Origin of the sequence: Flavobacterium weaverense, assembly GCF_003688495.1 — a bacterium.
In the GTDB taxonomy this organism is placed as follows: domain Bacteria; phylum Bacteroidota; class Bacteroidia; order Flavobacteriales; family Flavobacteriaceae; genus Flavobacterium; species Flavobacterium weaverense.
This window is the reverse complement of sequence record NZ_REFH01000011.1, coordinates 57,672-115,342: the sequence shown is the minus strand read 5'-3', so window position 1 is coordinate 115,342 and position 57,671 is coordinate 57,672. Positions and strand designations below refer to the sequence as shown.

Annotated in this window: 53 protein-coding genes, 1 tRNA gene and 1 pseudogene (2 of these 55 cut by a window edge); 29 read left to right on the top strand and 26 right to left on the bottom strand. The window is 33.4% G+C overall.

Annotated elements, in window-relative coordinates; all coding sequences use genetic code 11:
* The 3 genes from BC961_RS12690 to BC961_RS12680 form a co-directional block, all read left to right on the top strand.
* Window position 1: a 1-nt sliver of an MBL fold metallo-hydrolase gene (locus tag BC961_RS12690; protein ID WP_245980936.1), read on the top strand. It extends 1,046 nt beyond the left edge of the window; just 1 of its 1,047 coding nucleotides falls inside the window; the start codon falls outside the window, past its left edge; its stop codon straddles the left edge of the window (only 1 of its three bases is visible, at window position 1).
* A 759-nt stretch (window positions 2–760) separates the two neighbouring features.
* Window positions 761–2,407, top strand: coding sequence for a serine hydrolase domain-containing protein (locus tag BC961_RS12685; RefSeq protein ID WP_121926229.1), 1,647 nt, complete (start codon window positions 761–763; stop codon window positions 2,405–2,407).
* 518 nt (window positions 2,408–2,925) lie between these two features.
* A complete protein-coding gene (locus BC961_RS12680; RefSeq protein ID WP_121926228.1) occupies window positions 2,926–3,549 on the top strand; it encodes a CatB-related O-acetyltransferase in 624 nt (207 codons plus the stop codon).
* 207 nt (window positions 3,550–3,756) lie between these two features.
* Here the strand turns inward: BC961_RS12680 and BC961_RS12675 are convergent.
* Both BC961_RS12675 and BC961_RS12670 read right to left on the bottom strand, forming a co-directional pair.
* Window positions 3,757–4,263 (bottom strand): annotated as a pseudogene (locus BC961_RS12675) (IS91 family transposase); the annotation flags it as partial.
* Between the two features lie 68 nt (window positions 4,264–4,331).
* The gene (locus BC961_RS12670) at window positions 4,332–4,949 is read right to left on the bottom strand and encodes a TetR/AcrR family transcriptional regulator (RefSeq protein ID WP_121926333.1); all 618 of its coding nucleotides are present in this window, start codon (window positions 4,947–4,949) and stop codon (window positions 4,332–4,334) included.
* 145 nt (window positions 4,950–5,094) lie between these two features.
* Here BC961_RS12670 and BC961_RS12665 point away from each other — a divergent pair, with 145 nt between their 5' ends.
* The 7 genes from BC961_RS12665 (at window position 5,095) to BC961_RS12630 (ending at window position 11,342) form a co-directional block, all read left to right on the top strand.
* Window positions 5,095–5,763 carry a hypothetical protein gene (locus BC961_RS12665; protein ID WP_121926227.1) on the top strand — a complete coding sequence of 223 codons (669 nt, stop codon included), beginning with the start codon at window positions 5,095–5,097 and terminating at the stop codon, window positions 5,761–5,763.
* Between the two features lie 306 nt (window positions 5,764–6,069).
* Window positions 6,070–6,561 carry a hypothetical protein gene (locus tag BC961_RS12655; RefSeq protein ID WP_147440544.1) on the top strand — a complete coding sequence of 164 codons (492 nt, stop codon included), beginning with the start codon at window positions 6,070–6,072 and terminating at the stop codon, window positions 6,559–6,561.
* A gap of 87 nt (window positions 6,562–6,648) precedes the next feature.
* Window positions 6,649–7,365 (top strand): SDR family NAD(P)-dependent oxidoreductase, encoded by a 717-nt coding sequence (locus BC961_RS12650; RefSeq protein ID WP_121926224.1) that lies wholly within the window; start codon window positions 6,649–6,651, stop codon window positions 7,363–7,365.
* Window positions 7,366–8,534: 1,169 nt separating this feature from the next.
* The gene (locus tag BC961_RS12645) at window positions 8,535–8,993 is read left to right on the top strand and encodes a hypothetical protein (protein ID WP_121926223.1); all 459 of its coding nucleotides are present in this window, start codon (window positions 8,535–8,537) and stop codon (window positions 8,991–8,993) included.
* Between the two features lie 418 nt (window positions 8,994–9,411).
* Window positions 9,412–9,834, top strand: coding sequence for a VOC family protein (locus BC961_RS12640; RefSeq protein WP_121926332.1), 423 nt, complete (start codon window positions 9,412–9,414; stop codon window positions 9,832–9,834).
* Between the two features lie 34 nt (window positions 9,835–9,868).
* Window positions 9,869–10,261, top strand: a complete 393-nt coding sequence (locus tag BC961_RS12635) for a VOC family protein (protein WP_121926222.1) — start codon at window positions 9,869–9,871, stop codon at window positions 10,259–10,261.
* A gap of 394 nt (window positions 10,262–10,655) precedes the next feature.
* Complete coding sequence (locus tag BC961_RS12630; RefSeq protein ID WP_245980935.1) at window positions 10,656–11,342, top strand: alpha/beta hydrolase; 687 nt, start codon at window positions 10,656–10,658, stop codon at window positions 11,340–11,342.
* Between the two features lie 499 nt (window positions 11,343–11,841).
* Here the strand turns inward: BC961_RS12630 and BC961_RS12625 are convergent, their stop codons facing one another.
* Together BC961_RS12625 and BC961_RS12620 are read right to left on the bottom strand one after the other, a co-directional pair.
* Window positions 11,842–12,018 carry a histone H1 gene (locus tag BC961_RS12625; RefSeq protein ID WP_121926221.1) on the bottom strand — a complete coding sequence of 59 codons (177 nt, stop codon included), beginning with the start codon at window positions 12,016–12,018 and terminating at the stop codon, window positions 11,842–11,844.
* An 88-nt stretch (window positions 12,019–12,106) separates the two neighbouring features.
* Window positions 12,107–13,786, bottom strand: a complete 1,680-nt coding sequence (locus BC961_RS12620) for an AraC family transcriptional regulator (protein ID WP_121926220.1) — start codon at window positions 13,784–13,786, stop codon at window positions 12,107–12,109.
* A gap of 331 nt (window positions 13,787–14,117) precedes the next feature.
* On the opposite strand from BC961_RS12620, the gene BC961_RS12615 reads away from it, so the two are divergent.
* The 19 genes from BC961_RS12615 (at window position 14,118) to BC961_RS12525 (ending at window position 29,747) form a co-directional block, all read left to right on the top strand.
* Window positions 14,118–14,813 carry a hypothetical protein gene (locus tag BC961_RS12615; protein ID WP_121926219.1) on the top strand — a complete coding sequence of 232 codons (696 nt, stop codon included), beginning with the start codon at window positions 14,118–14,120 and terminating at the stop codon, window positions 14,811–14,813.
* A 304-nt stretch (window positions 14,814–15,117) separates the two neighbouring features.
* Window positions 15,118–16,002: a helix-turn-helix domain-containing protein gene (locus BC961_RS12610; RefSeq protein WP_121926218.1), complete on the top strand. Its 885-nt coding sequence runs from the start codon at window positions 15,118–15,120 to the stop codon at window positions 16,000–16,002.
* Between the two features lie 50 nt (window positions 16,003–16,052).
* Window positions 16,053–17,255 carry a hypothetical protein gene (locus BC961_RS12605; protein WP_121926217.1) on the top strand — a complete coding sequence of 401 codons (1,203 nt, stop codon included), beginning with the start codon at window positions 16,053–16,055 and terminating at the stop codon, window positions 17,253–17,255.
* A gap of 182 nt (window positions 17,256–17,437) precedes the next feature.
* Window positions 17,438–17,911 carry a hypothetical protein gene (locus tag BC961_RS12600; RefSeq protein WP_121926216.1) on the top strand — a complete coding sequence of 158 codons (474 nt, stop codon included), beginning with the start codon at window positions 17,438–17,440 and terminating at the stop codon, window positions 17,909–17,911.
* A 134-nt stretch (window positions 17,912–18,045) separates the two neighbouring features.
* The gene (locus BC961_RS12595; RefSeq protein WP_121926215.1) at window positions 18,046–18,384 is read left to right on the top strand and encodes a DUF4134 domain-containing protein; all 339 of its coding nucleotides are present in this window, start codon (window positions 18,046–18,048) and stop codon (window positions 18,382–18,384) included.
* A 12-nt stretch (window positions 18,385–18,396) separates the two neighbouring features.
* Window positions 18,397–18,714, top strand: a complete 318-nt coding sequence (locus BC961_RS12590) for a DUF4133 domain-containing protein (RefSeq protein ID WP_121926214.1) — start codon at window positions 18,397–18,399, stop codon at window positions 18,712–18,714.
* A gap of 39 nt (window positions 18,715–18,753) precedes the next feature.
* Window positions 18,754–21,228 carry a TraG family conjugative transposon ATPase gene (locus BC961_RS12585; RefSeq protein ID WP_121926331.1) on the top strand — a complete coding sequence of 825 codons (2,475 nt, stop codon included), beginning with the start codon at window positions 18,754–18,756 and terminating at the stop codon, window positions 21,226–21,228.
* 56 nt (window positions 21,229–21,284) lie between these two features.
* Window positions 21,285–21,974 (top strand): conjugal transfer protein TraI, encoded by a 690-nt coding sequence (locus BC961_RS12580; RefSeq protein ID WP_121926213.1) that lies wholly within the window; start codon window positions 21,285–21,287, stop codon window positions 21,972–21,974.
* A gap of 12 nt (window positions 21,975–21,986) precedes the next feature.
* Window positions 21,987–22,616, top strand: coding sequence for a hypothetical protein (locus BC961_RS12575; protein WP_121926212.1), 630 nt, complete (start codon window positions 21,987–21,989; stop codon window positions 22,614–22,616).
* A complete protein-coding gene (locus tag BC961_RS12570) occupies window positions 22,613–23,248 on the top strand; it encodes a TerB family tellurite resistance protein (RefSeq protein WP_121926211.1) in 636 nt (211 codons plus the stop codon). The genes BC961_RS12575 and BC961_RS12570 overlap by 4 nt, the downstream gene beginning before the upstream one ends.
* Window positions 23,249–23,260: 12 nt before the next feature.
* Window positions 23,261–24,457: a conjugative transposon protein TraJ gene (traJ, locus tag BC961_RS12565; protein ID WP_121926210.1), complete on the top strand. Its 1,197-nt coding sequence runs from the start codon at window positions 23,261–23,263 to the stop codon at window positions 24,455–24,457.
* A gap of 18 nt (window positions 24,458–24,475) precedes the next feature.
* Window positions 24,476–25,096 carry a conjugative transposon protein TraK gene (gene traK / locus BC961_RS12560; RefSeq protein ID WP_121926209.1) on the top strand — a complete coding sequence of 207 codons (621 nt, stop codon included), beginning with the start codon at window positions 24,476–24,478 and terminating at the stop codon, window positions 25,094–25,096.
* 13 nt (window positions 25,097–25,109) lie between these two features.
* Window positions 25,110–25,604 carry a hypothetical protein gene (locus tag BC961_RS12555; RefSeq protein ID WP_121926208.1) on the top strand — a complete coding sequence of 165 codons (495 nt, stop codon included), beginning with the start codon at window positions 25,110–25,112 and terminating at the stop codon, window positions 25,602–25,604.
* A 4-nt stretch (window positions 25,605–25,608) separates the two neighbouring features.
* Entirely contained in the window at window positions 25,609–26,919 is a 1,311-nt protein-coding gene (gene traM / locus BC961_RS12550) for a conjugative transposon protein TraM (RefSeq protein ID WP_121926207.1), read from the top strand.
* An 18-nt stretch (window positions 26,920–26,937) separates the two neighbouring features.
* Window positions 26,938–27,783 (top strand): conjugative transposon protein TraN, encoded by an 846-nt coding sequence (gene traN, locus BC961_RS12545; protein ID WP_121926206.1) that lies wholly within the window; start codon window positions 26,938–26,940, stop codon window positions 27,781–27,783.
* 26 nt (window positions 27,784–27,809) lie between these two features.
* Window positions 27,810–28,613 carry a hypothetical protein gene (locus BC961_RS12540; protein ID WP_121926205.1) on the top strand — a complete coding sequence of 268 codons (804 nt, stop codon included), beginning with the start codon at window positions 27,810–27,812 and terminating at the stop codon, window positions 28,611–28,613.
* 6 nt (window positions 28,614–28,619) lie between these two features.
* The gene (locus BC961_RS14860; RefSeq protein ID WP_121926204.1) at window positions 28,620–28,916 is read left to right on the top strand and encodes a hypothetical protein; all 297 of its coding nucleotides are present in this window, start codon (window positions 28,620–28,622) and stop codon (window positions 28,914–28,916) included.
* Window positions 28,917–28,944: 28 nt separating this feature from the next.
* Window positions 28,945–29,382, top strand: a complete 438-nt coding sequence (locus BC961_RS12530; protein WP_121926203.1) for a hypothetical protein — start codon at window positions 28,945–28,947, stop codon at window positions 29,380–29,382.
* Between the two features lie 74 nt (window positions 29,383–29,456).
* Window positions 29,457–29,747, top strand: coding sequence for a helix-turn-helix domain-containing protein (locus BC961_RS12525; protein ID WP_121926202.1), 291 nt, complete (start codon window positions 29,457–29,459; stop codon window positions 29,745–29,747).
* Between the two features lie 141 nt (window positions 29,748–29,888).
* Here BC961_RS12525 and BC961_RS12520 read toward each other — a convergent pair whose 3' ends face one another.
* The 22 genes from BC961_RS12520 to BC961_RS12415 all read right to left on the bottom strand — a co-directional run.
* The gene (locus BC961_RS12520) at window positions 29,889–31,103 is read right to left on the bottom strand and encodes a site-specific integrase (protein ID WP_121926201.1); all 1,215 of its coding nucleotides are present in this window, start codon (window positions 31,101–31,103) and stop codon (window positions 29,889–29,891) included.
* A gap of 250 nt (window positions 31,104–31,353) precedes the next feature.
* Window positions 31,354–31,441 (bottom strand) — tRNA-Ser (locus BC961_RS12515).
* A 166-nt stretch (window positions 31,442–31,607) separates the two neighbouring features.
* A complete protein-coding gene (gene ribB / locus BC961_RS12510; protein ID WP_170151317.1) occupies window positions 31,608–32,741 on the bottom strand; it encodes a 3,4-dihydroxy-2-butanone-4-phosphate synthase in 1,134 nt (377 codons plus the stop codon).
* An 8-nt stretch (window positions 32,742–32,749) separates the two neighbouring features.
* Window positions 32,750–34,183, bottom strand: coding sequence for an LptF/LptG family permease (locus tag BC961_RS12505; RefSeq protein ID WP_121926199.1), 1,434 nt, complete (start codon window positions 34,181–34,183; stop codon window positions 32,750–32,752).
* 8 nt (window positions 34,184–34,191) lie between these two features.
* The gene (locus BC961_RS12500; protein WP_121926198.1) at window positions 34,192–34,902 is read right to left on the bottom strand and encodes a LolA family protein; all 711 of its coding nucleotides are present in this window, start codon (window positions 34,900–34,902) and stop codon (window positions 34,192–34,194) included.
* Window positions 34,886–37,333 carry a DNA translocase FtsK gene (locus BC961_RS12495; protein ID WP_121926197.1) on the bottom strand — a complete coding sequence of 816 codons (2,448 nt, stop codon included), beginning with the start codon at window positions 37,331–37,333 and terminating at the stop codon, window positions 34,886–34,888. Before BC961_RS12495 ends, BC961_RS12500 begins: the two co-directional genes overlap by 17 nt.
* 17 nt (window positions 37,334–37,350) lie before the next feature.
* Entirely contained in the window at window positions 37,351–37,725 is a 375-nt protein-coding gene (locus tag BC961_RS12490) for a diacylglycerol kinase family protein (protein ID WP_121926196.1), read from the bottom strand.
* A 10-nt stretch (window positions 37,726–37,735) separates the two neighbouring features.
* Window positions 37,736–38,233: a thiol peroxidase gene (gene tpx, locus BC961_RS12485; RefSeq protein WP_121926330.1), complete on the bottom strand. Its 498-nt coding sequence runs from the start codon at window positions 38,231–38,233 to the stop codon at window positions 37,736–37,738.
* 189 nt (window positions 38,234–38,422) lie between these two features.
* A complete protein-coding gene (locus tag BC961_RS12480; protein ID WP_121926195.1) occupies window positions 38,423–38,680 on the bottom strand; it encodes a DUF6952 family protein in 258 nt (85 codons plus the stop codon).
* A gap of 44 nt (window positions 38,681–38,724) precedes the next feature.
* On the bottom strand, window positions 38,725–39,033 hold the full coding sequence (locus BC961_RS12475) for a thioredoxin family protein (protein WP_121926194.1): 309 nt from the start codon (window positions 39,031–39,033) through the stop codon (window positions 38,725–38,727).
* 82 nt (window positions 39,034–39,115) lie between these two features.
* Window positions 39,116–39,754, bottom strand: a complete 639-nt coding sequence (locus tag BC961_RS12470) for a peroxiredoxin (RefSeq protein WP_121926193.1) — start codon at window positions 39,752–39,754, stop codon at window positions 39,116–39,118.
* Window positions 39,755–39,994: 240 nt separating this feature from the next.
* Window positions 39,995–42,181: a catalase/peroxidase HPI gene (gene katG, locus BC961_RS12465; RefSeq protein ID WP_121926192.1), complete on the bottom strand. Its 2,187-nt coding sequence runs from the start codon at window positions 42,179–42,181 to the stop codon at window positions 39,995–39,997.
* A 175-nt stretch (window positions 42,182–42,356) separates the two neighbouring features.
* The gene (gene nhaC, locus BC961_RS12460) at window positions 42,357–43,814 is read right to left on the bottom strand and encodes a Na+/H+ antiporter NhaC (RefSeq protein ID WP_121926191.1); all 1,458 of its coding nucleotides are present in this window, start codon (window positions 43,812–43,814) and stop codon (window positions 42,357–42,359) included.
* 216 nt (window positions 43,815–44,030) lie between these two features.
* Window positions 44,031–45,641, bottom strand: a complete 1,611-nt coding sequence (locus BC961_RS12455; RefSeq protein ID WP_121926190.1) for a glycoside hydrolase family 3 protein — start codon at window positions 45,639–45,641, stop codon at window positions 44,031–44,033.
* A gap of 93 nt (window positions 45,642–45,734) precedes the next feature.
* A complete protein-coding gene (locus BC961_RS12450) occupies window positions 45,735–47,033 on the bottom strand; it encodes an MFS transporter (RefSeq protein ID WP_121926189.1) in 1,299 nt (432 codons plus the stop codon).
* Between the two features lie 24 nt (window positions 47,034–47,057).
* Window positions 47,058–48,590, bottom strand: coding sequence for a glycoside hydrolase family 10 protein (locus BC961_RS12445; RefSeq protein WP_121926188.1), 1,533 nt, complete (start codon window positions 48,588–48,590; stop codon window positions 47,058–47,060).
* Window positions 48,591–48,741: 151 nt separating this feature from the next.
* Window positions 48,742–50,013, bottom strand: coding sequence for an acyltransferase family protein (locus BC961_RS12440; RefSeq protein ID WP_121926187.1), 1,272 nt, complete (start codon window positions 50,011–50,013; stop codon window positions 48,742–48,744).
* A gap of 23 nt (window positions 50,014–50,036) precedes the next feature.
* Window positions 50,037–51,245, bottom strand: coding sequence for an anhydro-N-acetylmuramic acid kinase (locus BC961_RS12435; RefSeq protein ID WP_121926186.1), 1,209 nt, complete (start codon window positions 51,243–51,245; stop codon window positions 50,037–50,039).
* 139 nt (window positions 51,246–51,384) lie between these two features.
* The gene (locus BC961_RS12430; protein ID WP_121926185.1) at window positions 51,385–54,402 is read right to left on the bottom strand and encodes a glycoside hydrolase family 3 N-terminal domain-containing protein; all 3,018 of its coding nucleotides are present in this window, start codon (window positions 54,400–54,402) and stop codon (window positions 51,385–51,387) included.
* 86 nt (window positions 54,403–54,488) lie between these two features.
* On the bottom strand, window positions 54,489–55,997 hold the full coding sequence (locus tag BC961_RS12425) for a sodium:solute symporter (protein ID WP_121926184.1): 1,509 nt from the start codon (window positions 55,995–55,997) through the stop codon (window positions 54,489–54,491).
* A 53-nt stretch (window positions 55,998–56,050) separates the two neighbouring features.
* Window positions 56,051–56,878, bottom strand: coding sequence for an N-acetylmuramic acid 6-phosphate etherase (gene murQ, locus BC961_RS12420; protein ID WP_121926183.1), 828 nt, complete (start codon window positions 56,876–56,878; stop codon window positions 56,051–56,053).
* Between the two features lie 64 nt (window positions 56,879–56,942).
* Window positions 56,943–57,671 carry the 3' portion of an exo-beta-N-acetylmuramidase NamZ family protein gene (locus BC961_RS12415; protein ID WP_121926329.1) on the bottom strand. Its footprint extends 477 nt past the window's final position, so the window shows 729 of its 1,206 coding nt (coding positions 478–1,206); the start codon falls outside the window, past its right edge — the gene reads right to left on this strand; its stop codon occupies window positions 56,943–56,945.

The following is a 57,671-nucleotide window of genomic DNA, read 5'->3' as shown; positions in this document are numbered from 1 at the left end:
AACACTGCCGGCCAATTATAGCTAAGGGTCCTCTGTAAAGCAATAAAATTATTAATAACTTTTTTAAGGGGGTGATAGATGGGTAATTTTCGATTATAGAATATAGTTGCAATTAATTGCTGGAAATGTTGCAAACAAATTTTGTCCAATTAATTCGAGAACTTTACGAATTGAAACAAAGAGTTTATATAAGTTTTTCAATCCTGATTCATTGTCTTTTTTCAAAATTTGAAACACTATCGTAATTAGTAATTATCGTGCTCAACAGAATAGCGGTCCTAAATTTCTAACACATTCTTCGTTGAAGTTCCTAGAATTTATTAGAACTTCTTAGACAATTTAGATAACCATGTAAATATTTTTTAAGAAACAGTTTAGTATCAAATCTAAGACGCATATCGGATTTGATCGTTTGAACCGAAATACCTAGGAGGTCTAAAGACAACGAGTCTACATAAGCCTCTATAAACCGAATAGGGTTTTCTGAGGAAATAGTGACTTATAATCTAAAAGATTCAGGACGAAAAGACCAATTAACCGTAAGGGATTCCTGTGACGTGCTTAATAATTGAACATACAAATTTTCTTGGTTAAAATAAAATATTTTATATATTTTTGAAAGAACGCAATTCATGTTTTTTCAATAACTGCCATTTTAAAAAAAGGAGAGAATTCAAGAAAGTTGGTAACAAATTGTAATTAATTTATACTTATTAGAATCAAATAAAAATCATCAATCATCAATCATCAATCAAAATCAATGAAATTAAAAGTCACAACCATCGCTTTAAGTCTTTTGACTTACTTAAGTGCATCTGCGCAAAAAAACGAATTTGTAAAACAGGATAGTATTTTTCATCCAATACATAATTCAAACATTGGCAAAGTTACATTTATGTCACAAACAATTGCAATCGAAAATTTTACGCAAACAGACTTTTTACAAACATTTGAACTCAAGGAAAAAACTGATTTGAACATTCGAGTTTTTTTAAGTAAATCTTTGACAAATAACCTTCATTTATTATCACCAAATTCAACTGCTGAGGAATTAACAAAAAATGGAAATTATCAATTTACATTTTATGTCGATAGCAAAAAAATTTATGTTGAAAATTTAAATATTGGAGCCGGAAGTACAGAAAGCAAAAATCAAAGAACACTTTTTAGAGTTCCGTTAATCAGTTCAACTAATGAAGATTCTTGGGGAAAATTTCTTTGGTATAGATTTTTTGGAAATGGCGGACAAGATGCACTTACAGAAGGAGAACATATTCTTCAAATTGAAATCAGACCATATTTAAAGTTAACTGAAGTTATAACAGGAAATGTTATTGCTGAAGGAAAATTGAAGATAATCGTACCTGAAATAAAAATTAACGAACAACTTGTTAAAGTTCAAAATATTAAACCAACGAAAGATTGGCAGATTTCATCTGATAAAATTGATTATGCTAAACTAGAGGAATTGAATAGAAAGATTGTAAAACAAACGTTTAAAAATGTTACAAGTATAGTTGCGATAAAGGACGGAAAAATTTTAATTGAAGAATATTTCAATGGCGCAAATAGAAAAACGCTTCACGACACACGTTCTGTTGGGAAATCATTTGCTTCAACTCTTTTAGGAATTGCAATAAATGACAAATACATAAAAAGTGAAACCCAAACTTTAAAAGATTTTTATAATTTGAAATCTTTTAAAAATTATTCTATATCAAAAGATAGTATAACGTTAAAAAGTTTACTTACAATGAGTTCGACTTTTGAAGGTTCCGATATGAATTCTGAATCAATTGGTCACGAAGAAAATATGTATCCTACTAAAAATTGGGTTGATTTTACATTAAATCTTCCAGTTGATGAAACAAAGCAACTATATAAACAATGGGATTATTTTACAGCAGGTTGTATAGTTTTGGGTGATATAATTGATAAATCTGTACCAAATGGTTTAGAAAAATATGCTGACAAGAATTTATTTCGTCCATTAAATATAAAAAAATACAAATGGCAATTTACACCGCAAAAAGTAGCAAATACGGCAGGAAGTTTACAATTGTGTTCATTAGATTATGCCAAATACGGACAATTATACAAAAACCAAGGAGCTTGGCACGGAAAACAAATTTTATCACAAGAATGGATAACAAAAAGTTTGTCACATCAAATGACAATATCGGAAGATGAATTTTATGGATATCTATTTTGGAATAAGACCTACAAAATAAATGGTTTAGATTATGAAGTTTACTACTCTAGCGGTAATGGTGGAAATAGAATTTTTATTTTCAAAAACCAGCCTATCGTAATTGTAATTACTTCGACAGCATACAATACGCCATACGGAGAAAAACAAATTGAAAAAATTATGCAGGAATATTTAATAGAATCAGTAACGAAATAGAAAAAGTGGGAGTTAATAGGTAAGTATTCGATGGGCTTTAAAAGCTAACAATGAACCCACCAGTTGAAACTCCGCAAATGTTGGGGATATTGGAACCGATTGCATATCTTCGATATTATGGAGTTAAATTTAAGGTTATTGCTGAATATCAAGAGGATTTAAAGTCATCTTTTTCTTTGCAGCATAATCTAAGTAGGTTCTATCGTAATTTCACCCTCTCGAATCTTCGATATTGGTCATAAAATACCTTACTCATAATGTTAATATTTATAGGGAATTCAACTTATAAACCGATTAGGATTTTCTGATGAAATAGTGTCTTCTAATCTCGAAGCTTCTGGAGAAAAACACGTCTCATTGCTCGGTATTACTGTGATGCGTTGTTAACGCATACAACTTTTCTTCCTTTTAGTGAAATAATTTGACTATTTTTGAAAGAATAAAGCGGAAGTTTTTTCACAGACTAACGTTGTGCGACCCTTTCGGAAATCGTACTGAAAAATGAAAAATTTAACTACATGAAAACACCAAATAAAGACATAAAATTTCCTCTTGAAAATTACGAAAGACTTTGTTTTTTAAAAAATATAATTATAAATCCAAATATAATTGTTGGCGATTTTACTTATTATGATGACTTTAAAAATGTAGCTAATTTTGAAAAAAATGTTAAATATCATTTTGATTTCATCGGTGATAAATTAATAATTGGGAAGTTTTGTATGATTGCTTCTGATGTAAAATTCATAATGAATGGAGCTAATCATTTATCAAAATCAATTAGTTCATTTCCTTTTGCAATATTTGGTGAAGATTGGAAAGATGCAATGAATGGAAAAGCATATCCGAATAAAGGAAATACTGAAATTGGAAATGATGTTTGGATAGGATTTAATGCGACAATAATGCCAGGAATAAAAATTGGAGATGGCGCAATAATTGCAAGTAATTCTACTATAACTAAAGATGTTGAACCATACTCAATTGTTGGTGGAAATCCAGCAAAAGAAATAAAAAAAAGATTTAGTAAAGAACAAATTGAGAAACTTTTGAAAATCGGTTGGTGGAATTGGGATATTGAAAAGATTACTCAAAACATACAGAATTTGACAAATGAAAATATTGATGCTTTAGAAATCTAGTAAATAAAATAGCGATCGCAGAAGAGCTCGTTGGGCTTGAAAAGTCAACAATGAACCCGCTATTGAATCCGCCACGGCGGACAAGCTGGAACAGCTCTACATCCATCCCTTATGGGGTTTACGATACATGAGTAAGAATAATTTCAAGAGGCTAAAACGCCTCTTTTTTTTGCAGTATAAACATAATGGTTTTTATAGTGACTTCCTTCACTCCAAGCTTCGAGATTGGGCATAAAATCCGTTACCCATAAAGTTAATTTTTGGGGTCCCGATAGCTATCGGGAGAACTTTGGCTATGCCAAGATACCATCCCGACGCTTCGGGAGGCGGACCACGCTGGTCAAAAACCGCTATTCGGTGTAAATTACCCGTTTTGCAACAAGGACATTTGGGTAAAAAAGCTTTTTTTTCTACTTTCTCTAGCAGTTTTACCTTCAGTTTTTCTTGTAAAATCTTTAATTTATCCCGCTTCCAAGTACTACTTAAAAAGCCATAATGGCGGATTTTGACAAAACGTTTGGGCAAAATATGCAACGCAAATCGTCGGATAAATTCTGCGTGAGTAAGTGTCATTTGTTTTTTGAACCCGTTTTGCCTGTAATCTTTATAGCTAAAAGTCACGTTTTGATCGTCAATACTTTGGATTCGGTTGTTGCTGATGGCTATTTTATGGGTATATCTTCCTAAATATTCTACTACTGATTTAGGGCAACCAAGAACATAAAACAATATTAGACAAGCGAATATGTATGACCTCATTATTTACATTTATAGTGAATAACTTATAATATTTCCAGTACTAAACGAATTGCATTTTTAATTCTTTTCATTCCTTCTGGCTCATTAATATCAATGCCACAAAAAAGAGTATCAGTTGATTTAGCATGTAATACCATGTAATAAATGCCAGCAACTAATAGTGCAGTTACGGCTCTTATATCTTTATTTTTATATTGCTCATCAGCTAATTCAAAAATTTTTGAACCAAGACGTTCTCTGTCTTCGCAAACTTCATACATAATTTTTGATTTTTCACTTATTTCCCATAAAATGAGCTTTTGCATTTCAGTACTATTATAAAAATAATGCAATTGGTTTTGTAATAAACTTTCAATTATTTCTTTAGAATTAAGGCTCTTTTTCTCTTCAATTATTTTGCTAAAATCTCCAGAAGCTTCCGTCCAATAATCCTTATTTCTAACATAAGTTTCTATCAAATCATCTAATGAATCAAAATACATAGTAATAAGACGACGGCTTAATCCTGCAGTTTTAGAAATATTTGTAGCAGTTAACCCAGCATAACCTTTAGTTTTTAATACTTCACCAACCGCATTTATGAGTTTTTGCTTTGATCGCTCTTTATCGTTTGTTTCACCCTGGTAAACTTTTTTAGCCATAACACTTAGTTGTACATTAATAAAAAAAATAAAAACCATTTTATATGCCAAAAATAGCTTCTTTTAGTCAAATTACGAATTTTTCTTATAATTTTCCCAATAGTGGGAATTTTTAGTATATTTGAAAATTAAAATATAAAAGTATATGAAAAAAATTATAGTATTAGTTCTGTCAGCTTTGTTTTTTGTTTCCTGTGTAAACGATTATTCCTTTCCGAAAACTGAAAATATAACCAAAGGCACAAAATGGAATCTTCGAATTGGAAGTAGTCCTATGGAAGTGTATAAGCAACTCCAAGATTTAGGAATTGAGAAAAATTTTGATGCTGTTAATGTAAACTACAGACTGCCATACAGCAAACCAGAAGATATAAAAAGCGATCTGAGTTTGTATAGATCGATTACTATAGATGCGCCATCAGAACGTATTGAACGTGTTCTAATTCAATTTGACCAAAACAAGGTAGAAGCGATAGAAAAAGGTGGAGGACTTTTAGATCCTATTACAAAATGGCCAGAGAATATGTCCGACCAAAACACAATTAATTTAAATGACCCTATTGATGGTATCCAACAGAAATTAGTAGCTATTTATCAAAACCCAACTTATGAAAATTATAAAATTACTTTATCTAATAAATGGCTTCAAAAAGCTTTTGATCCTGATATGAGTAATTTTAAGGAATGGTCTTTTACTTTTTCTACTGATGTAAGTTCTTCAAAAGGCGGAAGATCAGATGTTACTCTATATTTCAAGAACGGTAAATTAATTAAAATTAGAAATACTTATGAAGAATTTGAGATTGTATATTAAATTATAAAGAAAAAATGTAGTTCAACAAGAAGTGGTCAGTTTTAGTCTATTCACAAAGATTCTTGCATACCTTCTAGATGGTTTGTATTGGCTAACTATGATGACTTATCACGTAACTAACTGTACAAAATAAGGTTGATTACATAATTGATTAATAAAACCTTAAATTATAAAATTAAGTAAAATGAAATATAACAACCTACTTATCGGATTATTCATATCAATTGGATTAATCTCGTGCCATAACGATGAAAGTTCAATTTATGATGAACAGATATTAAAATCTTATGAATTAATTTCAATACAATGGAAATTGAACGCAACCGACGGACAAAGTATAGTAGAAAAAAAATTCCCGAATTTTATTTTCAAAATGATACTGATACAACTATGGAAATAATTATTGAGCCACTTAAGCATAAACAAGGCAGTTCAATATTCAAATTTAATGACTCGATATCATTTACAAAACTTAATCACAAGAAGGTTAGCGTTTCTATTACAAAAGAACTGAGTCTATTATCTGAAAATTACAGTTATCTAGAAGGAGGAGTTGAAGTACCTTTAACACAAGAAGAATCGTTTTTTCCATTTTCTGATTATGCTAAACTTTCCCTTATGCTTAATCCAAGAAATACATTAACTACAAATTACACCCTTTTTCTCAGAAAAAATAAAGCCAGTTTTTTGGCAACGTTCAGAGAAAAATCATCAGGGCATATTATAGAATTAACGGGTAATTGGACAGGCTTATTTTTCGATAATTTAACAGGAGAATCTGTGATAAATGAAATTTAGATATGTAAAATAGGTAAAAACAATAATAGAATAGAACATAAATTGAAAAAACAAAATCCTAACAATAAAACAATTGATAAGTTATAAATGAAAAAAGCAATAATTATAGGTGCAACATCAGGAATTGGAAGAGGACTTGCGAAAATTTTAGTTAATAATAATTATAAAGTTGGTATTACAGGAAGAAGAACTGAATTACTTAACGAATTGAAAGCAGAACATCCAAACTCATACTGTACTCAAAATTTGGATATTACAAATACGACGATAATAGTTGAAAAATTAGAAAAATTATTAACTGAACTTGGTGGTCTTGACTTATTAATTATTAGTTCAGGAACAGGAGATTTAAATGAAAAACTTGACTTTGAAATCGAAAACCGAACAATTGAAACTAACGTAATTGGATTTACTTGTGTTGCAAATTGGGCTTTTAATTATTTTGAAAACCAAAAATCAGGACATTTAGTTGCAATAAGCTCCGTCGGTGGACTTCGTGGAAGTAGTATTGCGCCAGCATATAATTCAACAAAAGCCTATCAAATAAATTATTTGGAAGGATTAAGACAAAAGGCATCGAAACTAAAAACTAAAATTTCTATAACTGATGTAAGACCAGGTTTTGTTGATACAAATATGGCAAAAGGAGAAGGACAATTTTGGGTTTCTACAGTTGAAAAAGCTACCCAACAAATTTTTGATGCAATAAAGAATAAAAAGAAAATTGTGTACGTCACAAAACGTTGGAGATTAATTGCAATAATTTTAAAACGAATACCGATGCAAATTTATGACAGAATGTAAAAGTTAAAAAAGTAACTAAAACTACAACAACGAAAAAATAAAGAATCAACTAAATAAATAGCCGTCTCGCAACAGGTGAGTTTGAAAAGCCAACAATAAAGCCGAGGTTGAATCCGCGACGACGGACAAGCTGGAAACCATTACATGGCGTCATCACTATGGAGTTATCGTAAAGTATATTTAAGAATGTCAAGAGGGGAAAACGCCTCTTTTTTTTGCTGTTTAATTAGAGAGGTTTTTTTCGTGATTCCCTTAAATAATTGAACAAAATAAATGATACTTAAAAGCATATACAAAAACGAACTTGATTATGTGGTATAATCGTATCTTCTAAACTCCAGATGTCATTTGCTCCTGCATGATCAGGTGTTTTTTTTAGTCGTTTGTAATTGGTTCGAGAGTATTAATTCCGGTTGAAGTAGGAGGCAATTAAAGACTGTTTACTCTATTTTAGAATCAATTTTATCTTTTCCAGTAATATAGGGAATCTATCTTCTATAACTAATGGCGGTATCTGCATTGCTAAAATTTCATTGGCTTGCGGATAGCTAAGAAATACCATGAGGCAACAACTATTTAAAGTCTAATTTGTTAACTTTTTTTCTTTGTACTATCTATTACTCCAGCATATTTTGAACGATTCAGTAGTTGGCTAACTTCAGCTTTGGCTCATATTTAAATTTACCGCTATAGTATTACGATACCAGGAGATATCTCCCAAAGCTATTATTTTGAGAAGTACAACTATATCTTGTGGTTTTAAAGTATATTTTAGTTGTGTCATATTGATGGGTAAAACGCATTTTGTCCTATGGAATATTAGATGATATTAATTTAGTAAACCAATGATTAACTGTACATATCGCTAATCGCAATATGCGATATGTAAAAATATAGTTGTTTACTAAAAAGATTACAATAATTTAGTTATGCGGAACTTCTTTACTGCAGGTGGATAAATTACATTAATAATCTATTTTTCAAAATTCCTACAACAAAATTCCTAAGTATAAATAACATTTCAAAATAAAGTTATGGCACAAATAAATCCTTACATTCATTTTAACGGAAATGCAGAAGAAGCAATTACATTAATATAATCCTTCCTGCTTAAATTCAGAATAAATGTTTAAATTTAAATTTTAAAAAAGTTTTAAACGAGAAAAATCATGAATAAAATCGCTAAATATAGAGAACAACTATTGTGCTTTTTAGAAAATGAGGAAGAACCTGATATCATATGGGATTGGGTTGAAAAACAACCCGTTCTTGATCAGCCAGATATTTTTAGAGAACTTAAAACTATTTTTAAAGAAAAAAATACACAAACAGACACTAAATATAACTACGAAATAAATGACAACTTCGACTGTTTTATCGAAGAATTTGAAGATTCTATTCTTGATGAAAAACTTGCCGAAAACCTATATATTACTGAAATACAAAGAGTTTTTAGTGACACTGAAAAAGTAAAGGAGTTCTTAACTTTCACTAGAAAAGCCTTAATTAATAGTATACTTACAAACGATGGTAATAATGAAATCACGTGGGTTTTAGTCCATCAAACAATAAAGGCAGAAAAAGAATCGGGCGTTTACGACCCAGACAATTGGAGTGCTATTATGTGATGGTAAATCACAAAAAAATGTTCTAATATTCCGGCAAGCCACGATATAATTATCACAAACTAAAGCTGGATAATCGACAAACTCTCCGAAGTGTATTTGTTCCTTCGACCGCGCGGATATATGGCTACGATAGGTCGCATTCTTTCCATGCCCAAAGAGATGTCTCGTGAAAAGTTGTATTGTAATCCCGAAACTTAGGGACGGAAAGACCATCTAACTTCTCGTTATTCCTGTGATATGATGCAGTATTATTCAGAAAAATTTGCTTCCTTTTATTTTATATCAAGTATTATATTTGAAGAAGAAAACGCAAGTTTGTTCAAAGGCTCACGTTTGCTGCCATTGTATCCTACCGCACAACAGACAACGAACGAACAAGGAAAACCTAATTTATATTTGCAACATATATAATATGACAATGGAAAAACAAATTTACTCTTGCCTTTGGTTTGACGCAAATTCGAAAGCAGCGGCAGACTATTATTGTACAGTTTTTCAGAACTCAAAAATAATTTCAGAAAATCCAATGGTGGTTATTTTTGAATTGAACAATACAAAATTTATGGCTCTAAATGGTGGACCACAATACAAATTTTCTGCGGCAACTTCACATGTAATCGAGTGCGAAACACAGGAAGAAATCGACCATTATTGGACGGAATTAGGCAAAGACGGAAAACATAGTCAATGTGGTTGGCTTGATGATAAGTTTGGTGTTACGTGGCAAATTATTCCTTCAATTTTAGGACAACTAATGGCTGACCAAGAAAAAGCACCAAGAGTAATTCAGGCATTTATGAAAATGACAAAATTTGATATTGAAACTCTAAAGAACGCTTGATAAAAATAAATTAAAAATCTAAAAAATAATTATTATGGCACAAATCAATCCGTACATTAACTTCAACGGAAATACCGAAGAAGCATTTACATTTTACAAATCAGTATTTGGCGGAGAGTTTGCGAGGATTACTCGATTTGGCGATATGCCGAATTCTAATATTCCAGAATCCGAAAATAATAAAATAATGCATATTGCTTTGCCTATTGGTAAAAATGTTTTAATGGGTAATGATGTTCCGGAATTTATGGGGCGAGTTAATGAAAATGAAAACAGGTCTAAGATAGCTATAAGTGCTGAAAGTAAAGAAGAAGCGGATCATTTATACAACGGACTTTCAGTAGGCGGACAAATTGAGATGCCAATTGCGGATAGCCTTTGGGGTTCCTATTTCGCAATGTTTAGAGACAAATACGGAATAGAATGAACAGTTGATTTTGATCCAAAATATAACGGAAAAATAGAGAAATAAAACCAACGAACAGCTTTCAACCAAAGATTTGTTGGGTGTGAAAATAATACAATGAGCCCGCGCTTGAACAGCCGTTACCATCTTTAAGGAAGAACGCCTTAGAAATTGCAAAAACTATAAAATTGTCTAAAAATATTTAAATATACGAGTACTCAGGATCAAGAGGTAAGAATGTCTCTTTTTTTTCGCAGTAAAATTAGTGTGGTAGTTATTGTGTTTTCCTTTAAATATATTTTAGTAAAATTAATAAAATTACTGCTGTAATGCATTTTTCTGAACTATAGAAATACATTTGAATACGCATTTGTATAGTAATGTACCGCGATTAACAAAAATTAAAACAGAAAATATGAAATTTATTTATTGTAATTTATTAATGTCAATTCTCTTTGTAAGTTGTGCAATTTCTTCACAAAAGAAAGACTGGATTCCATCTCATGATGAGTTTACAATAGAATCCAAACAAGTTGGAGAAAAAAGAAATATTAATGTTTGGACGCCGCCCGAATATAAAACAAGCGCTAATCCTTTACCTGTAATGTACATGGCTGACGGTGGAATAATAGATGAGGATTTTCCACATATTGCAAATACACTTGCTGAACTTATAAAATCTAAAAGTATTCCGCCAATGATTTTAGTAGGAATAGAAAATACGCAGCGTAGAAGAGATTTAACAGGTTTTACTGAAGTTGAAAAAGATAAAGAAATTGCACCAATTGTTGGTGGTTCAGAAAAGTTTAGGGCATTTATTCAGGAAGAACTTTTTCCTGAAATAAATAAACGATATAGAACAACAAATGAAAAAAGTATTATTGGCGAATCATTGTCAGGACTTTTTGTTTTCGAAACTTTCCTATTGACACCAGATATGTTTGACAATTACATTGCATTTGATCCTTCATTATGGTGGAATGATCATTCTTTAGTAAAGACAGCTAAACAACACTTAGTAAACTTTCCTAAAACTGAAAAAAGAATTTGGTTCGCAGCTTCAAGTGCAGAAGATATTTCAACTTTTACGAAAGAATTGTAAGAAATATTAGTTAATGAAAATATAGCTACATTAAGGTGGAATTATGTGCCTGAACCGAAAGAAGGCCATAATACGATTTTTAGGGCTGCAAAAGTAAAAGCAATAAAATGGACATTTGGAAAAAAATAAAACTAATACCAACAGCTAAGCGTTCCTATGTAAAGCAATGGAAATATAGTTGAGCCCAGGCTCTACAAAAGTAATGCATGTGCAATTTCTCTAATTAATGGATTTAATAAAGACATTTATGGAATAGGTGAGTAGTAATTTCACGAAGTTTATTCTTGAATTTGTCCTGTTCAATTTCCGAATTAAACACAACATCATTTGTTTTTACATTTTAATATCTAATTTTAGTATGGGATGAAAACGTGGGTAACGCACAAATTGCATGCTAAAATAGAATAACTGTATTATGGACATAATCTAAAAGCAAAAAAATAAACATAAAAAAACCTCGCTTAAGTTATTTTAAACAAGGCTTGTTCTACAAATGATATTACTTTTTAGATTGCTCCACAGAGATTTTTCTAAACTCCTTTAATTGTTTCTCAAGCTCCAATGTTGCTTTACGAGCTCTAGGTCCTGCTGCTTTAACCCCTTTTTCTACGAGAGATTGAGATTCTGTTTTAAAGGTTTCAAACTCAGCATTAATTTTTTGGATAAGATCTTTCATGATAGGTTTCTATTAAGTTAAGAAGTAAAAATAGTGATTTAGTCTTTAGCTCAGCTACATAACGGGTAAAATTGGAGTAGTTTCTTCTTTATAGTACCGCATTTGCCTCTTCTTTTGTAAGTTCTTCAATAAAATAGGGAGTAGGCATGCCAGTTCTGGCTTTAAATGCTGTCGCAAATCGTTGAGTAGAACTAAATCCAATTTCTTCTGCCAATGCCGCATTTTTGTATTTATGTAGCCCTTTAGAATTTTTGAACGCCTCGATCAGGTAATCTATTTTAAGATCATTAATGTACGTTATGAATTTTTTATGGCGGAAGTGAAATATAACTAGAGAAAGGTATTTTGTATTGGAATTAAAAGTAGCTGCTAACTTTACTAAAGTGATGTCCTTTTCTAGGAAATTCTTTGCCTTTTCCCATTCATCTAGTTGGTTTACTAATTCACTAACTGCCGAATCATTCATATCTTCGATGCCAGAGAGTAATGTTTTAGTGTATTCTTTTTTGGGTTGCGGATCTATACTCATCAATGCGTCGTAATTTTTTTTGTACAGCTTTTTGATTTTAAAATTGCGATAGCTCACGAAAACTAACATCAAGAATATGAATGTGCCAACGAGCACGAAAATTAAGTTTTTAGATTTTTGCCCATTTTCCAGTTGCTTTAGTTTTTGGTTTTCAGACAAAATGGTTTTGTTATCATACTCCTTATTAATCTTAGAGACAAGATAATTATTGGTTTCGCGTAATGCAGCTTCTGCTTTAAGTAATTGGTCTATGTAATACAAATGCAATTTGTCCTCTTTCTTTGTTTTATAGTAGTTGATTAATAGCACATAGGCCTCTAGCAAATCCTTTCGCATAAATTGAGTGCTATTTAAAATCTGGTCCACTTTAATAAAATAGGGGATAGCGGCAGATTCTTTTTTAAGTTCCAAATAACTTTTACCAATGTAAAAGCTTCCTACGGACTCATTAGCAAAATCATTGTTATTTTGTATCTCGGGGATAGTACTCTTTAGATTATCAATAGCCTTCTGATAATTTTTTAGAAAATATTGATTCACACCTTCGGAATGCTTAAAATAAGTTGCCATTTGAGGAAGAGCACGTTTGTTGCTTTCTTTGATTCCTTCTTCGTTAGTCTGAGTACACATGCCGTAATTTCCTATTTTATTATAAGAAAGTCCTAAAGAGTGAAGGGAATTGAGATAAGGTCTGTCGTGATTCTTTTTATAATTTCTTACACATTCTCTCAGTAAAACGATGGCTTCGTCATAAAACCCCATGGTGTTTTTTAGCTGTGCAATGTTGTATTTCACTTTATGAATGAGATATTGATCATTTGTTTTACTGATATGCTCGTTAGCAATCAAATAATCATCAAGCGCTTCTTTGTGTTTTTTGTCTGCAAAAGAAACGATTCCTTTAGTTAAAAAAGCACTTCCTATAATTGCGTTGTCTTTAGACTTTTTTGCCGCAAATACCATGCTGTCAGCGTAAACAGAACGCAATGATGCTGGGGACTGGTGCATTATGTTTTGATAGCCATTTTTTAGTTCCTCCCAGTTGCGTTCCCTTTTTGCTTTTTTGATGTAAGTATAAAGGTAAACAGCAGCTTTACTACTGTCATTTCTAAAATGATCAATTCGGTTTTCCAAATAACGGAAATCTCTTTTTTGAATGGAATCCGGAATTATTAAAGAGGTGTTCTGCGATTTCATCCACATGGGACCAATTAAAACTAAAATGAAAAATTTCTTCATAAGTGCATCAATTAAATTTGGGGATAGCGGCGAATTATTCCTTTTGTTTTAATTAGTAGGTACTAGAATATTCTCACCATAGTATATTTCAAAAATAATATAATCTACTGATAAATAGAGTTTTATTATAAGAAAAGTAGTGTGGATTTCGTGAAAATCCATACTTAATTCGTGAATATCCACTACCAAAGTGTTGTACGGTATTTTTTGAGCACATAGATTTGTAAGGAATTCAAAAGCAAAAAGTTTAGCATCGTGCTAAATAAAGGTTCTGCTTACCCGGGTAAATGAACGGAGAAATTATTCTCAGTCACATTTATAATTAGTAATTATGAAAAATTTATTTTTAGGTTTGTTTGTTATTTTGGTAATGATTTCCTGTTCTTCAGAAGAGTATGGAATGACTGCTGTAGAAAGTAATGGTATTTCTGCTCAAGCAAGCAGAGTGAAACAATTGGGACCCGCCAATGATGCTAATCCTTATGATGAAGTTGGGAAAAGATATGGTAAATGGCTTGCAGACTACTATCAGATTCATGGAAATTTTAAAACTATTCAAGATTTGACTGCTCAGGTAAATTATGTGGGAGCAAAGTTGAAGGTACACGATGTAATTGGTAAAAGTAACATTTTGGTATCTGAAGACGGTATTACTGTCAGCGTAAGTAATCCTGAAAACACGGTTACTTCAACACTTGCAACGAGCACATTAAGCGAGACGGCAAAAAGTAGTTTAGTCAGTTTCTTTGTCTCTCTCATTCAAAATAAAGAAGCAGAGTACAGCTTATTGTATGATTTCATTGTCGCATATGAAGCGGATATATTAGACTCTACCAATCTAACAGTTCAAGAGCTGGAAACGATTTTAGGGATTACCTCAGTAACCAGATATGCACTTGATGCCGAAGGAGGCCATAAGGATCGAGATTGGGAAATTTCTGTGGGAAACAAAAAAGTACCGTCAAAATTTAATCCTTTTCAGGCGTCCCTAATTTCAGTAATCGTTCATCTGCGTTTTTACCTATAATAGGAGAATCTCATTATATTAATAAATGATCTTTTACTGATGAAACTTCGCATTTACTTTTTTTTAGTGTTGGTCATTTTTAACCTCATTAGTCTCTATTTCATTATAGATTTATTAAGCTATGATGAAATAGTTGGCTATTGGATTGATGGTCGAAGGAAAAATGCCAGTACTCAATTCATAGGTTATTTATTGTTTGTTGGAACCCTGTCTAATCTGTATTTTTTCTTCTTGATTGTTATCGCAAAATTAGACAGTAAAGATTAGTCCAACTTTATTTTTCTAGCGGTCTTAATTATTTTAAATGAGTGAACTTATGTTAACGACTTTATTAAATATTGATTTAGATGAACTTCCCGTTAAAGGTTTGGATGTTCATATTCTAAAAGACTGTATACTCAAGAAACAGTCGCATGAGGCCTTCTTTATAAGGAATACAGTCGTACTACTTATAAAATCAGGCAGTCTAAGAGTTTCTTTTCAAGATGTCTTATTGGAGCTGTTCGCTCATGATTTAGTCGTGCTTTCAAAGGGAGCGACTTTAGCAATATTAGGTACAGATCCTCAGTTAAAACTTTTCTACCTTTCATTCAGTACAACCTTTGCGATAGAAAATTGTAATAAGCAAGCCCTTCTTGATGCTTTCTATTTTCTTAGTAGTAAAAATATTGGAAAGGTCAGTTTAGATCTTAAAAGTTCTTTAATCGTATCGCTAATCTATAAGTTAATGTATCAAGTAAATAGTGATACAGCAATTCAGCATGTAGCAACCGAATTACAGCGTATTAGTTTTAACCTCTTTTTGTATGAACTTCGCTGTATTTATGGGCAATTTGTGAGTGATTATCACCTGAATTTTACAAGAAACGAAAATTTGACTATTCAGTTTTTAAATATTCTAGCGATTCATTTTAATGAGCAGCACAGCGTACAATTTTACGCGGGTGTTTTACATGTAACAGCTGGGTATCTGAACAAGGTGGTCAAGCAGACTACAGGTAAACCGGTAAAGAAAATTATTGAAGAAACCCTTGTCATGGAAGCAAAAAACAGGCTTGATGACGACCAAATTACTATAAATCGTTTATCAGAAGAGTTGGGATTTAACAGTCCTTCTTCGTTTAGCACCTTTTTCAAAAAGCATGTTGGAATAGCACCGTCAGCATACCGTAGTAGTTTAAGCAAGTAGATTTATCGCTCCCTTAATTAATTGTTTTTCACAACCAATAAAACAATTCTATGATACAAACAAAATACCCCTTAGAATGGTTCGATTGTTTAATAGTGCAGGAACTTAACCCCAGGAGTGGCGTACTACAATCTATCTCAATTGCTGAAAGTAAGGAACTGGTTACTCATATTCAAAAGGAATCTCGTAGGATTCAAATACAAATCAAAGAAGAAGTTTTTTCTGTTCGAAAAAAGAGACAGTTTCGGCTTTTGGTTCGAAAATACCACTCGAGTTTTATTTATCTTTTAGATTGTACTATCGAAAACCAACAACATGAGCATTTTCAAGAACCCCATCTTCGTCATATTGGAGTAACAATTACATCCGTTTTAGAAGATTTAATATCGTTTGTCGAAAATCGATTTTATAAATATCTTAGTCTGGATGTACGTGTTCCGATCACCTATCAAATAGTCTCGAAAAGAGAAATACTGGCCAAGTTGGACAGGTTTAAACGCAACATTGTAATGTCTTCTGATACGGAACAACCTTTGCAACTAGTTATGACAAAACTGTATCAAAAAGTACTATCAGAGCACAGCAATAAGAGCACCTATAGGGAATTAGTCTATAGAAAGGAATTATTGAATGCCTTAGCTAACGATACGCTAGAACTTGTACAAAGCAGTACGTATTCGGTAGCAGATGAAATACTCATATGTTTTAATTTTAATTGTCAGGAATACAGTTCTTATATTAAGAATAGGATTATGCTCCAGCTCGATCACTATACTACAGTTGGAGAAAAGTTGGCCGCTATATTACTTATTTACAAAGAATTTGGGCAGCTCTATTGCAAGCCCAAAAGAATGTTTGACCCTCAAGAGCCTCATTTGAAAGAGGTTTTATATACTTGGTTTCAACATGAAATTCGCTACCTGGAACAGCAAATAAAAACCAAAGAAGAAGCTATTATCGTTACAGCTCCTCAAAGTGACATAACAGTAATCGATTCCAATCTTAAAATGGAATGTGATTTATCGTGTGATCAGATTGCTCTTATTTTGAGGGCTGCGGATGAATCTCGTGTCGTAAAAGCCCGTTCGATGAGTCAGGTATTTAAAAGTATTGTTCCTTATTTATCTACTCCGTTTAAAAAAGAGTTGTCCTATCAATCTGTAAGGAGCAAGTCTTATAATGCTGAAGACCGTGACAAGGCAGTTGCCATTAAGACGCTGGAGAAGATGATTACTAAAATTAACGGCTACTAAATCTTATTATATAAAATAGATTATATAGCACTTTTAATCAGGGGTACTAAAGGGTACAACTTAAAGTTGTACTTGTGAGCAAAGTTAACTAATTGTTCTTTTGACTTATGAAATCAAACATCAATTTTTTTTGTGTTTGAGGAAAAGAAAAAAAAGGAAGTTGAACACTTAATTAAGAAGCTATGTTTACAAACATTTCATGGGACAATTACATCTTTGTGATTGTACTGCTATTAGCCAGTTGGTATCTATTTATTGGATTTAGATATTATTTATTTGACATCACAGAAATTGTGACAGGAAAGCGAAAACTTTGGAATCACAGAATTAAGGATTTAGAAATTCATTATGACGTAGTTCACCCGCAAACTTTTACTGGTGCTTCTAAACATCCATCATTTGGAGAAACAGAAGAAACTATTCTTGATATAGATGCTTTTGCCGAAAAGCTAAAAAATATGGTAAAGGATGCCAATCAAAGAGAAGTCATCAAATCAGAATTTATTGGACATCTCAGTTCATTACTTACCGAATACTCAAGTATTAAAAACTCTCCTTTTAGATCCTCAGTTAGTGAACTGATTATTTCAGAATGTGAAAAATTAGATACTATAAGTTTAAGCCTCGAAGAGTTTGAAGACTTGTGGAACGAATAAAACAATATTACAAAGTAGAGGAATTGCCCCTGTCCATTTCAGTGCGGTATGGCTTGATGTGACAGGAATGAGAAATTGAGACAGTGGCATGCTCTACATAATTTAAAACGAATGGAACTTTAAAACAAGGAATTATGAAGAAGAACAACTGGAACATTGAAAGAATGAGCCGACAAAAAAAGGTGATCTGCGTTAGTATAATCGTATTGCTGGTATTTAGTTACCAAGGATATGGACAGGATGGCCTCGCTGGGATCAATGAAGCGAATCAGAAAGTGAGAAGTTATTTTAATGCAGGTACACAATTGATGTACGCTGTTGGTGCATTACTAGGACTGATAGGAGCTGTTAAAGTCTACCAGAAATGGAATGCGGGTGATCCTGATACAGGAAAAGTAGCAGCAGCATGGTTTGGCAGCTGTGTGTTTCTAGTTGTTGTAACCACCGTAATTAAATCCTTTTTTGGAGTTTAATGATTTGTAAATATGGGAAATAGCATCTATCATATCAATAAAGGAATTAATAAGAGTATCGAATTTAAAGGATTAAAAGCGCAGTACATCTGGTATTTTGGAGGAGGAATAGTTGTGCTAATGATTCTTTTTTCGATGATGTATTTTATCGGTTTACCCTCTTTTATGTCGTTGGGGATTATTGGCATAGCAGGAACGGTGATGGCTGTAAAGATTTATAAGTTGAGTCACAAATACGGAGAGCACGGAATGATGAAAGAGCTAGCAAAAAGACAATTACCTACAGTAGTTAAGACTCAAAGTAGAAGGATGTACAAAATGGCAAAGTAGAGGAGAACGGAATCAAGAATCAGTTAAATATAAATGAAGATGGAAAAGAGGATGGAAGCTATTTTACCGATAATGGATATAGAACATGACTGTATTCTATCAAAGCAAGGAGATATTACTGTGGTATTTAAAGTAGAGCTGCCAGAGATATTTACATTATCGGATCAGGAATACGAGGCTTTTCACCAAGCTTGGGTGAAAGCAATAAAGCTATTACCAAAGTTTAGCGTTTTCCACAAACAAGACTGGTTCATCGACAGTAAGCATCAACCGCATTTTGCCAATGACGACCATAGTTTTCTTAGCCGCTGCAGTGAGCGATTCTTTAATGAGCGTCCATTTCTAGATCATTCTTGCCACATTTTTTTGACTAAAAAGCCAGTAGGAAGAAAAACCTCTAGCTCGCTATTTTCTAATTTAATTAGGTCTTCAATTGTCCCTGAGGAAACCTTAAAAGAACAAGTGCGTCAAGATTTTGTCGATAGCACTGGACAATTCAGACGAATATTGGAAGACAGCGGATTTGTAAAGTTACAGCGTCTTAGCGATGATGAGCTACGAAGTCACAGCAGAAAGATTGGCATTATAGAACGCTATTGTTCCTTGTCTGAGAAACCGGAATCCTTTGTGTTCAATGACATTGCTTTCAAGGATAGTTTACAGGTGGGAGACAAACATTGCCAGATTTATACTCTAGGAGATGCAGCCGATTTGCCTGCGTTATGTGGTTCTAGAATTAACTATGATAGGTATTCAACCGATAGGACCAAATTTAGCATTGGTTTTGCTTCTACTCTAGGACAGTTACTTTCGTGTAATCACATTTTTAATCAGTACATTTTTATAGAAGACTTCCAAAAAACCTTGAAGAAGTTGGAAAGCAAAAGACTGCGACTACAATCTCTGTCAGCGTATAGTAGGGAAAATCTAATTGCTCGCGATGCTACAAATGATTTCCTTAATGAAGCCATTAGTCAGCAACGGCTCCCTGTCAAAGCGCATTTTAATGTCTTGGTTTGGACGGATCAAAAAGAAGAATTGAAAGACATTAAAAACAAGGTTTCTTCTGCGCTTGTGCAAATGGATGCAGCAGCAAAACAAGAAACAGTGGGGGCAGCCCAGATTTATTGGGCAGGGATTCCTGGAAACGCCGCTGATTTTCCGATGAATGATAGCTTTGATACGTTTGTAGAGCAAGCAAGCTGCTTTCTAAATATGGAAACGGGTTATCGTTCGTCGCTAAGCCCAATTGGGATCAGACTAGGAGATCGTTTGACTGGAAAGCCAGTACATGTGGATATCAGTGATGAGCCAATAAAGATGGGGATATGCACCAATCGAAATAAGTTTATACTAGGACCTTCTGGAAGCGGAAAATCTTTCTTCACCAATCATATGGTTAGAAGCTATTACGAACAAGGAACCCATGTTGTACTTGTCGATGTAGGTCATAGTTACAAAGGGTTGTGTGATATGGTCAATGGATACTATTTCACCTATGATGAAAAGAATCCAATCAAGTTCAACCCTTTTTACATCAGTGAAGGCGATACTTTAGATACGGAGAAAAAAGAAAGTATAAAGACCTTGCTTTTGGCACTATGGAAAAAAGACGATGAGACTTTCAATCGGATTGAATATGTTGCCTTATCGAATGCTTTGCAATTGTATTATGAGAAACTGGCTGTAAATACCCAACTGTTTCCCAGCTTTAATACATTTTATGATTTTCTAAAAGAGGATTTTGTAAAAATATTGGAAGGGGATAAGGTAAAAGAAAAGGATTTTGATGTAAATAATTTTCTCTACGTACTGCGTCCGTATTATCAAGGTGGAGAATTTGACTACTTGCTCAATGCTACTCAAAATTTAGACTTGTTGCAAGAGCGATTTATAGTCTTCGAATTAGACAATATTAAGGATCATCCGATACTTTTTCCAGTGGTTACTATTATCATAATGGAGTTGTTTATTAGTAAAATGCGCAAGCTAAAAGGAATTCGTAAAATGATACTAATAGAAGAAGCGTGGAAGGCTATTGCTAAGGAAGGTATGGCAGAATACATTAAGTATTTATTTAAGACCGTTCGAAAGTTTTTTGGTGAAGCAATCGTGGTTACTCAAGAAGTGGAAGATATCATTTCGTCACCTGTAGTGAAGCAGGCCATTATCAATAATAGCGACTGCAAGATATTACTGGATCAGAGTAAGTATCAAAATAAATTTGAGCAAATTCAAGAACTATTAGGACTCACAGAAAAAGAAAAAGCATTGGTATTATCAGTGAATAAATCCAATGATCCAGACAAGAAATATAAGGAAGTATTTATCTCACTGGGAGGAATGCTATCTAAAGTTTACCGAACAGAAGTTTCCCTAGAAGAATATCTCGCTTATACCACTGAGGAAACGGAAAAACTAAAAGTCCAAGCCTATTCGAAAATGTTTGGAGGTGATATTCAAAAAGGAATCGCCGCATTAGCTGCTGATTTGCGAGCCCAAGCAAAATCATGAAAAAGAGACAATAACGCTCTAAATAGTGGATAAAGGAAACCTAATTTAAATGCATTATGAAAACAAAGAGAAAAATATGCTTGTGTTTGCTCTGTCTGCTGCTGGTCAGTAGTCCTGCAAGGCCAGCAACAACTGCGGCTTTGCCTATAGTTGGAGTGATAACTGCCGCAATTAAAAAAGTGATTTTGGCGATAGACTTGCGAATACAGCGGTTGCAAAATGAAACTATCTGGCTGCAAAATGCGCACAAGAAACTGGAGAATACGCTTTCTAAACTAAAACTAGGAGAGATTTCTCAGTGGACACAGAAGCAAAAGGACTTGTATAAGAATTACTACGAGGAGCTGATGAAAGTCAAATCAATAATTAGTTATTACCAGCGCATTAGGGATATTACTCAGAAACAAGTAAGGCTAGTAGATGAATATGACAGAGCTTGGAACCTCATTAAACAAGATCCACATTTTAATGTGGCAGAACTGGAGTATATGCATAAAGTGTATTCGGGTATAATAAACGAGAGTTTAAAAAACATCGACCAGATATTTCTAATTCTGGATTCTTTTACGATCCAAATGAGTGATGCCAAGAGATTGGAAATCATCAATACCGCCGCTGATCAAATTGATGCTAACTATGATGACCTTAGACTATTCAATAGTCAAAATAGGCAACTCATCTTACAAAGAGCAAAAACGAAGCATGATGCAGAGAAGATTAAGAAGCTTTACGGAATTCCTCACTAAAATAATAAGGCAATGAAAAAATTATTTTTATATCTATTATTTATAGGCTTGCTCACCAATAATTTACAGGGGCAAGCTAAGCAAAGAAAAGTGTTGCTGCAGCAAATTGCTGCTTTAAGGATCTATACGGATTATGCACAAAAGGGGTATTCTGTAGTCAAAAATGGACTAACGACAATAGGAGATTTCAAGCGAGGGGAATTTAATCTTCACAGCAATTATTTCAGCTCTTTAAAAACAGTTAATCCGAAAATAAAAAACTATTTCAAGGTGGCCGATATTATTGCACTACAGCTAAAAATCATTCATAGTTCCCGTTTCATTATTAAGCAAGTGCAAGGGGACGATTTATTTCACGGAGATGAAATAGCGTATATCAAAAGAGTAGTAGATCGTTTGATTAAAAATTGTGAAGCTAATATGGAGGAGCTCCTGACTATAGTAATGGATGGACAAGTTGAAATGAAAGAAGAGGAGCGAATCAAGCGCATTGACGCATTATATCTTAATATGTTAGAAAATTACAGTTTTGGTGAAAGCTTTAATAAGCAAACAAAATTATTGGCTTTGTCAAGAGCCAAAGAGAAGAAAGATCTGAAAACAAGTCGTAACATGCATGGCATTAATTCTAATTTCCAATGAAAAAGATAATAATTATAGGGCTTTTTTTCATGGGTTTCTTTTTCCCGTCTCGGATTTCAGCCCAATCACAGGAAATGCAGCAACTCCTGCTAAATATAGAAAAATTGGCTCAATTCAAGCAGATACTAAAGGATATGAAAAAAGGGTATCAAATCGTTAGTGGTGGGTACAATACGATCAAAGATTTGTCTCAAGGCAATTTTAGCCTCCATGAAACATTCCTTGATGCATTGATGCAAGTAAGTCCAACGGTACGTAAATATAAGAGAGTAGGTGAGATTGTGAAATACCAATTGCTTTTAGTAAAAGAATATAAAACCGCATTTGAAGGGTTCAGAAATGGTGGCAATTTTAGTCCCGATGAAATCGACTATTGCGCAAGAGTGTATGATAATTTGCTGCAACAGAGCCTCCGAAATTTAAACGAATTGGTCATGGTTATTACTGCTAATACATTAAGAATGACCGATGAGGAAAGACTTGCAGCGATTGACAAGATTTATGCTGATATGCAGGAGAAAGTTTTATTTCTGCGAAGTTTTAATAATAATACAACTGTACTAGCGATCCAACGTGCAAAAGAGCATAATGATGTGCGTGTAATGCGTAACATTTACAAGGGAAATAACTAAACAAAGAATGAGATGGCAAAGAGAAGTAAGGGAGTATTATTTACAGCCCTAGGAATACTATTGCCCTTTGCGATTCAGGCGCAAAGTGTAGCGGACGACATGAACAGTTTGCATGGTGTACTGGATCAACTCTACGAAGAGATGATGCCTTTGTGTAATAATTTATTGGGAGTAGGACAAGGAATTGCTGGTTTTGCAGCTATTTGGTATATAGGCTCAAGAGTATGGCGACATATTGCCAGTGCAGAACCAATAGATTTTTATCCGCTGCTAAGGCCTTTTGTTATCGGTTTCTGTATTATGATTTTTCCTTCGGTCTTGGATTTGATTAACGGAGTAATGAATCCTACTGTTACAGCAACAGCGGCGATGGTTGAAGGATCCAACAAGGCTATTGGTTTGTTGTTACAAAAGAAAGAAGAAGCTATTAAAAGTAGTAACTCTTGGCAGATGTATGTTGGTGAATCAGGAAGTGGTGATCAGGACAGGTGGTATAAATACACACACGATAATGCTAACCCTGATAGTCAAGGAATGCTTGAAGGGATCGGAAATGATGTCAAATTTGCTATGGCAAAGGCATCGTTTAATTTTCGCAATTCGGTCAAGGAATGGATGAGTGAAGTACTAAGAGTGTTATTTGAAGCAGCTTCATTATGTATCGATACCCTGCGAACATTTCAGCTGGTGGTTCTTTCCGTATTAGGCCCATTAGTATTTGGAATCGCTGTATTTGATGGTTTTCAACATACTTTGACCGTTTGGCTGGCGAGATACATCAATATTTACCTGTGGCTTCCTGTAGCTAATATTTTTGGTAGTATCATCGGAAAAATACAGGAGAAGATGTTGCAACTGGACATCGCTCAGGTAAACGATTATGGAGATACTTTCTTTAGTAGAACCGATATGGCGTATCTAGTATTCATGATTATAGGGATTGTAGGTTATTTTACAGTTCCTTCAGTAGCAAATTACATAGTTCATGCAGGTGGTGGCGGAGCATTGAGCCAAAAGGTAACCACTATCTTTAGTAATAGTACAAATTCTGCAGTAAGTAGCGTGGGTACTGGTGCCAGTATGATGGCAGATGCGATGGGAAATGCAGCAAGTCGTATGTCTCAAAGCATGTCGGGCTCTAGTAGTTCCACTCCGTACTTCAATGACAAGAATAGTCATATGGGTGATAAATTAAAAGGCAATTCTTAATTTCTAAATTCAAATATCATGTTTAGTAAAATGAAAAATATTGACACGGCTTTTCGATATGTTCGAGGCTTTACAATGCTAGTTATAATTGGATGCGTGATTCTCTGTTGCTTTGCTCTTTACAAAAGTTTCAGTCTGGTTTCGCAAATGCAGGATAAGGTTTATATACTGGCTAATGGGAAAGCATTGGAAGCATTTTCATCGAATACGAAGGACAATATTCCAGTTGAAGCAAAGGATCATGTAAAAACCTTTCACAGCCTGTTTTTCAGTCTTGATCCTGATGATAAAGTAATACAAATCAATGTTACCAAGGCTCTTTATTTAGCAGATGATAGCGCAAAAAGAGTGTATGATGATTTAAAGGAAAACGGTTATTATTCTGGGATTATATCCGGTAATGTCAGCCAAACTATAGCTGTGGATAGTATAACAATTAACATCAATGAATATCCCTATCAGTTCCGTTGTTATGCAACTCAAAATATCATAAGACCCACAAGTATTGCTTATCGAAGTCTAGTAACAGAAGGCAATCTTCGCAATGTTTCGCGAAGCGACAACAATCCACATGGATTTTTAATAGAGCGGTGGAACACTATTGAAAATAGAGATTTAAGTTCAAAAAACAGAAAATGATAAAAAACTGATTATGAAATTCATATTTAAAAGAAACAGCAGAAATAATCCTGAAAATGTCAAGCACAAAGAACGCTTTCTACTAGAACGATTCAACGAAGCCATTTTTTTGCTGCAGCATAAATGTGCTAAGTGGTTGGAAAATAGGACGGCAAATTTATCTGCAAAAAGCTGGATTGTAATTCTGTTCTGTTTTGTTGTATTTACAGTGGGCGGGAACGTTTATTTAATTGTAGATGGCCTAAATGGAAACTCAAACAAGATAGAACGCAGTCTGATCAGCAGGCCGATTAATGCAGTTGCATTCGATACTAAAAACACAATACTTAATACATCTTTAAGCAAAACCCAAATGGAACGAATGGCTCGTTTCCAGATGTACATGGATAGTTTGGGACGCAGTCCTACTGGAAAGCTAATACAGGACAGTATACTAAGATCCCGCCCTGGATTACTAGACAGCCTTGTTATCGTAGAGAATTATTATCGCTCACAATTTAAAAATTAATAGTATGGAACGAAAAACAGAATCACTAAAAATGCAAAGACAGCGCAAGATGCTTATGGTATTGCCGCTCTTGGTCCTTCCCTTTATTACAGCTGTATTTTGGATTCTAGGAGGAGGTAAAATGGATGCCGCTACTTTAGAATCAGTCGAAAAAACAGGTTTTAATACAAAGCTTCCAGATGCAAACGGAAGAGAAGCACTTTTCTTAGATAAGATGAAATATTACGAGCAAGCAGCAATCGATTCAGCAAAGCTGGATGAACTTATCAAAAATGATCCAAATTATCTGAGTCAATCTTTTCAGGACAATGGAATGGAAACCGAAACGGATACCGATTTTCAAGAAAGTAATTATTCCAATGGAAACGGCGGATTAAATACATCGGTTTATCGAGATTCAAATGAAGAAAAAATTCATAAAAAACTGGAAGCATTACAGAAGGCTTTAAATGGTCCAACGATAGTTATGGAACAGAATCATGGTTCGAATCAATATGCAAAACCCACTACTTCAGAAATACATTCTGATGATATTAATAGGTTAGAACACATGATAAGTACTATGGATGGGCAGAAAGGAGATCAGGATCCCGAATTGAAGCAACTCAGTGGAATGCTAGAAAACATACTTGATATTCAGCATCCTGAAAGAGTACAAGAGAGACTGCGAAAAGTTTCGAAAGAAAATCGTGGACAAGTGTTCACGATCAGCAGTAAAACGACGGAAGGGATAGTTTCATTAGTACAAAACAGTCTCATAAATACTTTGGTCACTAATGGACAATCCAAGGGTAATGGCTTTTATTCTTTTGATGAAAATGCTAGTAGTGTCGATATGCAAAATACGATATCGGCTGTGATTCATGAAACCCAAGTAATCGTTACTGGTTCGACAGTAAAACTGAGGCTAACCAATGCGATTTATATTAATGGAGTCGCAATACCAAAAGATCATTTTCTATTTGGAATAGCTTCTTTACAAGGAGAGCGATTGAGTATCAAAATAAATAGCATTAGATATAATAACTCCTTGTTTCCAGTAGCACTTTCAGTCTACGATATGGATGGATTGGATGGGATTTATATTCCAGGCACTATTAATAGAGATGTTGCAAAAACAACTGCAGATCGTTCGATGCAGAGCATTGGAATGGGAACTCTTGACGATTCCTGGGGAGCGCAGGCTGCGGGAGCTGGAATAGAGGCTGCCAAAAGCCTGCTAAGCAAGAAAGTTAAGTTGGTTAAAGTGGTTGTAAAAGCTGGCTATCAAGTATTGCTTCTCGATGACAACCAAAAACAAAATGATTCCAATTAAAATCAAAAAATTATAAACATGAAAAAAATTAATGTATTACTAGTGGCTTTTTTATGGATGTTTTCCAATGGAGCCTTTGCACAACAAACGGAAGGGAATTATTTTGAAGAAGTCGCATCGGACTCGCTTTTTATCGGGTATTCGAAAACTACGACTATCGTATTTCCTTATACTATTAAAACCGTAGACCGAGGGAGCCAAGATGTATTAGTGCAGAAAGCGAAAGGACTAGAGAACGTATTGCATATTAAAGCGGCACAGCAGGGATTTATTCCGACCAACCTTACGGTGATTACTTCAGATGCCAAGTTGTATTCCTTTGTGGTAAACTACGATGACGAATCACCGCAATTAAATCTCAGTCTACATACAACTAAGTCAGAAAGTCCAGAAATGTACTTTTCAGCGGAAGGTGCGAACGAAGAGGAGGTAGAAAAATATTCCAAAGTCGCTTTTTACAATGGAAATAAGATTTCAGGTGCAAGGGAAAAAAAGAATGAGATTAAATTCCAACTAAATGGAATCTTTATACGAGATGATGTCCTGTATTACAAGACAAGAGTTCTCAACGGTTCTAAAATAAATTATGATATCGATCAGCTCCGATTTTTTATACGAGACAGCAAAAAGGTAAAACGTACCGCTTCCCAAGAATTAGAAATCGTACCAATGATGAGTTATAATAAACCAATTGTAATAAAAGGAGAGTCTGAGAACACGGCGGTTTTTGCGCTTCCCAAGTTTACGATTCCAGATAAGAAACATTTAGTAATTCAACTAATAGAGAAGAATGGTGGTCGGCACCTTGAACTTAGGTTGAAGAATAAAAAGCTTTTACAGCTTACTGTTCTACCGAAATTATAAATAGTAATCATTTAAATATAAGTATCATGAACGAGAAAAATTTTGAATACTTGCGTAACCAGGTTAAGTACACTGGTTTTGGGGAAGGATTGGACAATGAATTAAAGGAGAAAATGCAGCAGCAAACCTCTAATTTCACATTGAATCATGAAGTGCTGTACGGAGTTGATCGTGCCAAAGCAACACTAAGTTTTAAAAAATCAGATCAGAGTGAGATGTATTTTTTTAATTCTTACAACGTGGATTTGCAGAAAGACAATTCTAAAGAATCGCTGGAGCAAACTTTCTATATTAATAAAGGAAGTAATATTACGATGAAGGAAGCTTACAATCTAATGGAAGGTCGTGCAGTAAATAAAGAACTGACTAACAAAGAGGGGCAGCTTTATAATTCTTGGGTTCAAATGGACTTTAAGGAGACAGACAGTAATGGAAATTTCAAACTAAATCAATACCATCAGAATTATGGTTATGATCTTGAGGCTAGCTTGAGCAAACTACCTATAAAAGAATTAGAAACTCCAAAATACAAAGAAGATTTAATGGATTCTCTCAAGAAAGGGAACTTACAATCGGCTACATTTTTGAAGGATGGTAAAGAAGTTAAGCAATTTATTGAAGTTAATCCGCAATTTAAGACCATCAATGTATATGATACGAATATGAAGCGCATTGACAATAGAGAAGCTAAAGTAGAAAAACAGTCGGAAGGTGAAAAGGCTTCCGTTAAACAGACCAATAAAAAACAAGGGTCAAGTGCCGATAACGAAGAGCCTGATATACCAAAGGAAGTGAAAAAAAGAGTGAAAAAGCAATCTAATTCAATTTGATGAATAATGGAAAGTCTAAAACCCCTATCTGATTTCTTTTCTGCTATTGAAAAGGATTACCGTATCAGTATCACGCATATCGGTGTTTATGCCGCATTGTTGAAGTACAGTGGGGATCGGGGGTTTACTAGTCCGATCCAGGTTTTTAGCTATGAAATTATGCACATAGCAAAAATTTCTGCATCAAGCACTTATCATAAATGTGTAAAGGAATTAAACGAGTATGGCTATATTAAGTACGAACCCTCTTTTAAGAGAAATCAAGGAAGTAGGATTTATTTTTCTTGTTCGGCACCAGGTTAGTCGCTAAGAATTTCAAAATAAAAGTGCGATGAAAAAAGTAACAGTTGGCGAACTTTCTGTTTCGGTAGGAGTATTATTTACCAAGATTGAACAATTCGAATCCTTACTCGGACAAAGGTATTCTAATACTTCAAATAGAGAAAGCGCTATAGGAAAAGGAAGTAGGTTTAAATGTGCTTCTCAATTTAATAAAAATGAAATAGCTCAACTATTTTATATACTTATGGACGAAGGAATCTTATTTTTTGACGATATAAACGAAAAAGAGAACAGAAGTAAGATGCAAAAGTTTATTGAAGATAATTTTACTTATTCTGGTGATTTTGGTAATCAAGTAAGTATCGGTACAATAAGCAAGCAGTTTTCAGAAGCCAAGGGTTTTACCTACGGAGATAGTCATCTTAAATTTCTGGATAAAATTATTAGGGTCTTGCAGAAACGAAGAGAAAAAATTAGCGTTAAATGATATTTCACCTAAAAGATTTCTGACTATTCGGTTGTGCTTCATTCTCTATTTAAATCATTAAAAATTCATAGATCATGTCAAAAGAAGGAAAAGCTAATATATTCGCATATCTGACAGCAATTAAAAATTTGCTTGAGCCTTTGCAATCCCGACTTGAAAAAATCGATTCTAAGATTAGCGGTCAAGATGTAAAACCACGATTGCAGTATTATAGAAATGAGGATTTAAAGAAAATATTCGGACTATCTAATAATACCATTATAAAATACCGCCAAACAGGTGTACTCCCATATACAAAGCTTGGTGATATATTTTTGTATGAGGCAAGTAAAATAGAAAAATTACTGAATAAGAATGGACATTGAAAATAGAAATAAAATTAAGAATTGGAGATTCTTGCGGTACGAATAGTTAGAACGAAAAAAGGATTCCTGCGGGAATCCTTTTTTGTTGAGTATACTTGGTTTGTTTAAAAGATATCTTCCATTAGGTATGGTGATAAAAGATTACATATATTTTTCCTTCAGTTTCGCCATGTCTTCCATTACGTTGACATCTAGAACCTTAGCGTAATGTTGTGTTTGTTTAATATTTGTATGCCCCATCATTGAAGAAACATTTTCTATTCTGACACCATTACCTAAAGTTACAGTGGTTGCAAAGGTATGTCTTGCGACATACCAGGTCAGGTTTTTATCAATTCCGCATAAATCTGCAATTTCTTTAAGGTAGGCATTCATTTTTTGATTTGATATCTTAGGAATTAATCCTATTTGTAAATCTTTATATTTATTGATAATTTTAAGAGTGGGAGGGAGTACAGGTACATTTGCCCTGATTGCTGTTTTTGTTCTGTTAGTCATAATCCAAAGCGCGTCATTATTATCTTGGAATATATTATTTGAAGTAAGATTGCATGCATCTACAGGTGCATATCCAGTGTAGCAACTAAAAAGGAAAGTGTCTTTTACTCGCTCTAGACGCTCAGCAGGAAACTTTTTATTTTCAATGCGGTTTAACTCTTGCTGAGTTAGGAATACTGCATCCTTAATATTTAGTTTACCATCGTAAAGAGCAAATGGATTTTTATCTATCAAGCCCATCCTAATGCAATAATAACAGGCTGTTTTATACATTCTCATATATTTTACTACCGAGTTGTTTTTAATGCCAACACGCCCTTTATAAACACTTTCGTATTTAAGGAAAGATTCGAGATTATAAATGAAAGCGCTGGAAATTTCATTTGATGAAATATCTTGAATTCCATATTGCTTTTTCATAAAGATGGTCAGTAGTTCTTTGGAGCGTTCATATTTTTGGAAAGATGCTTTAGATCTTTCGTCTGTATTGACCTTTTTTTGAAAATAGTTATTATGCGTTTCTATCAGGTGTAAAATACTTGTCCCTTCAGTTTTTGTTTTCCCTGTAAACTCATTTTTAAGTTGAGTCAAAGAGATTTCTGGATCAACTTTAGTCAACTCATTAAATTTTTTTTCGAGGTTCAACTCAAATATGTCCAAGGCATGTTTGAGTACTTTTTCTTTTTCAAGTTTAAGCACATTTCGAAGGTTGTTAGTAAATTGCCATCTCTCTTTAGAGATACGTTTACTGGTGGTCATATCAATAGATTGCTGATTGTGGGAGATTCGTGCAAAGACAGGAGATTCTCCTTTTGTATTTGCTTTTCCGGCTTTTAGGAAAAAAATTACTTTTAACATAATTTAGGTTTTTAAATTAATAATCAAATTGATTTAAAAACTTTGAAAGTATCTAGCATTCACGGGGAATTCCTAGGGAATACTTGAATTTTAGTGTCCCTATTTTTAATGAAAAATAAGAGGGTCACTAATAGGGACACTAGCCTTTGACAGTATATGTGTCTTTTGAGTCTTGACAGGAAACAAAAAAGCCTTTAAATACTAGTATTTAAAGGCTTTTGACTTTTAAAGTTTCTTTTGAAACTTCATGTGGCGGAGAAAGAGGGATTCGAACCCCCGGACCTGTTACAGTCAACAGTTTTCAAGACTGCCGCATTCGACCGCTCTGCCATTTCTCCAGTCTATCGCTTTCATTATCTGATTGCGAGTGCAAATATAAGCACCTTTTTCGATTTACAAAAACAATTTGAATAAAAATTTCAACTGTTTTCAGAACTATTTTTTAATTGTTTCATTTCCTTCATTTTAGCTTTATAAATATCTTTAGAATAAAACTAAAATATTCTAATAAGCGACGTATTCTGTGATTTCAAGACCGTACCCAATCATTCCAACACGCTTTTCTTGTTCCGTATTTGAAACTAATCTGATTTTAGAAATATCAATATCGTGTAGAATTTGCGCTCCAATACCAAAATCTTTATTATCGATTTTAATTTTTGGTGCTTTCATGTGTCCAGTGCTCTGTAATTCTTTTAATTCAGTAATTCTATTTAACAAATTAACCGCCTGCATATCTTGATTAATAAAGATAACTGCGCCTTTTCCGTGCTCATTTATTATTTTGAACATATCATCTAGCTGTTGGTCGCCATTGTTAGTCAAAGTTCCCAAAATATCGTTATTTACTTGCGAAGAGTTTATTCTTGTTAGAATTGATTCTCCAGAGTTCCAAGTACCTTTTGTCAAAGCAATATGAATCTGCTTATTTGTGGTTTGCTGGTATGCTCTCAATCTAAAATCTCCAAAGCGAGTTTGTATTTCGAAATCCTCTTTTTTAACGATCAAACTGTCATGTTGCATTCTATAAGCAACAAGATCTTCTATAGAAACTAGTTTTAAGTTGAACTTTTTAGCTACATCAACTAATTGTGGTAACCGAGCCATAGTACCATCTTCATTCATAATTTCAACAATCACTCCTGCTGATTTAAACCCCGCTAAACGAGCGAAGTCAATAGCTGCCTCTGTATGACCAGTTCGTCTTAAAACACCACCTTGTTTTGCTATTAATGGGAAAATATGTCCAGGTCTCGCTAAATCGTGAGGTTTAGTTTCAGAATTTACTAACGCAAGAACTGTTTTAGCTCTATCAGCAGCTGAAATTCCTGTAGTAACACCATTTCCTCTCAAATCGATAGATACTGTGAATGCAGTTTCCATTGGATCAGTATTATTTGTAACCATTACATGTAATCCAAGCTCTTTACAGCGACTTTCTGTTAAAGGAGCACATATTAATCCACGTCCATGAGTTGCCATAAAATTAATCATTTCTGGAGTCACCTTTTCGGCTGCAGCCAAAAAATCGCCTTCGTTCTCACGATCTTCATCATCAACAACAATTATTATTTTTCCTTGGCGGATATCTTCAATCGCTTCTTCAATTGTGTTAAGCTGTATTTTATTTAAGTCCATTATAGGTATTAGTTTTGTGTTGGAAATATTTTTTTAATTAATTTTTGGAAAGGAGCAAGGATGACATCGATATTAATTAATCCGATATCATTTGTGGCTCTGTACGTCAATAGAACTGCGAGAGGTGTCAAGATGAATGACGATAACCAAGCTCCCATAAAAGGAGTCATTCCGTTTTCTTGCGCTAATCGTTTTCCAAAAGTATTTATAAAGTGAAAAGTAATGAATATCAAAATTGCAAAAACGATAGGTAGTCCTAAACCACCTTTTCTAATAATGGCTCCTAATGGGGCACCAATAAAAAACATTAGAAAGCACGCAAAAACAATTACAAATTTATCGTAAAGTGCAAGTAAGTGATTGTTGATATTTTTACGTTTATTGAAAAACTCACTATTTGAAGCGTCAATGGAATAAATAGAATTTGCAATGTTACTGCTTGCCATTTTTAAAATATCTACTTGTTCCGCTTTACTAAAGACTGATAATATATCATTTGAAATTGGTTTGTTTTTCTTCGTGGCTGTTAATTTATTATTCAGTGGAAACACAATTTTACTGTTGCTATTTTCAGAGAAGGCAATTATATCAGTTTTGATGTTTTTATTTAATGAATCTAAAGTATAGTTCAATTCATTAACATTAAGCATTGTATTTGTATTGGCTACAGCTTCTTGATCGACATCAACTTTGTTAAGTTCTGATAAGTCAATATTAATAATCTGCTTTTTAAAAGAGCTTTTTGCAAACGGCATTTTATTGCGATCCTCATATTTTTTAGGAACAATATCTTCGTAATAATAACCATCATTAAGAACTAATTGTAAAATGCTTGATTTTTCGCTACTGAGTAATTCTCCGTTTTTAGCTTTGATAACGGTTTTACTTCCGTCACCTGTTTGAGATTTTTTATGGATTGTAATTCCAGTAAGGGTATTTCCTTCTGGTCCACTTTTCTTATTGACTTTAATATTGTAAAATCCAACATCATTAAACTGACCTTCGGCTATTGCTAAAGCCGGCTTGAGTTGCGCAATATTTTTTCGAAAATTAATAAACTTATACTCAGCAAATGGGATGACATTATTTGCAAAGAAAAAGGCCACGATACTTAAAAGAACGATAAATACAGTCAAGCTTCTCATAGCTCGTTGTAGCGAAATACCAGAAGATTTCATCGCAGCAAACTCATAGTTTTCTGCTAGATTACCAAAAGTCATAATCGAAGCTAATAGAATGGAGAGTGGAAGTACTAAGGGCACAATTCTAGGCATTGAAAAAGCCAGGAATTTTATGATCATTACTAGATCTAAATCTTTCCCAGCTAATTCAGCTATAAATAACCAAACTGTTTGAAGTATAAATATAAAAAATAGGATTACAAATACTGTTGTAAATGTAGTCAAGAAGGTTTTTAATAAGTATTTGTCAAGAATTTTCACCTAGTGCATTAATCTAATTTGTTTATGTAGTAATTTGGATATTTACTTCCCGCAAATGTAAATTGATTTTTTGACAAAGGTTGGTTGGTTTTGAAAGAATTAACCGTTAATGTAGTTTTTGTACCTTTTTTTCCTACTTCAATCAAATTGTAAATATGTTTTGTTTGTACATCAATACCTAGTAAAACTTCTTTTCTTTGATCTTTTGGATTTGTGGAAACTAATTTGATATACTGAATCTTTCTCCCTTTCACATTTTGAATTATATCCATATTATATCTGTAACCGCTATTGAAAAAAGTCAACATTTTAGATGGTGTAATTGCGCTATCGTCCTTTTCGTTAAAGGTTGAAACAGTCACTTCTTCGTCTTCTGGAACAATAGTATATGTCTTTTTACCATCAAAAATTTTAGTTACGCCCATGAAATTCAAAACATATTGATTTCCTTTCATGGTTACATTTCCTTTACTATCCTGATTGATATTTTCCTTAGAATTATTTAGAGAGTATTTAAAATCGATTGTAATATTATCGTAACTCTTTACCTTAGACGTGACTTGGTCAAGAAGATCTTTTGCTTTTTTATCTTGTGCTTGTATCGAAAAACCAAAAAGAAATAAAGCCGCTATAAAAAGAAATTTTTTACCCACGCTTTTTACTTGATTTTTTTTAGAATCTTGAATCATTGCTTTCATTGTATTATTTATTTTGTTCATTGTTGAAAAATTGATCAAGAGAACTCATATCTAGAATGTTTACACTACGTGCTTTACTTCCTTCAAAAGGGCCAACAATTCCAGCAGCTTCGAGTTGGTCGATTAATCTACCTGCTCTGTTGTAACCTAATTTCAGTTTTCTTTGTAGTAATGAAGCAGAACCTTGCTGTGCATTTACAATAATTTCCGCCGCTTCTCTAAATAAAGTGTCTCTGTCCGCAATATCCATATCAAGATTAATGCCACTTTCCTCACCTACAAATTCTGGAAGTAAGTATGCGGTTGCATATGCTTTTTGTGAACCAATAAATTCTGTTATCTTTTCAACTTCCGGCGTATCAATGAAGGCACATTGTACGCGTACCACATCATTTCCATTTGTGTAAAGCATGTCACCACGACCTATTAACTGATCTGCACCTTGAGTATCAAGAATTGTTCGAGAATCTATTTTAGAGGTAACTCGAAAAGCTATTCTAGCTGGGAAGTTGGCTTTTATCAAACCAGTGATTACATTCACAGATGGTCTTTGCGTCGCAATAATCAAGTGAATTCCGATTGCTCTGGCTAATTGTGCTAACCTTGCAATAGGAACTTCAACTTCTTTACCTGCGGTCATAATCAAATCGGCGAACTCATCAACAACCAGTACGATGTATGGAAGAAAACGGTGTCCATTTTCAGGATTTAGTTTTCTAGCCTTAAATTTATCATTATACTCTTTTATATTTCGAACCATTGCATCTTTTAGTAAAGAATAACGGTTGTCCATTTCAACACAAAGAGAGTTTAATGTATTCACTACTTTGGCGTTATCTGTAATGATAGCATCGTCCATGTCTGGCAGTTTCGCTAAGTAATGTCTTTCAATTTTATTAAAAAGTGTTAATTCTACTTTTTTAGGATCTACTAAAACAAATTTTACTTCAGCAGGATGTTTTTTGTATAGCAGAGATGTTAAAACAGCATTTAAACCGACAGATTTTCCTTGTCCAGTTGCTCCAGCCATTAATAAGTGGGGCATTTTAGCTAAATCCACAACAAATGTTTCATTTGAAATTGTTTTTCCAAGCGCTATTGGTAGTTCCATTTCCGCTTCTTGAAATTTGGCTGAGCCAATAACACTTTTCATAGAAACCATCGTTGGATTCTTATTAGGAACCTCGATTCCAATAGTTCCTTTACCAGGAATAGGAGCGATGATACGAATTCCTAAAGCAGATAGCGACAATGCAATATCATCTTCTAGGCTTTTAATTTTCGAAATTCGGATTCCGGCTTCTGGTACAATTTCGTATAAAGTAACTGATGGTCCAACAGTTGCTTTGATTTGAGCAATTTCAATTTTATAATTACGAAGCGTATCTACAATTCTATTTTTGTTCTCTTCTAACTCTTCTTGGTTGATTGTAATTCCGCCAGTAGAATATTCTTTTAACAAGTCGATTGTTGGAAATTTATAATTGGATAAATCTAAAGTAGGATCAAATAAGCCAAAATCAGCTACTAATCTTGATGCTAGATTTTCTTCAATAATATCTTCTTCAGGAGCTGTTTCAATTACAAATGATTCATCTGCAGAAGGGATCACTTCATTGAATGGAGGAGGAGTTATTTCCATTGCAATTGGTTTTACAACCGGATCTCTATTGATATCTGATGGATGGCCTATTGTAGGTTTTAATGCTTCCTTATTGATTTCAAATTGCGAACCTTTCTTTTTCAAGTGAATGGTATCAACTTCTTCATCAGGAACTGCAAACTCTTCTAGATTATAAGCTTCTTTATTAGTATTTAAAGGATTTGGAATAGACATGGCTTTTAAATCTTTCTTAGTATCGCTAAAAAAAGATTGAATACTCTCAGGAGATAATTTCATTTTGAAAATAATGTAAATTATCAGTCCAAATAATAAAACTAATAATGTTCCAGTTTTTCCAAGATAATCCTGCAGGAATAAATTTAATTCAAAACCTATTATTCCACCTAATTCAGGTGCAGATGTTGCAAAAAATCCAAATAAAACAGACAAAATAATAATGACAAACAAGTCCCAAAACCAGATGTTTTTTAACTTTCTTACAGTAATTCCTAAAACCATGTAAATACCAGTAAGAAAAAATAGCCTTACAAAGATAAATGCGGCAAGTCCAAAACCTCTATAAATAAGTAAGTCTGCTAAATACGCACCAAATTTTCCTAACCAGTTTTCAACGACTTCAGAACGATCTCCTAATTGCTGTACAGCGCTTTGATCTTGCTGGCCGTAAATGAAAAAAGAAATAAAGGCAAATAATAATGCAATCGAGAATAATACCAGTAGCGAACCAAAGACAACCTTATGCTGTTTCGTTAACTGTACCGGAATTTTAGTCTCTTTCTTTGTGTCGGTTTTTTTATTTTGGGGAGCTGTTTTTGTTGTTTTTGCCATTCTTGCTTGTAAAATACCTATAAAAATAAAGGTACATATATAATTAAACCAATTGCGATTGCAGTCATTGCTGCAAAAAATACCGCTCCAGCTGCAATATCCTTTATAAATCCAATTCTTTCATGATAACCAGGATGGATAAAGTCTGCTATTTTTTCAACAGCAGTATTTAATCCCTCAACACTTAAAACTAAACCGATAGCAAAAGTTTGACAAAGCCACTCTATTTTGGAAATTCCAAAATAAAAGCCAGCAATTGTCATTATTAATCCTAACGAGAACTGAACCATAATACTATGTTCAGTTGTAATCAGTTTTTTAGCTCCTTGAAATGCATATGTCATGCTTTTCATTCGGCCAGTTATGAATGTATTGTCTTTTTGAAATTCCATCATAGATAGATTATAGTACTGCTAATGCAGCGTCGTAATTAGGTTCGTCAGCAATTTCAGGAACTTGTTCTGTATAAACAATTGTTCCCGTAGGGTCAATAACAATGATAGCACGAGAATGCAAACCTGCTAATGGTCCATCTGTCATTTCTAAACCATTATTTTTACCGAAATCACCGTTTTGAAAATCAGATAAATTGATCACGTTTTCAAGTCCTTCAGCACCACAAAAACGTTTTTGAGCGAATGGTAAATCTCTTGAAATACAAAGTACTTTTGTGTTTTCTAAAGTAGCAGCATTTTCATTAAATTTTCTAACTGATGCAGCACATGTTCCAGTATCAACACTAGGAAATATATTTAAAACTAAATTTTTACCAGCATAATCACTAAGTGATATAACGGAAAGATCAGTGTTAATTAATTTAAAATCAGTCATTTTTGTACCTATAGCTGGTAATTGTCCTGAAGTGTGAATTGGATTTCCTCCTAATGTTATTGAAGCCATGATGTTTGTTTTTTTGTGAGGCTCAAAAGTATGAAAATTATTTAAGATTTTGTGCGTAATTGATCTTATAAAGTTTGTCTTTTTACCATAGAGGTTAAACATTTTAAGGTGAGAAAACTGCATTTTTTAAATAAAAAAAACGCACTCGGTAACGAGTGCGTTTTTCATTTGTAATCTATTTTTAGAAATTTATTTGTCGATTGAACCTAAAACACGTTTCATAAAAGTATTTAATGCTTCTTTTTTGTCTGTTCCAGATTTTACTAGTTTATTCACTTCTAGCGCACCGTACATGTTAGAAATTAATTCACCTATGACATCTAGCTCTTCGTCTTTCAAAGAAGAAATTTCAGTCATTGCTTCAAGAACTTCGATTGTTTCAATAATGTAATCTTCGTCGTTCTCCTCTATAAATTGCGTTAAATGCTTTATTACGGGTAATTTCATAGGTGTATTTTTTTACTATTTTAAATTCAAAAAGTTCAGACCACTTAAATAATCTCTTTCACTAAATCAATCAGTACTTCTTGTTTATTTGTTTGCGTTTCATTTACTAGTTTTCCATTTACAAAAGTGGCAAAAGTAGGCAGATTGCTTACGTTAGCTAATTTTCTAGATTCAGGAAAGTTTTCAGCGTCAACAAGTGCAAAAGTAATAGCTTCATTTTCAGTCGCTAATTTTTTAAACTTCGGTTTCATAATTCTACAGTTTCCGCACCATGATGCTGAAAATTGAACAACTACCTTCTCATTTTTTGAGATTAAATCTTGTAAAGTATCTTCGGTTAATTCGATTAACATATATTTCTTTTTAAATTTAATTTAGATTTCAAAATAGCAATGGCAATATCAAAATTGATAACTGCCATTGAAATATTTATTATTAGTTTAAGCTTAAGTATTCAGCTGTACTTTTTCTATCAGCACTCATTGCTTCCTTTCCTGCTTCCCAGTTAGCAGGGCAAACCTCTCCTTTTTCTTGGATGTGTGTATAAGCATCAACCATACGTAAGTACTCGTTTACGTTACGGCCCAATGGCATATCGTTTACGCTTTCGTGGAATATTTTTCCAGTCTCATCAATTAGATAAGTAGCTCTAAAAGTTACATTAGAACCTTCGATAATTACTGAATCAGTTTCTTCAGAATACTCTGTTGAATCAATATCAAGAATTCCTAAAATGTTAGATAAGTTTCTATTAGTGTCAGCAAGAATTGGGTACGTTACACCTTCAATTCCACCATTATTTTTTGCTGTATTTAACCAAGCAAAGTGAACTTCGTTAGTATCGCAAGATGCTCCAATTACTATTGTATTTCTTTTTTCAAATTCAGGTAATGCAGCTTGAAAAGCGTGTAATTCAGTTGGGCAAACAAAAGTAAAATCTTTTGGGTACCAAAACAAAAGTACTTTTTTGTTGTTTTTTGTAGCTTCTTCGAAGATATTGATTTTCATATTATCTCCCATTTCTGAAATGGCATCAACTGCAATACTTGGGAATTTTTTTCCTACTAAAGACATATTATTTTATTTAAAATTATTATTGTTTTTCTTATTGCAAAAGTACTAAAAAATGATAATCTAATCGATTAATTTTATGGTATTTTCCTATCAAATTATAAGTAAAAGTTATGACAAATAATTGTCAATGCTGTAACACTACATTGACCTTATGTTGCTAATTTGTAAGAAGTTGAAGCATAAAAAAATCCACCTATTATTGGTGGATTTTATAAAATTGAATTAATAATAGTTTCACTTTTAATTTAAATCAAAGCGATCCATATGCATAACTTTCGACCACGCTTTCACGAAATCTTTGATGAATTTTTCTTTATTATCATCTTGCGCATAAACTTCTGCGTAAGCTCTTAGGATTGAATTGGAACCAAATACTAAATCCACACGAGTTGCAGTAAATTTTGTTACACCAGATTTTCTATCAACTATATTGTATAAGTTTTCAGAAACTGGTTTCCAACTGAAATTCATATCCGTTAAATTTACAAAGTAGTCGTTTGTTAAAACTCCTTCATTAGTTGTAAATACTCCTTCTTTTGATCCAGCATAGTTCGTTCCTAGAACTCGCATACCACCAATTAAAACTGTCATTTCTGGAGCAGTTAATCCTAGCAATTGTGCTCTATCTAGTAGTAACTCTTCTGGTTTTACAGTATATTCTTTTTTTGTAAAGTTTCTAAAACCATCTGCTGTTGGTTCTAGATCATCAAAAGATTCTGAATCTGTCATTTCTTGTGTTGCATCGCCTCTTCCAGCATGAAACGGAACTTTAACATTAGATCCTGCTTCTTGAATTGCTTTTTCGATAGCAGCGTTTCCACCAATAACAATTAAATCAGCAATAGAAACTTTCTTACTTAATCCACTTTGAATTTTAGTAAGTGTCATTAATACTTTTTCAAGACGAGCTGGTTCATTTGCCATCCAATCTTTTTGGGGAGCTAATTGAATTCTTGCTCCATTAGCGCCACCTCTATAATCTGAACCTCTAAAAGTTCTTGCGCTATCCCATGCTGTATTAATCAATTCTGTACGAGTCAGTCCGCTATTTAGAATAGTTGTTTTGATTTCCTCAATTTCACCATCACTTAATATATAATCAACTGTTGGAATTGGGTCTTGCCAAATCAATACTTCTTCTGGAACATCAGCACCTAAATAACGATTTTTAGGACCTAAATCTCTGTGTGTTAATTTGAACCAAGCGCGAGCAAATACATCTTCAAAGTAAGTTGGGTCTTTGTAGAAACGCTCTGAAATTTCTCTATAAATAGGATCCATTTTCATTGCCATATCTGCATCAGTCATGATTGGATTATTTCTTCTCGTAGGATCAAAGGCGTCAACTGGCTTGTCCTCTTCTTTGATGTTTATAGGTTCCCACTGCCAAGCTCCAGCTGGGCTTTTTTTCAATTCCCAATCGTATGTAAATAAAAGATAGAAATATTCGTTATCCCATCGTGTTGGATTTGTGGTCCAAGAACCCTCTAAACCACTTGTTACAGTGTCGGCTCCATTACCATTGTTTGTTGGATTAATCCAACCAAATCCTTGGGTCTCAATTTCACTTGCTTCTGGCTCTTTACTCAATATTGTTGCATCACCATTTCCATGTGCTTTTCCTACTGTGTGTCCACCTGCAGTTAAAGCAACTGTTTCTTCATCATTCATTGCCATTCTTTTGAATGTAATACGAACGTCGCGAGCCGTTTTTAAAGGATCAGGAATTCCGTCAACGCCTTCTGGATTAACGTATACTAGACCCATCATAACAGCAGCTAACGGATTTTCTAAATCACGCTCTCCAGAATATCTACTTCCTTCGCTACCTGATTTAGCTAACCATTCTTTCTCAGCTCCCCAATAAACGTCAGTTTCAGGATGCCAAATGTCTTTACGTCCTCCAGCAAAACCGAAAGTTTTGAATCCCATTGATTCGTAAGCCATATTTCCTGCTAATACCATTAAATCAGCCCATGAAATTTTATTACCGTATTTTTTCTTCAACGGCCATAAGAGTCTACGTGCTTTGTCTAAATTTCCGTTATCAGGCCAGCTGTTTAAAGGTGCAAATCTTTGGTTACCCGTATTACTTCCTCCACGACCATCTGAGATTCTGTAGGTACCGGCAGAGTGCCACGCTAAACGAATCATTAAACCACCATAGTGTCCCCAATCTGCAGGCCACCAATCTTGACTTTCAGTCATCAGATTTTTTAAATCAGTTTTTAATGCTTCTAAATCTAATTTGTTAAACTCTGCTGCATAATCAAAATCGCTATCCATTGGACTTGTTTTAGAATCATGCTGGCTAAGAATATTTAGATTTAAAGATTTTGGCCACCAATGTTGATTGGTGCTTACTGTTCTCGAAGTATCTTCTTTATGGTTGAAAGGACATTTACCAAGTTCATTTGAATGTTCCATATATTGAATATTTAGTTTATAAATTTCTATTGCAAATTTACAATAAAGATACGTTATAATTATTGATTTTGATTATAAGATTTTATGAACTTATAGTTTTTTGCTATAACGAAAAAAAAGTACCAAGTCTTTTAAAAGAAATGGTACTCATCAAAAGAAATAAATTTTATTCGACCTAAATTTTAGCTTCAGTAACTAGCTGTCTAATTTTAATATTAAAAGCTGCGAATAGTAGCGTCATGAATGGACTAATAATATTAAAGAATGCGTATGGAAGATATTCAAATGTAGAAACTCCTAAAGTACCCGCATGATAAGCTCCACAAGTATTCCATGGTATTAAAACAGATGATACTGTACCTGCATCCTCTAAAGTTCTACTTAAGTTTTCGGGTGCAAGTCCTTTATCTTTATATGCTTTTGCAAACATTTTACCTGGAACTACAATAGCTAAATATTGATCAGAAGCAGTTATGTTTAGCGCTAAACAGCTTCCTACCGTAGCAGCAAATAAACCAAAAGTCGTATGAGCAAGTTTAAGTAAAGCTTGACTTATTCTAGAAAGCGCACCTATAGCGTCCATTATTCCACCAAAAACCATTGCACAAAGAATTAGCCAAATCGTCCCAAGCATTTTTTGCATTCCACCAGAAGTGAAAAGTGATGCTAGTGTTTTGTTTTCAGTTGCAATAGTAATATCCCCAGTAATTGCATCCATAACACCTTTATATGCAGATTGTACGCTCATAGTTTGGACACCTGCAATTTGATTTATAATATGCGGTTGGAAGATTACTGCAAAAACGCCGGCTAATAATGTACCTATTAATAATGCAATCAATGGTTCTGTTTTTTTGATAATTAAACCAATAACAATTATCGGTACTGCAAAAAGCCACGGAGAGATTGTAAAAGAGGCCTCAATATCTGTAAGCAGTTTGGCTATATTTACGTCTCCATGAATATCGACTGATAAACCAAGAACTATAAAAAGAATAAGAGTGATGATATAAGTAGGTATTGTGGTCAAAGCCATGTACCTAATATGCGTAAACAAATCGGTTCCAGCCATAGCAGGAGCAAGGTTAGTAGTATCAGACATTGGTGATAATTTATCACCAAAATAAGCTCCAGAAATAACTGCCCCAGCAACCATTCCTAAATCGAATCCTAAAGCACCTCCAACACCTATTAGAGCAATACCAACAGTTGCACTGGTGGTCCAAGAACTTCCCGTAGCAATTGATATTATAGAACATATTATTAATGTAGCTGGTAAAAAGATTGCTGGACTTAATATTTGCAATCCATAATAAATCATAGAAGGAATAATACCGCTAACTAACCAAGTGCCTGCTAATGCACCAACCATTAATAAAATTAAAATGGCGCCAACAGTAGATTTGATATTCTCTGCTACCTCTTCCATCATTTTACTAAAGGTGACTTTATTAAAAAAGCCAACAATAGCAGCAACCGCAGCACCTAATAATAGAACAAATTGATTACTACCACTTAACGCTTCGTCACCATAAACGTAAACATTGAAACCTAGCATTACTATAAGTGCGGCAACAGGAATTAAAGCTTCTCCAATTGATAATTCTTTATTTCTGTTAATTTTTGTATCCATTCTTTGTCTTTTGAGATTGCAATATAGATAAAAAAGTTACTATCAGCCTAAACAGATTTTAACAAAATTTTCATTTCTCTATTTTTATCGATTTTAGTTTTTAATTTTAAAAATTTTCGAAAAGTTTACAGCAAGAAATATTTTATCGAAAAATTATTCTAATTTTCATCTTTAGAAATAATTTTCGAAACTTAAAAAAAATGTACGGATTGTAATTTATAAATCGGTAATTATCACAGGTAGTGTTCCTTGACAAGCAGCGTTTGAGAGTAACTGATTAGCAGCTACTTTTTGAAACTCTGGAAAATCTTGGTAAACTTGGACAATTCCTAAAGCAGCTTTTAAGTTTGGAATTACTTGTAACGCGTAAGGATTCCCGAATACGTATAAGATACATTTCTTTGTTGTGAATATTTTTTCCAAAAATTCTAAAACAGTTTCTTCTATATCAAACTTATTCAAAGGTTTAGCTTTTGGAACGAACAAGGAGATGAGTATTGTGTCAAATTCAGCAATATCATTTTCTAATTCAGCTATTGCCAAATCATTGCCTATTTCATAGCTAAATTCTGAGGAAGGTAATACGGTAGACACATTTTTAAAAAATAGATTATCTGTATTTTTATAAAGGCTAATTTTAGCTAATTTATTCGCGCGCTGGGCTTCAAAAACAGTATTTGTATTTTGATTATCTCGTAATGTAGTAATACAATTTTCAGCGATTTTATAATTTAATTTTGACGTGGTTTCAAAATCGAAGTCGCCGTTTAAAATTGGATTTAAACTTGAATCGGGATTTAAAATTCCTGCTTTCTGCTTTGCTTTCCATAAACGATTGAAACTTTCATCAATTCGCTCTTCTGATGCATTTTTTAGTATTTCCTGAATTCCTTCCGCAACGTTAATTGCAAAACATAAAATATCATTGCCAGCGTTGAAAGCTTCCCATTCTAATTGTCCTTTTTTCGAATAAAGATCAGAAACACTTTTCATATTTAGTGCGTCTGAAATGATTAATCCATCATAGCCCAATTGCTTGCGTAGAAGTGTTTCTATAACAGGTTTAGATAAAGTTGCAGATGTATTCTTTCCATCGTTTAAGGCGGGAACCGCTAAATGACCTATCATTATAGAATCAACGTTTGCATCAATTCCTTTAATAAAAGGTAGCAATTCATTCTCTAATAGCTGCTCTAGATTTTCGTCTAAAATTGGTAAACCTAAATGAGAATCTACATTTGTATTTCCATGGCCCGGAAAATGCTTAAGACATCCAAGGACGCCAGCATCATTCATTCCTTTCACATATTCTATAGCAAAATCACTAACTTTTTCTTTCTCTTCGCCAAAAGAGCGATAGCCAATCACCGGATTATTCGGATTATTATTGATATCAGCTAACGGTGCTAAATTGTATTGTATTCCAACAGACTTTAGATCTAAACCAATTTGTTTTCCTACTTCGTACACTAAATGAGACTGTGATATCGGTAAAGCGCCAAGAGTGATTGCGTAAGGATATTGCGGTGTTTTTTCCACACGCATCGCTAATCCCCATTCAGCATCAATACTCATTAAAAGTGGAGTAGGAGCACATTTTTGGTAACGAGTTATCAGTTCTCGTAATCGTTGGCAACTATCATCGTTTAGAATAACTTTCTTCTTTGTTTCATAATTAGTCGCAGCGCTGGCTCTACTATGAAAAAAAGTTAGTCCGCCTATATTATGATTTTGAATTAAAAGTTCCATCTCTTGGATATTCTCTTCCGTGTCATTTATAAAAACTGCGGGAAAGAAAAATTGTCCTATTTTTTGTTCTAATGTCATGTTGTTAGTTTTTGAATAACGAGATAGCAGTTATTACTTGAATTTTTCAATTTTGCGAATCGAAATTAAATTATTTGTAGTACTATCTATTAATTATTCTTCATCTTTAGGTTTACTAGTCTGGTAATTAATATTCTCTGCTTTCTTACCAAATTCCTTTGGAAATATCAAATATCTTGAAAGTATCAATCCCGGAATTGTCGCTATAAAAACCCAAATAAAGAAATTTCCATATCCTAAATAATCCTGAATATAACCACTTACCATTCCGGGTAGCATCATTCCAAGCGCCATAAATCCTGTTGCTATAGAGTAATGGGAAGTCTTCGATTCACCATCTGCAACATAAATCAAGTACATCATGAAAGCCGCAAAACCAAAACCGTAACCAAATTGTTCTGCTATAACAGTGAGATAAATATAGAGTACTGAACTAGGATGAAAATGAGATAACAATACAAATCCAATGATCGGTAAGTGCATCGCTAGAATCATTGGCAACATCCATTTTCCTAATCCATCTCTTGAAATAGCAATTCCTCCTAAAATTCCACCTACAGTTAAGGCAATCAACCCGAATGTTCCATAAATAAGTCCAACATCTTCAGTTTCTAATCCCATTCCTCCGTCGCTTATTGGATCCACTAAAAATGGAGTAAGCATTTTAAGCAGTTGTGATTCGCCAAGACGAAATAAAAGTATAAAAGCTAAAACTAATACAATTTGTTTTTTCTTAAAAAAGCTGCTAAATACTTTACCAAAATTTTTCTCTTCCGTTTTACCGTCAGCAATTGGAAGTTCACTTTTTGGAGTAGCAAAATAGTTGTACACAGTTAGAATTGACATCACTATCCCTACAAATATCATTGTGTAAGACCAAGCCTGAACATTATTACTGAAACGATGTTCTAAATAGCCAGCCAGTAAGATTATCAATCCGTTTCCAGTAAGCATCGACGCTCTATAAAATGTACTTCTAATCCCTAAAAAGAATGATTGCTGTTCTTTCTCCAAAGCAAGTAAATAAAAACCATCACTAGCAACATCATTTGATGCGGAAGCAAAGGCAGCAACCCAAAAAACAGCTAAACTTAGTATGAAAAATTGGCTAGCGGGAATAATAAAACCTACTATTAAAAAAGCAATAGAAATAAGTAATTGCATCGATAAAAACCATTTTCTCTTCGTTCCATATAAATCAATGAATGGACTCCACAAAGGTTTTATTACCCAAGGCAAATACAATAAACTAGTATATAAACCGATATCTTCATTGCTTATCCCTAAGTTTTTGTACATCAATACAGAAACGGAGATTATGATTACATACGGGAAACCGGAAGCAAAATTTAAAACGGGAATCCAATACCAAGGTCTATTATCTGTTTTCATGTAAGGAATTTTAAATAGATTAATTTATAGTGCGAAATTCACTTCTGTAGCTTCACTTTCATTGCCATAATAATCAATAAAAGTAATCGCATATTTTGTGTTTTTATCAACTTGATAAGCAGGAATAATTACTTCGACAGTGTCGCTATTTAAACGATATGCTACTTTATCAACGATTTGGCTTGCATCAGTAATATCAATTTTTGAATTAAACTTTGCTGCGTAAACCATTAGGTAGCGCACTTTACTATACATTGGATATTGCACTGTAAAGCGAGAAGAAATTGGATCTGTTACAATATTTGCTGCTGTTGGTACAATGACCATATTTCGAACTGCATTAGGAACTACAGCAGGAATAGCAGGATATTTATATTGATTTTCGGATAACAATTTTGTGACACTTTGATTTCGATTCATAAATGATTTGGCACTAAAAAAAGCATTTCCTTGAATGTTTTTAAAACTTCTGGCGTAATCAATTTGATTTGGAATTTCTTTTGCATTATTCCATCGTTTATCTGAATCAGCATTTACTTTGTACGTTCCGTTTCCAATATAAACATTAACGTTTGTCGAATTTTCAGACCACCAACGTAAAAGTTTTGAATGAGAAGCTGTGGGATGATCCATACTCCAATACAATTGTGGAACTAAATAATCAATCCATTTATTCTCCATCCAAGCAATAGGATCAGCAAATAAATCGTCATAATTTGTTTGCCCAGACTTGGTGTCAGAACCTCTTGGATCTACTGATTTATTTCTCCAAACACCAAAGGGGCTAATTCCGAATTGCACCCATGGTTTGATATTTTTAATCGAAATAGAAATGCATTTTACGAATTCATTTACGTTAGATCTTCTAAAATCTTCCAACGTTCTTCCGTCTCCATATTTCTTGAAAGAAGCACTGTCATTAAATTTTTCGCCAGGAACTTTGTAAGGATAGAAATAGTCGTCAAAATGTATTGCATCAATATCGTAATTCGTTACTACTTCCTCAATCACGGCTGTTAAATGGTTTTGAACCTCTGGAAGTGCTGGATCATAATAATATTTCCCTGCATATTTTATCATCCATTCTGGAAATTTAAATAAATCGTGCTCCGGACTTAGCTCTTCGGTTTTTAAATTCATGGTTGCGCGATATGGATTCAACCAAGCGTGAAATTCGAAACCCCGTTGATGCGCTTCAGTAATCATCCATTCTAGTGGATCAAAATACGGATTGGGTGCTTTTCCCTCTTTTCCAGTCAAATATTTAGACCAAGGAGCTAATTTTGTTGGATAAAAAGCGTCACCAACACTTCTAATTTGGACTATAACAGCATTATAATTTAATTTTTTGTAAGTATCTAAAATTTCTAAATAATCTGCCTTTTGCTTTGCAATATTGTCATTGCCACTTTTGGGCCAGTCGATATTAACAACAGTTGCAATCCAAACTGCTCTAAATTCACTTTTAGGATGTGCTTTCAGTTCTTGAGCCTCACTTTTAGAAAAGGAGATTAATAGAAAAGGGAGTAGTAAAAGAATGTGCTTGTAAATTTTCATTATCGTTTTTTATTTTAAAGTATTCAAAAATAGCTTTTTTAGAGAAATTTAATCGCTAAATAGAGTTTATAATTTCAACTCTTTCCTGAAATCAATTTCTTTGCCAACTTTAACATGACTATTTAAATAGCTGTGTTTTTTAATTTAAAAGCTATACTTTAAAAATCAACTTATACTTGTAAAAAAACCACAATATTAATGACCAAAAAACAGCATACGACAATGCGTAAAATAACGATGCGTTTAGCGGATTAGCGAAAAGTGGAACGATATTATCATTGTAAATATAAGTCTGTAGATTAATTTCTTCCGTTGCTATTTTTGGGTTTTGTATTTTGATTGAACTTAAAATTCTTGGAATTATCCCCGAGAAGAAAAACACAATCATTGGATTAACTCCCCAAATTAAAAATAATTTTATCCATTTTTTATAATTTGCAACGTCAATGATATAGTATAAAATTGCTAAGCTTATTGTTGCAATTCCAGCAGTGTATATTGTGTAAGAGCTCGTCCACAATGATTTATTTATTGGGAATACAACATCCCAAACTAAGCCAAGAATTATTAAAGATGCACCCACAATTGACATCCTTTTTACAATTTCTACTTTAGTAATAGACATATTCAATACTTGACCGATAAACATTCCTAAAATCCCTGTAGCAATTGCTGGTAAAGTACTCAAAATTCCTTCCGGATCCCAAGTTTTTGATGCGGCCCACAAGTGTCCATTTAGTAATAAGTTATCGAGCCAAGCTGCTAAATTAGTTGCTTTATCAAAATTTGCTTTGCCAAATTCTGGAACAGGAACTAGAGCCATTAAAGCCCAATAACCCAGTAAAATAAATGCTACTACAGCGACTTGGATTTTTAAATTAGTTTTTAAATATAAAATGGATGTGAAGAAATAGACAATCGCAATTCGTTGTAAAACTCCAGGAATTCGTACGTCTTGATATGCGGGTATTCCGCTATAAGCCAAGAATAACATCACTGTAAAAATAATTAAAACGAGATATGTTTTAATTTTTAAAGTAAAGTTTCCTAATAGTGCATACGCTACCGCGAAAGTAATAAGTATTCTAGCTAGTAATAAAGGAATGCCTTCTAACGAAAAGACTTCAATACGACCGAAGAAATATAAAAATAAACCCAAGCAGAAAATCCTTAAGGAACGAACTAATATTTTATGAAAAACGGATAAATCAAAATGTTTAGTTGGCATTGCGAATGGAATAGCAGTTCCCATTATAAAAATAAAAAAAGGAAAAACTAAATCAGTAGGAGTGCACCCATGCCATTCCGCATGTTTTAATGGAGGATAAATTGACGCCCAACTTCCAGGATTATTTACAATTGTCATTAATAGAATAGTAAATCCTCTAAAAACATCGAGCGAAATTAAGCGTTCTTTTTGCATTATATAATAGTTGTATTAGTTTATTAATTAGGGAACGAAATTTTACCCATCGAAACAGATGGAATTCCTTTTCGCTTACCAAAATCAGATTTTCCTCCTGAGACTGTTTCATTGGCTAGTACGGCAAAAAGAATCGCCTCTTTGGCATCGCCAGAAATTCCCAAATCATCTGTTTTTGCAAAATTGCAAGTCAATAATTCTTTTAACCATTGAATTAATAGTGGATTGTGCGCACCACCACCAGATAAATAAATGATAAAATCTTCAATATTGTAAATAGTGCTTTTTATTGTTTCTTTTATAGCAGTTACGATCGTTTCAGCGCTAAATCGTGTCAACGTGGCGAGCAAATCAGGAACCGGAATATTTTGAGTACTGCTTAAGGCTTGAGCCTTTTTAACATATTCCATATTGAAAAGTTCAGGTCCAGTGGTTTTTGGATACGGTTTATTAAAAAAAGAATCAGATTTTAAACTTTCTAGAAGTGCAGCGTTTACAGTTCCAGTTTTAGCAATTTCGGCATCTTTGTCATAAGATTTTTCAGGAAAATTTAGTTTTGTAAAAGCGTCTATTAACGTGTTTCCTGTTCCTGTATCCGTTACAAAAACCTCTTCGGGATTATTAGAAGCTGGTAAATAGGTGAAATTTGAAATTCCTCCCATGTTCAACATAATTCTGTTTTCTCCTTTTTTAGAAAAAAGAAAATAATCACCATAAACTGCTAAAGGTGCACCTTCGCCACCTGCAGCAACGTGTTTTTGTCTAAAGTCAGATATCGTAATTATTCCAGTTTTTACCGCAATGTGATCACCATCTCCAATTTGTAAAGTACCATTTGGAAATTTTTCGTGCTGGTGCAAAATCTTTGGAGCGTGGAAAACGGTCTGGCCATGAGATGCTATTAAATCAATTTTATCAGCGGTAATCTTCCATTTATCAAGACATTTTAGAATCATCTCCGCATGTAACGTTCCAATCCATTCGTTTAATAAAACGAGTTTTTGAAATTCAATAGTTTGCTTTGCAAAAATAGATTTGATTTCTAATTTTATATCCTCGGAATAATCAACTGTTTCAAATTGAATCAATTTAATTTGTGTGTCTTCACCTGCTCCTGAAATCTCGCACAAAGCCACATCTAATCCATCTAGTGATGTTCCAGACATCAAACCAATAACGTTTCGTGATGGTTTTTGTGCAATTTTATAAAGTGATTCGAGATTTGAATTCATGATTCTATGTATAAATAATAAAAATTAATTCATTTTTTAAGCAAATAAAAAAGTTAAAATCAAAGAAGGTTTGATTTGATATTTTCGCAAATAGTTTTAGTTATCTGAATTGGTAAAGTTAAAAGTTTTATAGAAAATTCTATCTTTTAGGATCCTTTTTAATAATGGCATTTTGGATAATTTGTTGAATTTCTTCTCTAATATTTTCTTTGGCCAATTTGTTTCCTTCTGCTGTAACTTCTGGATAAGTTCTGTTTGAAAGAAAAACATATACGATTTCCGTCTCTGGATCAACCCAAGCAATATCGCCGGTAAAACCAGTATGCCCAAAACTAGCTTCCGAAACGCAGCCACATGTTGGTCCATCTTTTTTAATTCTCTTATCAAAACCTAAACCTCTTTGAACTCCTTCAGCAGCGTAATACGACGTATTGAATACATCGAAAGTGGCCGTAGAAAAATAGCTTTTGTTACCATAATTTCCTTTTTGTAAAAATAGTTGCATCATTTTAGCCACGTCCATTGCATTCGAAAAAATTCCTGCATGACCGGCAACTCCACCTTCCATTGCTGCAGCCATATCATGCACATGACCTTGTACAACTTGGTGACGGAAATAAGTATCTACTTCTGATGGAGCAATATTATTTTTATCAAACTTCGTTAACGGATTATATAATGTATTGTTCATTCCTAGCGAGCTGTAAAAATTTTTCTGACTTAAAACTTCTAATGGCTTTTTTGCTTTTCTTTCTAGATATTCCTTTAAAATAATAAAGGTAAAATCACTGTATTTGTATTCTTTCTTGAGTGATAATGGGCTTTCAGCAATTAGTTTTATTATGGTATCGTGATAATCATTTCGTAGAAAAAGGTTATCGGCTACTTTAGTTGAAAATTTTGCGTTTTCGACTTTACTGTAATACTTGTCCATTGGTGAAGTATCACTGTTCAAAGTCGCTTTGTAAAACGGAATCCATGCTTGAAGTCCAGCATAATGGGTTAGTAAATCCTTAAAACTGATGTTTGCTTTATCTGTTTTTGAGAAAAGTGGGACCATTCTTTTTAATTTTGTATCTAGTTTTACTTTGTTCTTATCATACAATTGCATCACATTTGGTATAGTCGAAATCATCTTTGTTAGAGAAGCTACGTCATACAAATCTGAATTACTAACTTGTTTACTGCCATTTTCGTAAGTGAAATTCCCAAAAGATTTTTGGAAAATTACATTTCCTTTTCGAGCAACTAGAACTTGCATTCCAGGAGTCATTTTGCCATCAATTGCTTTTTTTGCAATGCTATCAATTTTAGATAAAATTTGAGAATTCATATTTTCATTTTCAGGAGCTGTAAAACCCAATCGGTTTAGTTTCTCAGTTGATAGGCCATGATTTACAGGAAATGATTTATTTATTGATACGGGTAGTTTTCCTTTGGCAGCGACCGCACCAAAAATCAATTCTGCTGAAACGATTTGGCTTACGCTTGAGTTTTGATAAGAAACTACTAATCCTTCAATATCTTCAAAATTTGTGATAGGAAGTAATGTATATGGTTTTGCAAAAACAGCTAAGATTACTTTATTGTGCTTGGCTATTTCTTGTAACCACTTCATTTCTTTATCACTAAAATCTTGTTTCGCCCATGTTTTATTTTCTTTATGGTAACCAATAATTACCGTATCGTATTTTTTTAATTCTTTGTTTAAGCTATCAATATCTGTATTTGAAACTTCGGTTACTTCTGTATATTTTTTTAAAGTAGATATAAAAGAACTGTTAACGTCATCTCCTAGTTTGACATAGGCTATTTTTCGACTTAGATCTTTGATAGGAAGAATTTCTTTCTCATTTTTCAAAACTGTAATTGCATTTTCATACAATTTATAACTTAACGCTTCGTTTTGTACAGGATTAATGTCAGCGACAAGACTTTTGATTTCGATAGGTTTGTAAGTATTTAAACCAACTTTAAATTTGTAACGCAATATTTTTTTTACGGACTCTGACAAACGCGCTTCTGTTATAATTCCTTCTTTGTAATACGATTCTAATTTTATCATTGCAACAGGTACATTTTCTGGACCTAAAAAAATGTCATTTCCTGCAAGTAGCACCGCTAACTCGAGATCACCAGCACCTTTAAAGTCGCTAGCACCTTTCATCGCTAGTCCATCTGTTATTATCAAGCCTTCGAAGCCCATTTGCTTTTGAAGTAAATTAGTAACTACATTGTAAGAAGCGGAGGAAGGATAATTTTGCTTATTTTCTAAACTTGGAATATTAAGGTGCCCAACCATTACAGAAGCGAGACCTTCATCAAACATTCTTTTGTAAGGATAGAGTTCGACTAAATCAATTCGTTCTTTCGAAAAAGTTACTAGTGGTAATGTGTAGTGGGAGTCGGTGGAAGTGTCGCCATGTCCAGGAAAATGCTTACCTGTCGTGAAAACGCCTTGACTTTGAACGCCGTTCATTAATGCAACCGCTTTGTCAGAAACATTAGTCTTGCTTTCGCCAAAAGAACGATTCCCAATGATAGGATTTTTAGGATTAGTGTTAATATCAAGCACAGGAGCAAAGTTGAAATGGATTCCCATTCTCTTCGCTTCGGCGCCCATTTGTATTCCAACTTGTTCTATTAAAGATAAATCTTGGATCGCTCCTAATGTCATATTCCAAGGAAAAACGTAAGTAGAATCAAGTCTCATGCTTAAACCCCATTCGGCATCAAGTCCAATAAATAAAGGCACTTTTGCTTTAGCTTGATATTCATTTGTGAGCTTAGCTTGGCGAATAGGACTACCTTGGAAAAAAATAAGACCTCCAACTTTATACTCTTCAATTAATTTTTTGACACTGTCTTCATGAGCGGAATCTTTATTAGAATAAGCCGAAACCATAAATAATTGCCCGAGTTTTTCTCTGACAGACATTTTAGAATAAATACTGTCAACCCAACGTGTTTCAGAGTCTGAATCTTTTAAAAATGTCTTTCTTTCTAATTTAGGTAGTGCATTATATACTTTCGCATCTCCAATGAACGAATTCTTTTGTAAAGATGCTACTGCAATTGTTTTTTTTGAACTAGCGCAATTAGTTAGTACTAATAGAAAAAGTGTGTAGAAGCTAATTTTTATAAAGAAATTTTTCATTTAATTCATTTTAAGTAAATAGTGTACCTAACTCTGAATAGAGTGGTAAAAAGTCAGCAATAATCAAAGCTAGTTTGTACTGGAGACTAAAAACTTATTTTTGTCTTGCTGTGAGAGCTAGTTAATAACAATCCTAAGTATGTAAGCATTCCGTTAAGTACTATCAATTCATTGTCAAACACATATCCAGCAAACAAAGTTCTTGAATATTCATTTATCAAATAGGTAAATAGGGGAGACAACAAACAAATGTAAGGTACCAGTTTGTCATTTACATTTCTTGTTTTTTGGAATAATCCAAACGCATATAATCCTAACAACGGACCATACGTGTACGATGCTACTCTAAATATCATTCCAACGACAGAGCTGTCATTGATCGAATTAAAAACAAGAATAACTAAGAAAATTAATGCTGAAAAACTGATGTGAACTAAATGTCTTATTTTGACATTGTTTTTCTTTTTCAGATTTTCCTGTTTATCCATTCCTAAGAAATCCACGCAAAAAGAAGTTGTTAAAGCTGTTAAAGCAGAATCAGTAGTTGCAAACGTGGCAGCAATAATTCCAAGTAAAAATACAATTGCTGGAATAATGGAGAGGTGGTTCAGAGCTATTTCTGGGAAAAGTAAGTCGGTTCTAGGTTTTCCTGTTATTAAATCTGTTGGAATAGCAATACCGTTTTTATTGGCATAAATGTAAAGTAAAGCTCCTACGCTCAAGAAAAATATATTGATCACAACAAATATTCCCGTGAAGGTAAACATGTTTTTCTGTGCTTCGCCAATGTTCTTGCAACTTAAGTTTTTTTGCATTAAATCTTGGTCAAGTCCTGTCATAGCGATGGTGACAAACATTCCTCCTAAAATTTGCTTCACAAAATGGAATTTACTTCCCAAGAAATCATCAAAGAAAAATATTTTTGAATAATTACTATTCTTCACTTCTTCGAATGCTCCAATGGCACTCAAATCCATGCTGTCACAAATAAAATAAATTGTCAAGAAAACAGAACTTACTAAAAAAAACGTTTGTAAAGTGTCCGTAATGATAATTGTTTTAAGTCCGCCTCTGTAGGTATAAGAAAATATAAGTAATAACGATATTAAAACAGTCACAGCAAATGGAATTCCGTAATAGTCGAATACGTAGCGCTGTAAGACAATTACAACTAAATACAATCTAAAAGCAGAGCTGATCGTTCTACTAATTAAAAAGATAGACGCGGCTGTTTTGTAACTGTAAAAACCCATTCTTTGCTCGATATAGCTGTAAATGGAGGTCAAATTCATTCTGTAGTACAAGGGCAGTAATAATTTTGTAATTATTATAAAACCAATTGCGTTTCCTATAATAAATTGAAAGTACTTAAATTGTTCGCCACCAGCTGCACCCACTTCTCCTGGAACAGAAATAAAAGTAACACCAGATAAAGCAGTTCCAATCATTCCGAAAGCAACTAAATACCATTTTGAATTTTTGTTTGCTGTAAAGAACGCTTCATTTCCATCATCTTTCCGGCTCACTCGATGCGAGATATAGAATAATACTCCGAAGTAAACGATGATAAGGATCAGGATTGCGCTTGGTGTCATTTTATGTGGTTGTTGGTTTGTTAGTATTTAGGATGAGGATCAGCGTGTGACTTTTAACTCTCTAAATTTTTATTTTCAGCGAGTAAAACAGCTCTAACACTTTTATGTTTATTTAATAATTCTGAGGCCAGTTTTTCATCGATATTTAATTCTTCAATAATCATTTCAACACCTCTTTGAACTAATTTTTTGTTAGACAATTGCATGTCAATCATTTTGTTACCGTATACTTTTCCTAACTTAATCATCACTGAAGTAGAAATCATATTTAAAACTAGTTTTTGAGATGTTCCTGCTTTCATACGTGTACTTCCAGTAAGAAATTCTGGTCCTACCACAATTTCTATAGGAAAATCTGCTTCTTTTGAAATTAAGCTATTACTATTGCATGAAATACTTCCTGTAGAAATATTGTTTTCTCTTGACATTTTTAAACCACCAATAACATAAGGTGTATTTCCTGAGGCGGCAATACCTATAACAAAATCGGCGCTTGTAATATTATGCTTTTTTAAATCTTCCCAAGCTTGATTAAAATCGTCTTCAGCATTTTCAACTGCCTTTCTAATCGCATAATCACCACCCGCAATAATTCCGATAACTAAATCGTGTGAGACCCCAAAAGTAGGAGGGCACTCTGAAGCATCTAAAATACCTATTCGGCCAGATGTTCCTGCACCGATATAAAATAAGCGACCACCTTTTTGCATTTTTAATACAATGGCATTTACTAGTTTTTCAATATTGGGAATTTGTTTCTTAATGACACTCGAAACCTTTTTATCCTCTGCATTAATTCCCATAAGTATTTCCTCAGTACTCATTTTTTCTAGATTAGCATAGAGAGATTCTTTTTCAGTATCCGGATTATTTTTAGCCATTTTTTTATTTTTTAAATGATCAGTTTAATTTACAATAACAGTTTTAATTTCAGAACTCATAACACTAATAAAGAAGATAATTAGAGCGCATTTTCTTGAAGGAGTTCAAGTCTTTTTGCCAACTCTGTCTTATCTTACTTTCAGAAACACCATTTTCTATTTGGGTTTGCAATTTCTTAGTTCCTGCTAATTTTGTAAAAAAAGCGTTAAAGAAATTTTTCTTATCTGCTGTATTTTGATAGGCTTTAATAAGCCACTTCAGTTCTAATTTATTTAGCCTTTTATAAGATGATAAATCTTCGCCAAAGCATAGCTTACCATTGTGCATCGGGTCTTTAGCGCCAAAATTTGGTTTTGGAGTAAAAATAAAATCAAAACTTTTTTTATCTAAAAAAGGCGATCCATAAATTTGGAATTGCTTCTCCGTTCCGCGACCAACACTAACATTAGTCCCTTCGAAAAAACATAAACTAGCATATAGATTTATGGATTGATCGTTAGGTAAATTAGGCGATGGTTTTACTAATAAGCTGTAAGGCATATTATGTTTATAGTCGACACAAGGTATTACTGTAAGTTTACATTGAGCTGCGTTTTTTAACCACTTTTGTCCATTAATCATTTTTCCGTATTCTCCTATTGTCATTCCATGAAGTAGTGGAATAGGGTGCATACCAACAAAACTTGTGAACTCTTTTTCTAAAAGTGGACCGTCAATTATACAGCCATTTGGATTAGGCCGATCTAATATTATAAGTGGAATTCCGTTTTCGGCACAAGCTTCCATTACGTA

Excerpts from the sequence above, each read along its gene's own strand:
- ribB (WP_170151317.1), bottom strand. The coding sequence starts at position 32,741 with ATGGACTTAAATAAAATACAGCTTAACACAATTGAAGAAGCGATTGAA.
- traJ (WP_121926210.1), top strand. The coding sequence starts at position 23,261 with ATGGCAAAGAGAAGTAAGGGAGTATTATTTACAGCCCTAGGAATACTA.
- BC961_RS12665 (WP_121926227.1), top strand. The coding sequence starts at position 5,095 with ATGAAAAAAATTATAGTATTAGTTCTGTCAGCTTTGTTTTTTGTTTCC.
- BC961_RS12475 (WP_121926194.1), bottom strand. The coding sequence starts at position 39,033 with ATGTTAATCGAATTAACCGAAGATACTTTACAAGATTTAATCTCAAAA.
- BC961_RS12625 (WP_121926221.1), bottom strand. The coding sequence starts at position 12,018 with ATGAAAGATCTTATCCAAAAAATTAATGCTGAGTTTGAAACCTTTAAA.
- BC961_RS12495 (WP_121926197.1), bottom strand. The coding sequence starts at position 37,333 with ATGGCAAAAACAACAAAAACAGCTCCCCAAAATAAAAAAACCGACACA.
- BC961_RS12500 (WP_121926198.1), bottom strand. The coding sequence starts at position 34,902 with ATGAACAAAATAAATAATACAATGAAAGCAATGATTCAAGATTCTAAA.
- BC961_RS12525 (WP_121926202.1), top strand. The coding sequence starts at position 29,457 with ATGTCAAAAGAAGGAAAAGCTAATATATTCGCATATCTGACAGCAATT.
- BC961_RS12430 (WP_121926185.1), bottom strand. The coding sequence starts at position 54,402 with ATGAAAAATTTCTTTATAAAAATTAGCTTCTACACACTTTTTCTATTA.
- BC961_RS12610 (WP_121926218.1), top strand. The coding sequence starts at position 15,118 with ATGAGTGAACTTATGTTAACGACTTTATTAAATATTGATTTAGATGAA.
- BC961_RS12685 (WP_121926229.1), top strand. The coding sequence starts at position 761 with ATGAAATTAAAAGTCACAACCATCGCTTTAAGTCTTTTGACTTACTTA.
- BC961_RS12585 (WP_121926331.1), top strand. The coding sequence starts at position 18,754 with ATGGAAAAGAGGATGGAAGCTATTTTACCGATAATGGATATAGAACAT.
- BC961_RS12580 (WP_121926213.1), top strand. The coding sequence starts at position 21,285 with ATGAAAACAAAGAGAAAAATATGCTTGTGTTTGCTCTGTCTGCTGCTG.
- BC961_RS12470 (WP_121926193.1), bottom strand. The coding sequence starts at position 39,754 with ATGTCTTTAGTAGGAAAAAAATTCCCAAGTATTGCAGTTGATGCCATT.
- BC961_RS12620 (WP_121926220.1), bottom strand. The coding sequence starts at position 13,786 with ATGAAGAAATTTTTCATTTTAGTTTTAATTGGTCCCATGTGGATGAAA.
- BC961_RS12435 (WP_121926186.1), bottom strand. The coding sequence starts at position 51,245 with ATGAATTCAAATCTCGAATCACTTTATAAAATTGCACAAAAACCATCA.
- BC961_RS14860 (WP_121926204.1), top strand. The coding sequence starts at position 28,620 with ATGGAAAGTCTAAAACCCCTATCTGATTTCTTTTCTGCTATTGAAAAG.
- BC961_RS12570 (WP_121926211.1), top strand. The coding sequence starts at position 22,613 with ATGAAAAAGATAATAATTATAGGGCTTTTTTTCATGGGTTTCTTTTTC.
- traM (WP_121926207.1), top strand. The coding sequence starts at position 25,609 with ATGGAACGAAAAACAGAATCACTAAAAATGCAAAGACAGCGCAAGATG.
- BC961_RS12425 (WP_121926184.1), bottom strand. The coding sequence starts at position 55,997 with ATGACACCAAGCGCAATCCTGATCCTTATCATCGTTTACTTCGGAGTA.
- BC961_RS12630 (WP_245980935.1), top strand. The coding sequence starts at position 10,656 with ATGAAATTTATTTATTGTAATTTATTAATGTCAATTCTCTTTGTAAGT.
- BC961_RS12440 (WP_121926187.1), bottom strand. The coding sequence starts at position 50,013 with ATGCAAAAAGAACGCTTAATTTCGCTCGATGTTTTTAGAGGATTTACT.
- BC961_RS12490 (WP_121926196.1), bottom strand. The coding sequence starts at position 37,725 with ATGGAATTTCAAAAAGACAATACATTCATAACTGGCCGAATGAAAAGC.
- BC961_RS12615 (WP_121926219.1), top strand. The coding sequence starts at position 14,118 with ATGAAAAATTTATTTTTAGGTTTGTTTGTTATTTTGGTAATGATTTCC.
- BC961_RS12635 (WP_121926222.1), top strand. The coding sequence starts at position 9,869 with ATGGCACAAATCAATCCGTACATTAACTTCAACGGAAATACCGAAGAA.
- murQ (WP_121926183.1), bottom strand. The coding sequence starts at position 56,878 with ATGGCTAAAAATAATCCGGATACTGAAAAAGAATCTCTCTATGCTAAT.
- BC961_RS12555 (WP_121926208.1), top strand. The coding sequence starts at position 25,110 with ATGAAATTCATATTTAAAAGAAACAGCAGAAATAATCCTGAAAATGTC.
- traN (WP_121926206.1), top strand. The coding sequence starts at position 26,938 with ATGAAAAAAATTAATGTATTACTAGTGGCTTTTTTATGGATGTTTTCC.
- nhaC (WP_121926191.1), bottom strand. The coding sequence starts at position 43,814 with ATGGATACAAAAATTAACAGAAATAAAGAATTATCAATTGGAGAAGCT.
- BC961_RS12480 (WP_121926195.1), bottom strand. The coding sequence starts at position 38,680 with ATGAAATTACCCGTAATAAAGCATTTAACGCAATTTATAGAGGAGAAC.
- BC961_RS12540 (WP_121926205.1), top strand. The coding sequence starts at position 27,810 with ATGAACGAGAAAAATTTTGAATACTTGCGTAACCAGGTTAAGTACACT.
- BC961_RS12575 (WP_121926212.1), top strand. The coding sequence starts at position 21,987 with ATGAAAAAATTATTTTTATATCTATTATTTATAGGCTTGCTCACCAAT.
- BC961_RS12590 (WP_121926214.1), top strand. The coding sequence starts at position 18,397 with ATGGGAAATAGCATCTATCATATCAATAAAGGAATTAATAAGAGTATC.
- BC961_RS12530 (WP_121926203.1), top strand. The coding sequence starts at position 28,945 with ATGAAAAAAGTAACAGTTGGCGAACTTTCTGTTTCGGTAGGAGTATTA.
- BC961_RS12670 (WP_121926333.1), bottom strand. The coding sequence starts at position 4,949 with ATGGCTAAAAAAGTTTACCAGGGTGAAACAAACGATAAAGAGCGATCA.
- BC961_RS12520 (WP_121926201.1), bottom strand. The coding sequence starts at position 31,103 with ATGTTAAAAGTAATTTTTTTCCTAAAAGCCGGAAAAGCAAATACAAAA.
- tpx (WP_121926330.1), bottom strand. The coding sequence starts at position 38,233 with ATGGCTTCAATAACATTAGGAGGAAATCCAATTCACACTTCAGGACAA.
- traK (WP_121926209.1), top strand. The coding sequence starts at position 24,476 with ATGTTTAGTAAAATGAAAAATATTGACACGGCTTTTCGATATGTTCGA.
- katG (WP_121926192.1), bottom strand. The coding sequence starts at position 42,181 with ATGGAACATTCAAATGAACTTGGTAAATGTCCTTTCAACCATAAAGAA.
- BC961_RS12455 (WP_121926190.1), bottom strand. The coding sequence starts at position 45,641 with ATGACATTAGAACAAAAAATAGGACAATTTTTCTTTCCCGCAGTTTTT.
- BC961_RS12450 (WP_121926189.1), bottom strand. The coding sequence starts at position 47,033 with ATGAAAACAGATAATAGACCTTGGTATTGGATTCCCGTTTTAAATTTT.
- BC961_RS12655 (WP_147440544.1), top strand. The coding sequence starts at position 6,070 with ATGGAAATTGAACGCAACCGACGGACAAAGTATAGTAGAAAAAAAATT.
- BC961_RS12680 (WP_121926228.1), top strand. The coding sequence starts at position 2,926 with ATGAAAACACCAAATAAAGACATAAAATTTCCTCTTGAAAATTACGAA.
- BC961_RS12605 (WP_121926217.1), top strand. The coding sequence starts at position 16,053 with ATGATACAAACAAAATACCCCTTAGAATGGTTCGATTGTTTAATAGTG.
- BC961_RS12595 (WP_121926215.1), top strand. The coding sequence starts at position 18,046 with ATGAAGAAGAACAACTGGAACATTGAAAGAATGAGCCGACAAAAAAAG.
- BC961_RS12445 (WP_121926188.1), bottom strand. The coding sequence starts at position 48,590 with ATGAAAATTTACAAGCACATTCTTTTACTACTCCCTTTTCTATTAATC.
- BC961_RS12640 (WP_121926332.1), top strand. The coding sequence starts at position 9,412 with ATGGAAAAACAAATTTACTCTTGCCTTTGGTTTGACGCAAATTCGAAA.
- BC961_RS12600 (WP_121926216.1), top strand. The coding sequence starts at position 17,438 with ATGTTTACAAACATTTCATGGGACAATTACATCTTTGTGATTGTACTG.
- BC961_RS12645 (WP_121926223.1), top strand. The coding sequence starts at position 8,535 with ATGAATAAAATCGCTAAATATAGAGAACAACTATTGTGCTTTTTAGAA.
- BC961_RS12650 (WP_121926224.1), top strand. The coding sequence starts at position 6,649 with ATGAAAAAAGCAATAATTATAGGTGCAACATCAGGAATTGGAAGAGGA.